The organism is Pseudomonas sp. KH_050, assembly GCF_057838875.1.
In genome coordinates, this window is the sequence record NZ_CM174478.1 from 1074784 (window position 1) to 1131245 (window position 56462).

Genomic DNA, 56462 nt, shown 5'->3' on the forward strand with positions numbered 1-56462 from the left:
AATGTAAGTATTGACGCATTTGACCGTTTGCGCGCGGTTTTTTCGGTGCATTTGATGTCTTACAAGAGGGCGGTCGGGGCGTCTGGCGCACTCGTTTTTGGCCCAGGGTGTTACTTATTTATACCTGACCATAGCAGGCATCTGGCCGACCGGACGGATCTGTAGGAGCTGCCGCCAGGCTGCGATCTTTTGATCCTGCATTTGCGGCGCCCCCGAAAAGATCGCAGCCTGGCGGCAGCTCCTACGTCGACCGGGTACACCCGCAATGTGGTGGGTGCATCCCCCTGTAGGAGCTGCCGAAGGCTGCGATCTTTTGATCTTGATCTTCGTCAGTCTTCAAATCGCAAAAGATCGCAGCCTGCGGCAGCTCCTACGTCGACCGGGTACACCCGCAATGTGGTGGGTGCATCCCCCTGTAGGAGCTGCCGAAGGCTGCGATCTTTTGATCTTGATCTTCGTCAGTCTTCAAATCGCAAAAGATCGCAGCCTGCGGCAGCTCCTACGTCGACCGGGTACACCCGCAATGTGGTGGGTGCATCCCCCTGTAGGAGCTGCCGAAGGCTGCGATCTTTTGATCTTGATCTTCGTCAGTCTTCAAATCGCTAAAAGATCGCAGCCTGCGGCAGCTCCTACAGAAAGCGCTGTCGGCTGAGGCTGTGTGGGGAATTTTCCGACGAGTTTTGGCGGTTGCGTTGGGTTTGGGGTGGCGCATAACCTTCGTTTATCGCTGTGTATCAGCGATCAGGTGTGGAAACCTGAAACCTTTAGTAGCCGCATAACCTCACCATCGTAAACGTTGCCGATGTCTTCTTTCGTCTGCAAACTGCGTTACGGCGGCTGTGCGTGGGCAGATTTCGGTCTGGCCGGGTGCCTACTAACCGGTTTTCCACCCCGCGTACAGCTGCCACCTATTTGCCGTGTGGAAACGGCAATTGATGGCTCCCATTTTCAAGTAGGAGCTCAATACATGGACAAGATCGTCCCAGACCCACCTTTCAATAAAACCATGCCCATCTCGGACGCCCACAGCGCCGAAGATCTGCTCAAGGACCGCGCCGCCGTACGGCGTGCCATGGATCACTACCTGACGCCACCCCTCGACAAGTCCCGACTCGCTGATGCCCAGCCGATCAATATCTTCACCGTTGCCTCCAACCTCGACACTGAAACGCTGCTGGCCAACGCTTCCGAGACGCTCGCCAGCGCCAATGCCATTGCCTGCGATCTGGCCTTCGATCTCGAAGACTCGCGTCGTAGTGTGGTGTTGGGGGTTTATCAGATGATCGAGTTGAGCAAGCTGTTGGTGGACAAGGCGTTGGATCAGGTGGATCAGACCTACCGGGTCAATCTGTAGCGGGCGGTGTGTCAGTCAGCCAAGTGTTAAGTTGAAGCTCCCACAGGTTATGTGTCGTTCGCACAATGTGTGGATTGGCTCAGAACCAATGTGGGAGCGACGGTGCGGCGATTCGACTTGCTCGCGATGACGGTGGCGCAGTCAGCACAAGACTGACTGGCTCATCTCTGCTTAAGGCATCAACACTTCGATCGACCCATCGGCCGTCATGTTGACCTGGCTGGTGCCGGCTTCGATTTCAGGGGTCACCGGCGCTGAATCCATGCTGGCGGACTTCATCATGCTCGGGCCGCGCATGTATGGTTGCGGGTAGCCGTTGCTGTTGAGGTTCAGGTTGACGATTTTGTAACTCTTGCCGCCCAAGGCCTCGGTGGCCAGTTGCGCGCGGGCCTTGAAGGCGCCGACGGCTTCTTTGAGCAAAGTATCTTCGCTGGCCTTGCGGGTCGCGTTGGCGATGGCGAAATCCATGCCGCCCATTTTCAGCTCGGTCAGCAGTTCGCCAGTCAGTTTCGACAGGGCAGCGAAGTCCGAGCTTTCCAGGCGCAGTTCGGCGCGTTCGCGCCAGCCGGTGATTTTCTGGCCCTTGGCGTCGTAGATCGGGTAGCTGTTACGGCTGCCCTGGCGCAAGGTCACTTCCTTGACTTGTTTGGCCTGGGCCAATGCCTTGTTCATGGTGGTGCTGATGTCCGCGGCGAGTGTGGCCGGGTCGGTGTTTTGCTCTTCGCTGTAGAGGGTCACGATCATCAGGTCGCGAGCCACTTCCTGGCTGACTTCGGCGCGCAGGGAAATCTGGTTGTAATGAAGCTCGTCGGCGGCCAATGCTGGCAGGCTGGCGAGGGTGCTGACGCTGAGGGCAAGAAGGGCGGCGCTGCGGCTGACTGTGTGCATGGAATCTCCTTGAGTGCGGTCCGCAGGGATTAGGGGCCTGGCCTGCGTGAAACCATCAGACTGTAGCTTTTATTATCCGGTTCACTCAGTTACAACTTTGATACACATCAACCCCAAGATGAACGTGCTATTCGTAGCAGCTGGCGCAGCCTGCGTTCGGCCGCGCAGCGGTCGTAAAACCTGTTACCTCGTTTTTTCAGGTAGAACACATCCACCGGATTGCGACCGCTGCGCGCTCGAACGCAGGCTTCGCCAGCTGCTACGAGTGTATTGCGTCGCTTAATGGCTGTGGCCGTTTGCCGCAGTTTGCCTGTGCGGGCCGCTGCTTGGTTATACTCGTCGCGATCCGCCTGGAGCGCTCATCAGGAGAGCTCATGCTCGCCCCCGTTCAACTGCTTTCCGCCACTCGCCAGAACCTTTGGCGTCTGACCTTCATCCGCACCCTGGTACTGGCCGCTCAAGCCGGTTCGGTGGGGCTTGCCTACTGGTTCGATCTGCTGCCGTTGCCCTGGTTGCAACTGGCGGTAACCCTCGGGTTTTCCATGGTGCTTTGCGCCTTGACCGCCATCCGTCTGCGCACCTCGTGGCCGGTCACGGAGCTGGAATACGCCGTGCAACTGGCCTGCGACCTGTTTATCCACAGCGCCTTGCTGTATTTCTCCGGTGGTTCGACCAACCCTTTCGTTTCCTATTATCTGGTGCCGCTGACCATCGCCGCGGTGACGTTGCCCTGGCGCTATTCGCTGATCCTCTCCGGCATTGCCCTGGCGCTCTACACTTTGCTGCTGGCGCAGTTCTACCCGCTGGAGACGTTCCCGATAGCCCGGGAAAAGATGCAGATCTACGGCATGTGGCTGAGCTTTGCCCTGGCCGCGGCAGTGATAACCTTCTTCGCGGCGAAGATGGCCGAGGAGCTGCGGCGTCAGGAAGAGTTACGGGCGATCCGTCGCGAAGAAGGCCTGCGCGATCAGCAATTGCTGGCCGTGGCCACACAGGCCGCTGGTGCTGCCCATGAGTTGGGTACACCATTGGCGACCATGAGCGTGCTGCTCAAGGAGATGCGTCAGGATCACCACGATCCGCTGTTGCAGGACGATTTGAGTGTGCTCCAGGACCAGGTCAAGCTGTGCAAGGAGACCTTGCAGCAACTGGTCCGCGCCGCTGAAGCCAATCGCCGGCTGGCCGTGGACATGCAGGACGTCACCGACTGGCTCGACGAAGCCTTGAACCGCTGGCACCTGATGCGCCCGGAGGCCAGTTATCGCCTCCAGCGCCTGGGCCAGGGCACTGTGCCGCGTATGGCGCCGCCGCCGGACCTCACCCAGGCGCTGCTGAATTTGCTCAACAACGCCGCCGATGCCTGCCCTGAAGGGTTGCAGGTGACCCTGGACTGGAATGCCGAGGACCTCACCATCAGCATTCGCGACCACGGCGCCGGTGTGCCGCTGGCGATTGCCGAGCAGATCGGTAAACCGTTTTTTACCACCAAGGGCAAAGGCTTCGGCCTGGGCCTGTTTTTGAGCAAGGCCAGCGTGACACGCGCCGGCGGCTCAGTGAAACTCTACAGTCATGAGGAAGGTGGCACGCTTACCGAGCTGCGCCTGCCCCGTGTTGCCCGAGGAGATGAACATGAGTGACGAGATCCAAGTCGAAGGCGAAGAACTGCCGCATTTATTGCTGGTAGACGACGACGCTACCTTTACCCGCGTCATGGCGCGGGCCATGAGCCGCCGCGGTTTTCGCGTGAGTACCGCGGGGTCCGCCGAAGAAGGCCTGAGCATCGCCCAGCAGGATATTCCGGATTACGCGGCGCTGGACCTGAAAATGGACGGCGACTCGGGGCTGGTGCTGCTGCCCAAATTGCTCGAATTCGATCCGGAAATGCGTGTACTGATCCTGACCGGTTATTCGAGCATCGCCACCGCTGTCGAAGCGATCAAGCGCGGAGCCTGCAATTACCTGTGCAAACCGGCGGACGCCGATGACGTACTGGCTGCGCTGCTTTCAGAGCACGCCGACCTCGACACCCTGGTGCCGGAAAACCCGATGTCGGTGGACCGCCTGCAATGGGAGCACATCCAGCGCGTGCTGACCGAACACGAAGGCAACATCTCCGCCACTGCCCGCGCCTTGGGCATGCACCGCCGCACCTTGCAGCGCAAACTGCAGAAGCGCCCGGTTCGCCGCTGAACGGACACGGATCAACTGCCTCAGACCTCGCGATAACCCGAGCCGATCATCTATGATCGGCTCAGTGCATGTTCTTTACCTTATCGAGCCTGAACAATGAATCAGAACGCTGAGTATTCCGCGGTCAATGATGCTGTGCGTGGGCAGTTTTTGCGGCGGGTCTGGAAGATGACCACGCCGTACTGGCGCAGTGAGGAGAAAGGCAAGGCGTGGACGCTGTTAATTGCGGTGATCGCGCTGTCGTTGTTCAGCGTGGCGATCTCGGTGTGGATCAACAGTTGGTTCAAGGATTTCTACAATGCGCTGCAACAGAAGGACGAAGCGGCATTCTGGCAACTGATCCTGTATTTCTGCGGGATCGTCGCGGTGGCGATTCTCGGAGCGGTGTATCGATTGTACCTGACCCAGATGCTGAGCATTCGCTGGCGGGCCTGGCTGACCGAGCAGCATTTCAGCCGCTGGCTCGGTCACAAGAATTACTATCAGTTGGAGCGGGGCGGCTACACCGATAACCCTGACCAGCGGATTTCCGAAGATCTCCACAGTTTCACCACCAACACCCTGGACCTTGGGCTTGGGCTGATCCGCACCGTGGTCAGTCTGGTCTCGTTTTCGATCATCCTCTGGGGTGTGTCGGGCAGTATTGAAGTCTTCGGTTACACCATCCCAGGTTATATGTTCTGGTGCGCGTTGGTGTACGCGGTGGTCGGCAGTTGGCTGACTCACTTGATCGGCAAGCGCTTGATCAACTTGAACAACCGACAACAACGCTTCGAAGCCGACCTGCGTTTTTCCATGGTACGGATTCGCGAAAATGCCGAAAGCATTGCGCTGTATAACGGCGAACCGAACGAGAACAAACGGTTGAGCAGCCGTTTCGGCATGGTCTGGCACAACTTCTGGGACATCATGCGGGTGTCCAAACGCCTGACATTTTTCACCGCCGGTTACGCGCAGATCGCAATCATCTTCCCGTTCATTGTCGCTGCGCCGCGCTATTTCAGCGGCAAGATCCAGCTCGGTGAGCTGATGCAAATCAACTCGGCGTTCGGCAACGTGCAGGAGAACTTCAGCTGGTTCATTACCGCGTATTCCGATCTAGCGGCCTGGCGCGCCACCTGTGACCGCTTGCTGAGCTTTCGCCAGGCCATGACCGACAACGAAAACCGGTCACCGGCGATCGATGTGCAGAGCCAGGGCGATGAATTGCAAGTACACAACCTGGGGCTGGATCTGGCGGACGGCCGTCACTTGCTGTCTGGCGCCAACATGAGTGTTGCGGCGGGTGAGCGACTGATGCTCAGCGGCCGTTCCGGTAGCGGAAAAAGTACTTTGCTACGGGCCATGGGCCGACTCTGGCCGGACGGCCACGGCAATATCCGTGTGCCGGCCCAGCGTTATCTGTTCCTGCCGCAAAAGCCTTACCTGCCGATTGGCAGCCTGCGCGAAGCCCTGAGTTATCCACAACCGGGGGACGTTTACCCGCACGAGCGGTATGTGCAAGTGCTGGAGACCTGCCGCTTGCCGCACCTGATTGCGCGTCTGGACGAGAGCAATCACTGGCAACGCATGCTGTCGCCGGGCGAACAGCAACGCCTGGCCTTCGCCCGCGCGATGCTCTATGCGCCGCAATGGTTGTACATGGACGAAGCCACTTCGGCGATGGATGAAGAAGATGAAGCGGTGCTCTATCAAGCCTTGATCAACCAGCTGCCGGGCCTGAGCATCGTCAGCGTCGGACATCGCAGCAGCCTCAAGCGTTTCCACCCACGGCATGTGCGCATCGAGGGTGGCCATCTGGTCGAGCAAACAGTGACGGCTGTGTAGGAGCTGCACCTCGGTCTGGCAGATGTCTCCATGTAGGAGCTGCCGCAGGCTGCGATCTTTTGATCTTTCGGCGATTTAACTGCCGCAAGAAGCAAAATCAAAAGATCGCAGCCTGCGGCAGCTCCTACGGGATTGTGGTTCACAGGGGCGGTGATCGTACAACCCCCTTGCGCTATGATGGCGATTCAGCCGATTTTTTCGAGATAGATGTTCACCATGGAAAACCAGATCGACGCCCCACGCCTTCCACGCAAGCGCCGCAGCCTCGCGCAGGAACTGGTGACGGTGCTGTCCGAGCAGATTCGTGACGGCTTGCTCAAGCGTGGCGACAAGTTGCCCACCGAGTCGGCAATCATGGAGGCGCATGGCGTCAGCCGCACCGTGGTGCGCGAAGCGATTTCCCGTTTGCAGGCCGCAGGCCAGGTCGAGACTCGCCACGGTATCGGCACCTTTGTGCTGGACACCCCGAGCCCGAGCGGCTTCCGCATTGATCCGGCGACCGTGGTGACCCTGCGTGATGTGTTGGCGATTCTTGAACTGCGTATCAGCCTGGAAGTAGAGTCCGCAGGCCTCGCGGCTCAACGTCGCAGCACCGAGCAGCTGGCGTTGATGCGTGCGGCCCTGGATGCCTTGAACGAAAGCGCGGCCCGTGCCAGTGACGCGGTGGCCTCGGATTTCCAGTTTCATCTGCAGATAGCCCTCGCTACCGGCAACCGCTACTTCACCGACATCATGACCCACCTGGGCACCAGCATCATTCCGCGCACCCGGCTCAACTCGGCACGCCTGGCCCATGATGACCAGCAGCACTACATGAATCGCCTGAGTCGCGAGCACGAAGAAATCTATGAAGCGATTGCCCGCCAGGACTCGGACGCGGCTCGTGCGGCCATGCGCCTGCACCTGACCAACAGCCGCGAACGGCTGCGCCATGCCCATGAAGAGGCAGAGGCGCAGCGGGGGTAGGGCCTGATCATCGCAGCCTGCGGCAGCGCCTACACCGACCGGGTACCCCCGCAATGGGGCGGTGCACACAAACCCCCGTAGAAGCTGCCGCAGGCTGCGATCTGTTGATCCGGCATTGGCGGCACCCCCGAAAAGATCGCAGCCTGGCGGCAGCTCCTACGCGCCGACCGGGTACCCCCGCAATGGGGCGGTGTACACAAACCCCCGTAGGAGCTGCCGCAGGCTGCGATCTTTTGATCCTCTGCATTTTCGGCGCAGTAATTTCCTTATCACGCGTTGCGGTCGAATCTGCCGCCGGTGAGGTGTTCCGCTTATCGGTTAACGTATCACCTGCTGCGTTATGAATGTCCGTGATCCCTTATGGCCTAGTGGCGGCGGTGATTTCCTTCCCTTTCCTATGTCAAGAAGGCAGCTGTCCTGCCTCGATCTCATCCTCGGCGATGAAATGCAGTTGACGATTAAATTTTAAGTTGTACGATGACGTACGACATCAGCAGCGGCTGACGTAAATTTTCATCTCATCGTGATTTCCAGGGTGTTCGAATAATGAATCCACAAGAACTGAAGTCCATCCTCTCCTCCGGTCTGCTGTCTTTCCCGGTTACCGATTTCAACGCCCAGGGTGATTTCCACCGAGAGGGCTATATCAAACGTCTCGAATGGCTGGCCCCGTATGGTGCCTCGGCCTTGTTCGCGGCGGGCGGCACCGGTGAGTTCTTCTCCTTGGCGGCCAGCGAGTATTCGCAAGTGATCAAGACCGCGGTCGACACCTGCGCCACCAGCGTGCCGATCCTCGCCGGTGTCGGTGGTTCTACTCGCCAGGCCATCGAGTACGCTCAAGAAGCCGAGCGCCTGGGCGCCAAAGGCTTGCTGCTGTTGCCGCACTACCTGACCGAAGCCAGCCAGGACGGCGTTGCCGCCCACGTTGAGGCCGTGTGCAAATCGGTCAACATCGGCGTGATCGTCTACAACCGCAATGTCTGCCGGCTGACTGCTCCCTTGCTGGAACGCCTGGCCGAGCGCTGCCCGAACCTGATCGGTTACAAGGACGGTATCGGTGATATCGAGTTGATGGTGTCGATCCGTCGTCGCCTCGGCGATCGTTTCAGCTACCTCGGCGGCCTGCCGACCGCGGAGGTTTACGCTGCCGCTTACAAGGCGCTGGGCGTGCCGGTTTATTCCTCGGCGGTATTCAACTTCATCCCGAAAACCGCGATGGATTTCTACCATGCCGTTGCCCGCGAAGATCACGCCACCGTCGGCAAGATCATCGATGACTTCTTCCTGCCGTACCTGGACATCCGCAACCGCAAGGCCGGTTATGCGGTGAGCATCGTCAAGGCCGGGGCGAAAATCTCCGGCTATGACGCAGGCCCCGTCCGTACCCCGCTGACTGATCTGTTGCCAGAAGAATATGAAGCACTGGCGGCGCTGATCGACAAGCAGGGCGCGCAGTAAACAAATCACCAGGGTCGCTGAGCAATCAGCGGCCTTTTGCGTAAGGAGATTGCTTGTGTCTGATGTCAAACGATTCGATAACTACATCGGCGGCCAATGGGTCGCTGGCGCCGACTACTCGACCAATATCAATCCGTCCGAGTTGTCGGATGTCATCGGCGAATACGCCAAGGCCGATCTGGCCCAGGTCAATGCCGCCATCGACGCTGCTCGTGCCGCGTTCCCGGCCTGGTCCACTTCGGGTATCCAGGCACGCAGTGATGCGCTGGATAAAGTCGGTAGCGAGATCCTCGCCCGTCGCGAAGAACTCGGTACGCTGCTGGCCCGGGAAGAGGGCAAGACCCTGCCCGAAGCCATTGGAGAAGTGAGCCGCGCCGGTAACATTTTCAAGTTCTTCGCCGGTGAATGCCTGCGCCTGTCGGGCGAATACCTGCCGTCGGTGCGCCCTGGCGTCAATGTCGAAGTGACCCGTGAAGCGTTGGGCGTGGTCGGTCTGATCACCCCATGGAACTTCCCGATTGCGATTCCTGCCTGGAAGATCGCTCCGGCGTTGGCCTACGGTAATTGCGTGGTGCTCAAACCGGCGGACCTGGTGCCGGGTTGCGCCTGGGCGCTGGCGGAAATCATCTCCCGCGCGGGGTTCCCGGCCGGTGTGTTCAACCTGGTGATGGGCAGCGGTCGAGTGATTGGCGACGCCATGGTCAATAGCCCGAAAGTCGACGGCATCAGCTTCACCGGTTCCGTGGGCGTTGGTCGGCAGATCGCGGTCAACTGCGTATCGCGCCAGGCCAAAGTGCAGCTGGAGATGGGTGGCAAGAACCCGCAGGTCATTCTCGACGATGCGGACCTCAAGCAAGCGGTCGAATTGTCGGTACAGAGCGCGTTCTACTCCACCGGTCAGCGTTGCACCGCATCGAGCCGCTTCATCGTCACGGCCGGAATTCACGATAAATTCGTCGACGCCATGGCCGAGCGCATGAAGTCGATCAAGGTTGGGCATGCGTTGAAATCCGGCACCGATATCGGTCCGGTGGTGTCGCAGGCACAGCTTGAACAGGACATGAAGTACATCGACATCGGTCAGTCCGAAGGTGCGCGTCTGGTCAGCGGCGGTGGTCTGGTGACCTGTGACACCGAAGGCTACTTCCTTGCGCCGACGCTGTTTGCCGACAGCGAAGCTGCGATGCGCATCAGCCGCGAAGAGATCTTTGGCCCGGTGGCCAACATCGTTCGCGTGGCCGACTACGAAGCAGCGCTGGCCATGGCCAACGACACCGAGTTCGGTCTGTCGGCAGGCATCGCGACGACATCGCTGAAATACGCCAACCACTTCAAACGCCACTCCCAGGCCGGGATGGTGATGGTCAATCTGCCGACCGCCGGCGTCGATTACCACGTTCCGTTTGGTGGTCGAAAAGGTTCATCCTATGGTTCTCGCGAGCAAGGTCGCTACGCGCAAGAGTTCTACACAGTCGTAAAAACCAGCTACGTCGGTTCGTAACACGCAACACCCCCGTAGGAGCTGCCGCAGGCTGCGATTTTTTGATCTTTAGCGTCATCAAGGGCGTCGAAAATCAAAAAATCGCAGCACAAGGAAACACAAGATTTCACCCGCGCATAAAAATAATCAGTGGGAGTACCTCTACATGCAAGCGACCAAGCCGACCCATGTCCGCTATTTGATCCTGCTCATGCTTTTTCTGGTGACCACGATCAACTACGCTGACCGTGCCACTATCGCCATCGCGGGCTCCAGCCTGCAAAAAGACCTCGGCATCGACGCGGTCACCCTCGGCTATATCTTCTCCGCTTTCGGCTGGGCCTACGTGGCCGGGCAAATCCCCGGAGGCTGGCTGCTCGATCGCTTCGGCTCGAAAAAAGTCTATGCAATGAGCATCTTCACCTGGTCGTTGTTCACCGTGCTGCAAGGCTATGTCGGTGAGTTCGGCGTCTCTACCGCCATCGTCGCGCTGTTCATGCTGCGCTTCCTGGTGGGGCTGGCCGAAGCGCCATCCTTCCCCGGTAACGCGCGCATCGTTGCGGCCTGGTTTCCGACGGCAGAGCGCGGTACGGCCTCGGCGATCTTCAACTCGGCGCAATACTTCGCCACGGTGCTGTTCGCGCCGCTGATGGGCTGGATCGTCTACTCCTTCGGCTGGCAGCATGTGTTCATCGTCATGGGCGTGATTGGTATCGTCTTCTCGCTGATCTGGCTGAAGGTTATCCACAGTCCGCGCCAGCACCCGATGATCAACGAGGCCGAGTTCAAGCACATCGCCGACAACGGCGGCCTGGTCGATATGGATCAGGACAAAAGCAATGGCAAACGCAGCGATGGCCCGAAATGGGACTACCTGCGCCAGTTGTTGACCAACCGCATGATGCTCGGTGTGTATCTTGGCCAGTACTGCATCAATGGCATCACCTACTTCTTCCTGACCTGGTTCCCGGTGTACCTGGTTCAGGAACGCGGCATGACCATTTTGAAGGCCGGTATCATTGCTTCCTTGCCGGCCATTTGCGGCTTTATCGGCGGGGTATTGGGCGGGGTCATTTCCGACTACCTGCTGCGCAAGGGCCATTCCCTGACCTTCGCCCGCAAGGCGCCGATCATTGCTGGCTTGCTGATCTCCAGCAGCATCGTCGCCTGCAACTATGTGGACGTTGAATGGATGGTCATCGGCTTCATGGCGCTGGCCTTCTTCGGCAAAGGCGTGGGTGCATTGGGCTGGGCGGTGGTGTCCGACACGTCGCCGAAACAGATCGCCGGCTTGAGTGGTGGCCTGTTCAATACGTTCGGCAACATCGCTTCGATCACCACGCCGATTGTCATCGGTTACATCATCAGCTCCACGGGCTCCTTCAAATGGGCGCTGGTGTTCGTGGGTTGCAACGCGCTGTTGGCAGTGTTCAGTTACCTGGTGATCGTCGGGCCGATCAAGCGTGTGGTGCTCAAAGAGCCGCCGAGTGCCGATCCGCAACTCACTAAACTTTCTCAAGCTCATTCCTGAGGGGCGGCGTCATGCAGTTGATTGAACATTCCGACTCGCCGCGCTACATCCGTCTGCACGAACTGGATAACGTGGTGATAGTGGTCAACGACCAGGGGGTGCCGGCCGGCACCGAGTTTCCGGACGGTCTGGTGACGGTGGATTTCGTCCCGCAGAGCCACAAGGTGACGCTGGTGGATATTCCCGAAGGCGGTCAGGTGATTCGTTACGGCCAGACCATCGGTTATGCCTTGCAGCCGATACCGCGTGGCAGCTGGGTCAAGGAAGATCAACTGCGCATGCCCACCGCGCCACCGCTGGACAGCCTGCCGCTGTCCACCGATGTGCCGGCTGCTCAGGCACCGCTCGAGGGGTTTACCTTCGAGGGTTACCGCAATGCCGACGGCACAGTTGGCACTCGCAATATTCTCGGTATTACCACCACTGTGCAGTGCGTCACCGGCGTGCTGAATCATGCGGTCAAGCGCATTCGTGACGAGTTGTTGCCCAGGTATCCGAACGTCGATGACGTGGTGGCGCTGACCCACAGCTATGGTTGCGGTGTGGCAATTACCGCCACCGATGCCTACATCCCGATCCGTACCGTGCGCAATCTGGCGCGCAACCCGAACCTGGGCGGCGAAGCACTGGTCATCAGCCTGGGTTGCGAGAAATTGCAGGCTGGTCAGGTGATGCATGAGAACGACAGCTCGGTGGATCTCAGTGAGCCGTGGCTGTATCGCTTGCAGGATTCCAGTCACGGTTTCACCGAAATGATCGAGCAGATCATGGAACTGGCCGAAACCCGCTTGAAGAAACTCGATCAGCGTCGTCGTGAAACCGTGCCGGCGTCGGAGCTGATTCTGGGCATGCAGTGCGGTGGCAGCGATGCGTTTTCCGGTATCACCGCCAACCCGGCGCTGGGTTATGCCTCGGACTTGCTGTTAAGAGCCGGCGCGACGGTGATGTTTTCCGAAGTGACCGAAGTGCGTGATGCCATCTATTTGCTGACCTCGCGTGCCGAGACCGAAGAAGTCGCCCAGGAGTTGGTGCGCGAGATGGACTGGTACGACCGGTACCTGGCCAAGGGTGAAGCCGATCGCAGTGCCAACACCACGCCGGGCAACAAGAAGGGCGGACTGTCGAACATTGTCGAGAAGTCCCTGGGCTCTATCGTCAAGTCTGGCAGCAGTGCGATCAACGGGGTGCTGGGCCCGGGTGAACGTTTCAAGCGCAAAGGGCTGATTTTTTGTGCGACGCCGGCCAGTGATTTTGTCTGTGGCACATTGCAACTGGCGGCGGGGATGAACCTGCATGTGTTCACCACCGGCCGCGGTACGCCCTATGGTCTGGCCATGGCACCGGTGGTGAAGGTCTCGACCCGTACCGAACTGGCCCAACGCTGGCCGGACCTGATCGACATCGATGCCGGGCGTATTGCTACAGGTAGGGCCTCTATTGAGGAGCTTGGCTGGGAGTTGTTCCATTTTTATCTGGATGTGGCCAGCGGCAAGAAACAGACCTGGGCCGAGCAGCACAAACTGCATAACGACATTACGCTGTTTAACCCGGCACCCATCACCTGAGATTGAAAAGATCGCAGCCTGCGGTGGTAGGAGCTGCCGCAGGCTGCGATCTTTTGATCTTTTGATCTTTTGATCTTTGCGGCATAAACCGCCAAACCAAATCTCATCTGGCGACCCTTGCTGGCTTATCATTAGCCCCCTAACGACAGGCACAAGGTTCACCCGGCATGCTGGCAATCTTTCTCGAAACGCTGAATATCACCGCGCCGGTGTTTGCCATGTTGTTTTTGGGGGTGTTGCTCAAGCGCATCAACTGGATCAATGACAACTTTATCCACACCGCGTCGGCCCTGGTGTTCAACGTCACCATGCCGGCGTTGCTGTTTCTCGGCATCCTGCATGCCGATCTGCATTCGGCATTGCAGCCGTCATTGCTGATCTATTTTTCCATTGCCACGCTGGCAGGTTTCGTCATTGCCTGGGGCTGGGCGATTTGGCGTTGCCCGCTGGAAGACCGCGGGATCTATACCCAGGGCGCGTTTCGTGGCAATAACGGGGTCATCGGCCTGGCCCTTGCCGCGAGTATGTATGGAGATTACGGAATTTCCCTCGGGGCGATTCTCGCGGGGCTGGTGATTCTGTTCTACAACACCCTCTCGAGCATTGTGCTGGCGGTCTACAGTCCGGTGATCAAGTCCGATCCATGGAGCATCTTTAAAAGCGTGCTCAGCAACCCGCTGATCATCAGCGTGATTGCCGCCACGCCGTTCGCCTATTTCCAGATCGGTTTGCCCAACTGGCTGGAAACCTCCGGCGGTTACCTGGCGAAGATGACGTTGCCTCTGGCACTGATCTGCATTGGCGGCACGCTGTCACTGGCTGCGTTACGCAAAAGTGGTGAGATGGCGTTGAGCGCAAGCCTGGTGAAAATGATCGGTTTGCCGGTGCTGGCAACCTTTGGCGCCTGGTTGTGCGGGTTTCGCGGCGCGGAGTTGGGGATTCTGTTCCTGTACTTCGGCAGCCCGACGGCCGCCGCCAGCTTTGTCATGGCCCGGCAGGCCAATGGCAATCACGAGTTGGCGGCAGCGATCATCGTGATCACCACGCTGATGGCGGCAGTGACCACCAACATCGGAATTTTCTTGTTGCAGTGGGGTGGGTGGATCTAGGGCGCAGAGTCAGATAGACCGTTGTTGGCGCCAAAAGATCGCAGCCTGCGGCAGCTCCTACAGGGTATGCGTACACCCAAAAATTTGCGGATGTACCTGGTCGGCGTAGGAGCTGCCGCAGGCTGCGATCTTTTCAGGCACAACGAAATTATTCAGCCTGATAGGTATCAATCACTTCCTGTGCCGCACGAAACGCATCGACCGCCGCCGGCACACCGGCGTATACCGCGCAGTGCAGCAGCGCTTCGCGAATCTCTTCCACGGTGCAGCCGTTGTTCAGTGCGCCGCGAACGTGGCCTTTGAGCTCCTGTGGACACTTCAAAGCCGTGAGGGCGGCGAGGGTGATCAGGCTGCGGGTCTTCAGCGGCAAGCCTTCGCGGTTCCAGACACCGCCCCAGGCGTGCTCGTTGATGAAGTCCTGCAGCGGTTGGGTGAACTCGGTGGCGTTGCCCAGCGCACGGTCGACGAAGGTGTCGCCCATGACTTGGCGGCGCATTTCAATGCCGGTTTTTTTGGGGGCGGTCATAGCGATTCTCTCTTGTGTTGGCGGCGCCAGGTGAGCAGGGAGGTGAACAGCAGGAACACCACCAGTGCTGGCAGGACGAAAAACAGCATCAAGTGTTCGAGCTTGCCGGCCAGCGGCATGCCGGTGGTGAACGACACCACGTGCAGCCCATAAGCCAGGTACAGACTCAGAAACAGCAAACCTTCAGCGCGAGTAATCCGGTAGCCCGAGTAAAACACCGGCAGACACAGCACGGCGACCCCAAGCAATACCGGCAGGTCGAAATCCAGCGCGTTCGGCGACACCGATAAAGGCATCGGCGCCACCAGCGCAGTGAAGCCCAGCACCCCTAGCAGGTTGAACAGATTACTGCCTATTACATTGCCCACGGCGATATCGCGCTGACCGCGAAAGGCGGCGATCAGCGAAGTGGCGAGCTGCGGCAGCGAAGTACTGACGGCCACGATGGTCAGCCCGATGACCCGTTCCGATAGCCCCAGGTCGGTAGCGACTTCGATCGCAGCGTCCAGCAGCAGATGACCGGCGAACACCAGCAGTGCCAGGCCGCACACCATCATCAGCAGGCTGCTGAGCCATGGAGCACGAGTCCTGGCGGGCGCGTCGTCGTGGGCTTGCCCTGGGCGAGTGGAATGCCGTGACTGACGCAGCAACAGGCCGAGGTACAACGCCAGCGCCGTCAACAGTAGCAGGCCATCCAGCGGCGTCAGTTGTTCGTTGTACGACACTACCAACACCAGCAGGCTGGCGCCGATCATCAATGGGATGTCCAGCCACACCAGTTGCCGGGAAACCCGCAAAGGAATGATCAGTGCTGACAGGCCCAGGGTGACGAGGACGTTGAAAATGCCGCTGCCAATCACGCTGCCGACGGCAATGTCGGAGTTTTCCGAGAGGGTCGCTTGCAGGCTCACGGCCATCTGTGGCGCGCTGCTGCCGAAGGCGACGATGCTCAGGCCGATGATCAGCGGGCGGACTTTCAGCCGGGCGGCCAGGCGCACGGCACCGCGTACCAGCAGTTCGGCACCGGCGATCAACAGTGCCAGGCCGCTGAGCAGTTGAATCACGCTCAGCAGTGGTAATTCGGCTAATCCGAAAATGGTCAGGGCTCCGTTGATCAGTTGTTCAAGGCTTGCACGCGAACCCGCGCGGTACCGCTGCGCAACATGCCCAGCCGTTCGGCAGCCTCGCGCGACAGGTCGATCAAGCGGCCACGGGTATGCGGTCCACGGTCGTTGATGCGCACCACGACAGATTTGTCGTTACTCAAATTGGTGACCTTCACCCGGGTGCCGAAGGGCAATTGGCGATGGGCGGCGGTCAAGCCATGCGGGTTGAAACGCTCGCCGCTGGCGGTGCGTTTGCCTTGGTGTTTGACGCCGTAATAGGAGGCGGTGCCGGACTTGTCATATCCGCGTGGGTCGATGTCATGGCTGGCACAGCCGGCCAGCAGGGAGAGCAGGGCACAGGCGCTAAGCAGACGCTTCATTGAGTAGTTCCCACAATACAATGTGGCGAGGGAGCTTGCTGTGGCGAGGGGGCTTGCCCCCGCTGGGTCGCGAAGCGACCCCAAAACCTGCACTCGGGTTGTATCAGACAAACCGAGTCGCCAGGTTTTGGGACTGCTGCGCAGTCCAGCGGGGGCAAGCCCCCTCGGCACAGGGGACTGAGCCAGACTTTGGTTCTGGCTCCATACTTATCAGCCTTCGAGCTTGCTTTTCAGCAGTTCGTTGACCTGTTGCGGGTTGGCTTTGCCTTTCGAGGCTTTCATCGCCTGGCCGACGAAGAAGCCGAACATCTTGCCGCGTTTGGCTTCATCGGCCGCGCGGTATTGTTCGACCTGTTCGGCGTTGGCCGCGAGCATCTCGTCGAGCACTTTGGAGATTTCGCCGCTGTCGGTCACTTGCTTCAGGCCGCGTTTCTCGATGATCTCGTCGGCGCTGCCTTCGCCATTGGCCATGCCTTCAAAGACCATCTTGGCGATCTTGCCGGAGATGGTGTTGTCCTTGATGCGCAGCAACATGCCGCCCAACTGCTCGGCCGAGACCGGAGCCTGGTCGATTTCCAGACCCTGTTTGTTCAACAGGCTGCCCAGCTCGACCATGACCCAGTTGGCCGCCAGTTTGGCGTCGCCGCTGATGCTCACGACTTTCTCGAAGTAGTCCGCTTGCTCACGGCTCGAAGCCAGCACGTTGGCGTCGTAGACCGACAGGCCGAACTGCGCCTGGAAGCGCTCGCGTTTCTGCGGCGGCAGTTCCGGCAGGGTGGCGCGGATGTCGGCGAGGAACGAGTTCTCGATGACCACCGGCAACAGGTCCGGATCGGGGAAGTAACGGTAGTCGTTGGCTTCCTCCTTGCTGCGCATGGCGCGGGTTTCGTCCTTGTTCGGATCGTACAGGCGGGTCTGCTGAATGACTCTGCCGCCGTCTTCGATCAGCTCGATCTGGCGTCGCACTTCGGTGTTGATCGCCTTCTCGATGAAGCGGAACGAGTTGACGTTCTTGATCTCGCAGCGCGTGCCGAACTCGACCTGGCCTTTGGGGCGGATCGAAACGTTGCAGTCGCAGCGCAGCGAACCTTCGGCCATGTTGCCGTCACAGATGCCCAGGTAACGCACCAGTGCGTGGATCGCCTTGACGTAAGCCACGGCTTCCTTGGCGCTGCGCATGTCCGGCTCGGAAACGATCTCCAGCAGCGGAGTGCCGGCGCGGTTCAGGTCGATGCCGGTGGCACCGCTGAATTCTTCATGCAGGCTCTTGCCGGCGTCTTCTTCCAGGTGCGCGCGGGTGATGCCCACGCGTTTGACGGTGCCGTCTTCCAGGGCGATGTCCAGGTGGCCCTTGCCAACGATCGGCAATTCCATCTGGCTGATCTGGTAGCCCTTGGGCAGGTCCGGGTAGAAGTAGTTCTTGCGGGCGAACACGTTGTGCTGGCCAATTTCGGCATCGATGGCCAGGCCGAACTTGACCGCCATGCGCACCGCTTCCTGGTTCAGCACCGGCAGGACCCCGGGCATGCCCAGGTCTACCAGGCTGGCCTGGGTGTTGGGCTCGTTGCCGAACGTGATGGCGCTACCGGAGAAAATTTTTGATTGGGTGGCAAGCTGGGTATGAATCTCCAGCCCGATCACGACTTCCCATTGCATAGTGTTCTCCTCAGAAGCCGGTAGGGGTGCGAGTGTGCCAGTCGGTGTTCAGCTGGTACTGGTGCGCCACATTGAGCAGCCGGCCTTCCTGGAAATACGGGGCGAGCAATTGCACGCCGACCGGCAAGCCGTCGACAAAACCGGCTGGCATGGACAAGCCCGGCAGACCGGCGAGGTTGGCGGTGATGGTGTAGACATCTTCCAGATACGCAGCGACCGGGTCGTCGTTCTTGGTGCCGATTTTCCAGGCCGGGTTCGGCGTGGTCGGGCCGAGGATGATGTCGACCTCAGTAAAGGCTGCCATGAAGTCGTTCTTGATCAGGCGACGGATCTTTTGCGCCTTCAGGTAATAGGCGTCGTAGTAGCCAGCCGACAGCGCGTAGGCACCGACCATGATCCGGCGCTGCACTTCGGCGCCGAAACCTTCACCGCGCGAACGCTTGTAAAGGTCGGTCAGGTCTTTCGGGTCTTTGCAGCGATAGCCGAAGCGCACGCCATCGAAACGCGAGAGGTTGGAGGAGGCCTCCGCCGGAGCGATCACGTAGTACGCAGGAATCGCGTGCTGCATGTTCGGCAGGCTGATTTCCTTGATCACCGCGCCGAGCTTTTCCAGCTCCTTGACGCTGTTATGGATCAGCTCGGCGATGCGCGGGTCGAGACCGGCGCTGAAGTATTCCTTCGGCACGCCGATGCGCAGGCCTTGCAGCGAGCCGTTGAGGCTGGCGCTGTAATCCGGTACCGGTTCGTCGATGCTGGTGGAATCCTGCGGGTCGAAGCCGGCCATACCTTGCAACATAATTGCGCAGTCTTCAGCAGTGCGTGCCAACGGGCCGCCCTGATCGAGGCTGGAGGCGTAAGCGATCATGCCCCAGCGTGAAACGCGACCGTAGGTCGGTTTCAGACCGGTGAGGTTGGTCAGTGCCGCGGGTTGGCGAATCGAGCCGCCGGTGTCGGTACCGGTCGCAGCCGGCAACAGGCGAGCAGCCACCGCGGCCGCTGAACCGCCGGACGAGCCGCCCGGTACGTGTTCCAGGCTCCACGGGTTTTTCACGGCGCCGTAGTAGCTCGATTCGTTGGCCGAGCCCATGGCGAACTCGTCCATGTTGGTCTTGCCCAGGGTCACGGCCCCGGCAGCGGCAAGCTTGGCGACAACGGTGGCGTCATACGGGGCCTTGAAGTTGTCGAGCATCTTCGAGCCGCAGCTGGTGCGAATGCCCAGGGTGCAGAACAAATCCTTGTGGGCGATCGGTGCGCCGAGCAAGGCACCGCTCTCACCGTTCGCGCGGCGTACGTCAGCGGCCTTGGCCTGCTGGAGCGCGAGGTCTTCGGTGAGGCTGATGAAGCTGTTGAGCTGCGGGTCGAGCTGGGCGATACGCGCCAGCAGAACTTTGGTCAGCTCTTCGGAGGAAAACTTTTTGTCGGCGAGTCCGCGGGCGATCTCGGCCAGAGTCAATTGATGCATTGCAGGCTCTTTCCCTTTAGTCGATGACTTTCGGAACCAGATACAGGCCGTTTTCGACCGCTGGTGCGATGGACTGATAGGCCTCGCGATGATTGCTTTCGGTCACCACGTCTGCGCGCAGGCGCTGGCTGGCTTCCAGTGGGTGGGCCAGAGGCTCGATACCGTCGGTATTCACAGCCTGCATTTCATCGACCAGCCCGAGAATACTGTTCAGGGCCGAAGTGATGTGTGGAAGATCGGCATCATTGAGGCCAAGGCAGGCCAGATGAGCGATTTTTTCCACGTCGGAGCGTTCAAGCGCCATGGGATTCTCCAGTGGAAGGAAAACAGAACGGATGCTATCCGTGTGTTAGATTGTCGGAACACTACCGCATTTCTACGGTCATAAGGCCGCGATTGTGGGGTTTGGTGCACAGAAAAGCGGCCAATTTAACATATTGGCGCCTTGCCCAAAATCCCTGTCGTTGTTAGAGTTTGCCGCACTTTTTTACCCACGCGTTGCCTAGGGTCCTTTCCCCATGTTCAAGAAACTGCGTGGCATGTTTTCCAGCGATCTTTCCATTGACCTGGGCACTGCCAACACCCTTATTTACGTGCGTGAGCGCGGTATCGTCCTGAATGAGCCATCGGTTGTGGCCATTCGCACGCACGGTAATCAGAAAAGTGTCGTTGCCGTCGGCACCGAGGCCAAGCGCATGCTCGGCCGTACGCCAGGCAACATTGCTGCCATTCGTCCGATGAAGGACGGCGTGATCGCCGACTTCAGCGTTTGCGAAAAGATGCTTCAGTACTTTATCAACAAGGTTCACGAAAACAGCTTTTTGCAGCCTAGCCCTCGTGTATTGATCTGCGTTCCTTGCAAATCCACCCAGGTTGAGCGTCGTGCCATCCGTGAATCGGCCCTCGGTGCCGGTGCCCGTGAAGTATTCCTGATCGAAGAGCCAATGGCTGCAGCCATTGGTGCCGGCCTGCCGGTTGAAGAAGCGCGCGGTTCGATGGTCGTCGATATCGGTGGTGGTACCACTGAAATCGCGTTGATCTCCCTCAACGGTGTGGTTTACGCCGAATCCGTACGGGTTGGCGGCGACCGCTTCGACGAAGCGATCATCACTTATGTGCGTCGTAACTACGGCAGCCTGATCGGTGAGTCCACCGCAGAGCGCATCAAGCAGGAAATCGGTACTGCCTATCCGGGCGGCGAAGTCCGTGAAGTCGACGTTCGCGGCCGTAACCTGGCTGAAGGCGTGCCACGTGCATTCACCCTGAACTCCAATGAAGTGCTGGAAGCTCTGCAAGAGTCCCTGGCAACCATCGTTCAGGCCGTGAAGAGCGCTCTGGAGCAATCGCCTCCGGAACTGGCTTCCGATATCGCCGAGCGTGGTCTGGTACTGACCGGCGGTGGCGCTTTGCTGCGCGACCTGGACAAATTGCTGGCCCAGGAAACCGGTCTGCCGGTGATTGTCGCCGAAGACCCGCTGACCTGCGTTGCTCGCGGCGGTGGCCGTGCGTTGGAAATGATGGATAAGCACACCATGGATCTGCTCTCCAGCGAGTAATTTCGCGGGATGCACCCATGCTGTTCCGCTCACAGGCAGCACTTTGCAGTGCTGCCTGTTGGCGTTTATCTTCTGTCAATCTGTTCCAGGCCGGTTTGATGCCGTATGAATAACGAGAACATTTGCCTGGGAGGCGCGGCTTATTAAACCGCTTTTCACCAAGGGCCCCTCACTGGGCGTGCGTGTGTTGGTGCTGGTCGTGCTATCGGTCGCGCTGATGGTGTTCGATGCCCGCTTCACACTGCTCAAGCCAGTGCGTAGCCAGATGTCGCTGGTGTTGATGCAGTCTTACTGGATCACCGACCTGCCGCAGCGGCTATGGCAAGGTGTCGCCAGTCAATTTGGCAGCCGCACGGAACTGGTTGCCGAAAACGAAAAACTCAAGACCGAAAACCTGCTGTTGCAAGGCCGCATGCAAAAACTGGCCGCCTTGACCGAGCAGAACGTTCGGCTGCGCGAGTTGCTCAACTCTTCTGCATTGGTCAACGAAAAGGTCGAAGTGGCCGAGTTGATCGGTATGGACCCCAACCCCTTCACTCATCGCATCATCATCAATAAAGGTGAGCGCGATGGCGTGGTTCTCGGCCAGCCGGTGCTCGATGCCCGTGGCTTGATGGGCCAGGTGGTCGAGTTGATGCCCTACACCTCGCGTGTCTTGCTGTTGACCGACACAACCCACAGCATTCCTGTTCAAGTGAACCGTAACGGTCTGCGAGCGATTGCCAGTGGCACCGGCAATCCCGAGCGACTGGAGCTTCGCCATGTGGCGGATACCGCTGATATAAAGGAAGGCGACTTGCTGGTCAGCTCCGGGCTTGGCCAGCGTTTTCCAGCGGGCTACCCGGTCGCAACGGTCAAGGAAGTGATTCATGACTCCGGCCAGCCTTTCGCTATCGTGCGCGCCGTTCCGACCGCCGCACTGAACCGCAGCCGTTATCTGTTGCTGGTGTTCAGCGATACCCGCACTGTCGAAGAGCGCGCCAACGCCGCGGCCCAGGCGCAGGAAGCGCAGGATCGACAAGACGGCGCGGCCCCGGCAACCATTCCCAAGACTGTCGTGCCCTTTGTCCCGGCGCCGGTGCCAGCCGCTGCCGCCGCCCCTGTGCCGGCCACCACGCCAGCGACCCCGGCCAAGCCGGTTGCTCCTGCTGCCGCAGCCAAACCTGTCGCTGCCAAACCACCTGCAGCCAAACCACCCGCCGCACCACCGGCTGCGGCCAAACCTGCCGCGACCAAACCGCCCGCTGCGGCACCGGCGACACCTGCTCGGGAGAGACAATAATGGCCAGTACTCGGCCCCGTAATGGCTGGATTGTCTGGTTGACCTTCGCTATCGGTCTGCTGCTCAGCGTCTCGCCGCTGCCGCAGTTCATGGAAATCCTGCGCCCGCTGTGGCTGGCTTTGTTGCTGGCCTTCTGGGTGTTGGCATTGCCGCAGAAGATCGGCATGGTCACCGCCTGGTGTCTGGGGCTGGCGGAAGATGTGCTGTACGGCACATTGTTGGGGCAGAATGCCTTGATCCTGACCTTGATCACCTTCCTGGTATTGTCGTTGCAGCAGCGCTTGCGCATGTTTCCGATGTGGCAGCAATGTCTGGTCATCCTGGTGATCTTCGGTCTGGCCCAGTTGGTACAGCTGTGGCTCAGTGCGTTGACCGGCAACCGCCAACCGACCCTGGCACTGGTATTGCCGGCTTTGGTCAGTGCGTTGCTCTGGCCGTGGATCAGCTTCGGTTTGCGTGGATTGAGTCGCCGCTACAAAATCAATTGATCGGTCAGGCATTTGCCCGCACCTCGACAGGGAGATGTCTTGATGAACCCGCTCTATCTGGCCTCTGGCTCACCACGCCGACGTGAACTGTTGACGCAGATCGGCGTGCCTTTTTCCGCCATCAGCGCGGACATTGATGAAACCCCTCTGAATGGCGAATCCCCAGCGACCTATGTCGAGCGTCTGGCGCGCGGCAAGGCCGAGGCCGGGCGCGCGATGCTTGCGCGCAACGAGCCGCAGGTAGCGGCTTGCGTGCTGGGTGCCGATACCGCCGTGGTACTCGACGGGCAGATTCTCGGCAAGCCGGTCAATGAAGCCGATGCCTTGACCATGCTCATGGCGCTGTCTGACCGTGAACATGAAGTCCTGACCGCCATCGCCGTGCTCGACGGGCAACGTTGCGAGTCGCGGGTGGTCCGCAGCCTGGTGCGGTTTCGTCCGATCAGCCGCGAAGAAGCCGCGGCCTACTGGGCCAGCGGCGAGCCGCAGGACAAGGCCGGTGGTTACGGGATTCAAGGGCTGGGCGCGGTGTTTGTCGCCGGGCTCAATGGTAGTTACTCAGCAGTCGTTGGCCTGCCAGTGTGCGAAACCTTCGAGCTGCTCGGCCATTTCGGCATACCCTGTTGGCAAAACCGTACCGTGCGCTAAGCGCCGTACCTGACTGACGCGGCCATTATCGTGAATACGCTTGAGCGAGACCCTGCCATGAGTGAAGAGATCCTGATCAACATCACGCCGATGGAATCGCGCGTGGCGGTGGTTGAAAACGGTGTTCTGCAAGAAGTGCATGTCGAGCGCACCCAGAAACGCGGAATCGTCGGCAATATCTACAAAGGCAAGGTGGTCCGGGTGTTGCCGGGCATGCAGGCAGCATTCGTCGATATCGGCCTGGATCGCGCGGCCTTTATTCACGCGTCGGAAATCTCCATGCGTGAAGGCCCGGCGGTGGAAAGTATCAGCTCCCTGGTCCATGAAGGTCAGAGCCTGGTGGTACAAGTCACCAAGGATCCTATCGGTTCCAAGGGCGCGCGCCTGACTACCCAGTTGTCGATTCCATCGCGTTATCTGGTGTACATGCCGCGCACCGCCCACGTCGGCATTTCCCTGAAGATCGAAGACGAAGCCGAGCGCGAGCGACTGAAGCAGGTGGTCAGCGACTGCGTGGCTAAGGAAGGCATCAAGGAAACCGGTGGCTTCATCCTGCGTACGGCTGCCGAAGGCGCCGGGGCCGATGAGATCCTGATGGATATCCGCTACCTGCGCAGATTGTGGGACCAGATCGAGGAGCAGATCAAGACCATCAGCGCACCCAGCGTGATCTATGAAGACCTGGGCCTGGCCTTGCGTACCTTGCGCGATCTGGTCAGTCCGAAGATCGAGAAAATTCGCATCGATTCCCGGGAAACGTTCCAGAAAACCACGCAGTTCGTCGCCGAACTGATGCCGGAAATCGCCGATCGCCTTGAGCATTATCCTGGCGAACGGCCGATTTTCGATCTGTACGGAGTAGAGGACGAGATCCAGAAAGCCCTTGAGCGCAAAGTGCCGCTTAAGTCGGGCGGTTATCTGGTGGTCGATCCGGCGGAGGCCATGAGCACCATCGACGTCAATACCGGGGCGTTCGTCGGCCATCGCAACCTCGAAGAGACGATCTTCAAGACCAACCTCGAAGCCGCGACCGCGATCGCTCGCCAGCTGCGCCTGCGTAACCTGGGCGGGATCATCATCATCGACTTCATCGACATGGAAGATGAAGAACACCAGCGTCAGGTGTTGCGCACCCTGGAAAAGCAGCTTGAGCGCGATCACGCCAAGACCAATATCATCGGTATCACCGAGTTGGGCCTGGTGCAGATGACCCGCAAGCGTACCCGCGAAAGTCTCGAGCAAGTGTTGTGCGAACCGTGCAGCAGTTGCCAGGGCCGCGGCAAGCTGAAGACTCCGGAAACGGTTTGCTACGAGATTTTCCGCGAAATTCTGCGCGAAGCGCGAGCTTATCAGGCGGTTGGCTATAGAGTGTTGGCTAACCAGAAAGTGGTTGATCGGCTGCTCGACGAAGAGTCGGGTAACGTCGCCGAGCTGGAAGGATTTATCGGACGAACCATCCGCTTCCAGGTCGAGACCATGTACTCCCAGGAACAATACGACGTGGTGCTGCTCTGAATCGGCGTGCTTTACTTTTATTGGAAGCGACTGATTTCAGCGTTTTTGCATGACTATTGCCTTGGGGGCCACCTGACATGGAGCGTCTAATACGCTTTTTCGCTGCCCTGACCCGTTGGTCCCTCGGGCTTTGCGCATTGTTGCTGGTGTTGATCGCGTTGTACGTCAGTCTTGGTCGTGAATTGACGCCGCTGGTCGCCGAGTATCGCGCCGAAGTCGAGACCAAGGGTCGCGAAGTGTTGGCCATGCCGCTGCACATCGGCAGTCTTGAAGGCAGCTGGAGCGGCATGGCGCCCATTCTGCTGGCCCATGACGTGATGGTCGGCGAGGGTGCCAAGGCGTTGCGCCTGGATCAGGTGCGGGTGGTGCCGGATGTCTGGGCCAGCCTGATGGCGCGCGAAGTCCGCGTCGCCCATCTGGAGCTCAACGGTCTCAAACTGAACCTGAAGGAAAACCAGGATGGCCAGTGGGCGCTTGAAGGGTTGCCGCTGCCGCAGGATCAACCTTTCGACCCCGAGCAACTGCTCAATCGCCTGCAAATACTTGCGCAGCTGTCGGTGCTCGACAGCCAGGTCACCTTGCTGCCGTTCAATCAAGCCCCGCTGACCCTGAACTATGTCGGCGTGAATCTCAAGACCGGTGCCACTCGCCAGCGTCTCGATGCCCGCCTGACCCTGCCTGACGGGCAACCCCTGGCCCTGAACCTGCGCACTCGCCTGCGCGCCAGCCAGTGGCGCGATGGCGAAGCCGACGTCTACCTGAGCCTGCCGCAAAGTGATTGGGCGCGCTGGTTGCCGGCGAGCCTGACCCGGCAATGGAAGTTTTCCGAGCTCAAGGCCGGTGGCGAGTTCTGGCTGCGCTGGGGGCAGGGCACCGTGCAAAGCGCGGCCCTGCGACTGAATGCTCCGCAAGTCAAAGGCGCTTATGCCAAGCGCAAGCCGGTCCAGATCCAGAATCTGGCGCTCAACGCCTGGCTCCAGCGCAGCGCTGAAGGTCTCAACGTACTGGTTGATTCGCTGGCCATGAGCCTCGGCGAAACACGCTGGGAATCCCATGTGCAACTCCAGCAACGGGTCGCAACGGAGAAATCCGAGGAGCGCTGGCACCTGCAGGCGGATCGCCTCGATCTGACCCCGCTCACGCCTGTGCTGGATGCCTTGGCACCGGTGCCGGACAAGGTCGCCGAGGTGATCGACAACCTCAAGGTCACAGGCTCGCTGCGCAACGTGCTGCTCGATTACCGGCCGTGGGCCACCGGCGACCAGCGTCTGAGTTTTGCCGCCAATCTTGAACGGGTCGGGTTCAACGCCTATCACGGTGCCCCGGCGGCTCGAAACGTCACGGGCAGCATCAGTGGCGACCTCGGCCAGGGCGAATTGCGCATGGACAGTAAGGATTTTTCCCTGCATCTGGACCCGATCTTCGCCAAGCCATGGCAGTACATCCAGGCCAATGCGCGGCTGAACTGGAAGCTCGACAAAGACAGCTTCACGCTGATCGCCCCGTACCTGAAAGTGCTCGGCGAAGAAGGCAAGATCGCCGGCGACTTCCTGATCCGCCTGTATTTCGATCAGGCCCTGGAAGACTACATGGACCTGCGGGTCGGGCTGGTCGACGGTGACGGTCGTTACACCGCCAAGTACTTGCCCACCATGCTCGGCCCGGCCCTGGATGAGTGGCTGCGCACAGCCATACTCAAGGGCGCGGTGGACCAGGGCTTCTTCCAGTACCAGGGCTCGCTGAACCATGGTGCCGCCGAAACGGCGCGCAGCATCAGCCTGTTCTTCAAGGTGCATGACGCCGAACTGGCCTTCCAGCCAGGTTGGCCGCATGTCAGCAAGGTCAGCGGCGATGTCTTTGTCGAAGACAGTGGCGTTCGAATCCTGGCCAGCAAAGGTCAGTTGCTCGGTACCCAGGTTCGCGACATCTCCGTCAACATTCCCCATGTGCCCGCCGGGCAAGTCAGCCGTCTGTTTCTCGATGGCGAGTTCGCCGGTGGCCTGGGCGACGGTTTGAAGATTCTCCAGGAAGCACCGATCGGCACCGCTTCGACTTTTGCCGGCTGGCAGGGCGAAGGGGATTTGCAAGGCAAGTTGAAACTGGATATTCCGTTGGCCAAAGGCCAGTTGCCAAAGATCCTGGTGGACTTCAAGACCGCCAGGGCGCGGCTGAAGCTGAGCGAGCCGGAGCTTGAACTCAGTCAGCTCAAGGGTGATTTCCGCTTTGACAGCAGCAAGGGCCTGAGCGGCCAGGGTATCACTGCGCAAGTTTTCGAACGGCCGGTTACCGCGCAGATCTTTGCCGACGGCAGCCCGGGGAACCTCAACACCCGAGTGGTCGCCAAAGGCCAGGTGACGGTGAAGAAGCTCACTGACTGGCTGAAAGTCAGCCAGCCGCTGCCGGTTTCCGGCGATGTGCCTTATCAGTTGCAGCTGAGGCTCGTCGGTGGCGACAGTCAGTTGATGGTCAATTCCAGCCTCAAGGGGGTTGCGGTGGATCTTCCCGCGCCTTTCGGCCTGCCGGCCGGCGAAAGCCGCGACACGGTATTCCGGATGACCCTGGAAGGGCCTGAACGGCGTTACTGGGTCGATTACGGCGAATTGGCCAATTTCACCTTCGCAGCACCGCCCGGCAACATCTCCGACGGTCGCGGCGAGCTGTTTCTCGGTGATGGCGATGCGACGTTGCCGGGCGCCAAAGGCTTGCGGGTCCGCGGCGTGCTGTCCGAGCTGGATATAGAGCCCTGGAAGGCCCTGGTCGATCGTTATGCCGGGCAAGATCCGGGTGACAGCGCCAAACAACTGTTGAGCAGCGCCGACATCAAAGTGGGCAAGCTCACCGGCTTTGGCAGCACCTTCGATCAGGTTGCGCTGCAATTGAATCGCAAGCCGGCGACCTGGGCTTTGCAGATCGACAGCCAGCAGGCCAAAGGCAGTGTCGGCATCCCCGATGCCAAAGCCGCGCCGGTGGTGATCAACCTGCAATATGTGCGATTGCCGGCGGTGGATCCGACGGTTCAGGCCGACGAAAATGCGCCAGACCCTTTGGCCTCGGTCGATCCGACTAAAATCCCCGCGCTGGATATCACCATCACCCAGCTGTTCCAGGGCAAGGATCTGATCGGCGGCTGGTCGCTGAAAGTACGTCCAACGGCCAAGGGGATTGCACTGAACAATCTGGACCTGGGCCTCAAGGGCATGCTGTTGCAGGGCTCCGGTGGCTGGGAAGGCCAGCCAGGGGCCAGCAGCAGTTGGTACAAGGGGCGTCTGGGCGGCAAAAACCTGGCGGATGTGCTCAAGGGCTGGGGTTTTGCTCCGACCGTGACCAGTCGCGACTTCCACCTGGATGTCAACGGTCGTTGGCCGGGCTCCCCTGCCTGGGTCGGGCTCAAGCGCTTTTCCGGCAGTCTCGATCCGACACTGCGCGATGGTCAGTTCGTTGAAGTCGAGGGCGGTGCGCAGGCGTTGCGAGTGTTCGGTCTGCTGAACTTCAACTCGATCGGCCGGCGCCTGCGCCTGGACTTCTCCGACCTGTTCGGCAAAGGCTTGAGCTACGACCGGGTCAAGGGACTGCTAGTGGCCACCAACGGCGTGTACGTCACCCAGGAACCGATCACCCTGACCGGCCCCTCGAGCAATCTGGAACTCAATGGCACCCTCGACATGGTCGGCGACCGGGTCGATGCCAAGTTGCTGGTGACGTTGCCGGTGACCAACAACCTGCCAATCGCCGCCTTGATCGTCGGTGCACCGGCGATTGGCGGTGCATTGTTCCTGATCGACAAGCTGATCGGTGATCGCGTGGCGCGTTTCGCCAGCGTGAAATACACCGTCAAAGGCCCGTGGAAAGAGCCGAAAATCACTTACGACAAGCCTTTTTGAAAAACCACGATACATGCCTATGGAGTAGCATGGCTGCATCCCTATCAAGGAGTGCTCCATGTCTCTTGCGGTGATTCAAATGGTCAGCCAGGCCGACGTGCTGGCCAATCTTTCCCAGGCCCGACGCTTGCTGGAACAGGCAGCGGCTGGCGGTGCGCGACTCGCGGTGTTGCCGGAAAATTTCGCGGCCATGGGCCGTCGGGATATTGCCGACCTTGGCCGTGCCGAAGCCTTGGGCGAGGGGCCGATCCTGCCCTGGTTGAAACAGACCGCTCGCGACCTCAAGTTATGGATTGTGGCTGGCACCTTGCCTCTGCCGCCGGTGGATCAACCGACGGCCAAGAGCAATGCCTGCTCGTTGCTGATCGACGAGCAGGGCGAGACAGTGGCGCGCTATGACAAGCTGCATTTGTTCGATGTGGACGTAGCCGATCATCGGGGTCGTTATCGTGAGTCGGATGACTATGCTTATGGAGGCGCGGTAGTGGTGGCTGACACGCCCGTCGGCAGGGTGGGTCTGACGGTGTGCTACGACCTGCGTTTTCCCGAGTTGTACACTGAGCTGCGCGCCGCCGGTGCCGAGTTGATTACCGCGCCCTCGGCATTTACCGCGGTGACCGGTGCGGCTCATTGGGAGGTACTGATCCGCGCGCGGGCGATCGAGACTCAGTGTTATGTGCTGGCGGCCGCCCAGGGTGGGACTCACCCGGGACCGCGAGAAACCTTTGGCCATGCCGCGATTATCGACCCTTGGGGGCGCGTGCTGGTCGAACAGAATCAAGGCGAGGCCGTGCTGCTGGCCGAACGCGATAGCAGCGAACAGGCGTCCATTCGGGCGCGGATGCCGGTGGCCAGCCATCGGCGCTTTTTCTCGCAGGGCGCGCAGCGACCTGCCTCAGAACGATGAATTTAAGGCGTAAAACATATGAGCGAGTTGTTGACCTCCGTCAGTGAACACCTTTTAGCACCCGGCGGCGTGACCATCGAAAGCCTGCAAGCAGTGCTTGGTGACTTGGCCGGACCGGGCATCGATGCCGCCGACCTGTATTTCCAGGGACAGATTTCCGAGTCCTGGGCGCTGGAAGATGGCATCGTCAAGGAAGGCAGTTTCCATCTCGACCAAGGGGTTGGCGTGCGTGCGCAATCGGGCGAGAAGACCGGTTTTGCCTACAGCAACGCTATCACCCTTGAAGCCCTCGGCGCGGCGGCTCGCGCGGCGCGTTCGATCTCCCGGGCCGGGCAGAACGGCACGGTGCAGGCGTTCACCACTCAGGATGTTGCGCAGTTGTACGGGCCTGACAATCCGCTGGAGGTGATGACGCGCGCCGAGAAAGTCGACCTGCTCAAACGCATCGACGTGGCGACCCGCGCCCTCGATCCGCGTATCCAGCAAGTGACCGTGAGCATGGCCGGCGTCTGGGAACGGATCCTCGTGGCATCCACCGACGGCGGTCTGGCGGCGGATGTGCGGCCGTTGGTGCGCTTCAATGTCAGCGTGATCGTCGAACAGAACGGTCGCCGCGAACGCGGTGGTCATGGCGGCGGCGGCCGTACCGATTACCGTTATTTCCTCGGCGAGGACCGCGCCATGGGCTATGCCCGTGAAGCGCTGCGCCAGGCGCTGGTCAACCTCGAAGCGATTCCGGCACCGGCCGGTACGTTGCCGGTGGTGCTCGGTTCCGGCTGGTCTGGCGTGCTGTTGCATGAAGCGGTAGGTCACGGTCTGGAAGGCGACTTCAACCGTAAAGGCGCCTCGGCTTACAGCGGCCGCATGGGTGAAATGGTTGCTTCCAGACTCTGCACCATCGTCGACGACGGCACGCTGGCCGGTCGCCGTGGCTCCTTGAGCATCGACGACGAGGGCACTCCAACCGAGTGCACCACGCTGATCGAAAATGGCGTGCTCAAAGGCTATATGCAGGACAAGCTCAATGCCCGCCTGATGGGCGTGGCCCGCACCGGCAACGGTCGTCGCGAGTCTTATGCGCATCTGCCGATGCCGCGGATGACCAACACCTACATGCTCGCTGGCGAAAGTGATCCAGCCGAAATCATCGCCTCGGTGAAGAGGGGCATCTACTGCGCCAACCTCGGCGGCGGTCAGGTGGACATCACCAGCGGTAAATTCGTGTTCTCCACCAGCGAGGCCTATCTGATCGAAGACGGCAAGATCACCGCGCCGGTCAAAGGTGCAACCTTGATCGGTAACGGGCCGGAAGCCATGAGCAGGGTGTCGATGGTCGGTAACGACCTGGCGCTGGACAGCGGGGTAGGGACATGCGGCAAGGATGGGCAGTCGGTGCCGGTGGGTGTCGGCCAGCCAACCTTGAAAATCGACGCGATCACCGTGGGTGGCACGGGCGGGTGAAGTGGAGCCTTGGGTGGGCGAACCGCAACGCGGTGCAACCCACCCGAGGGCGAAGACTAACGCAGACCGCGTTGAGTTTCGTCCAGCTCACGGATGTACTTGAAGATTTTTCGGCTGGCAGCAGGTGGCTTGTTTTGCGCAAGCTCATGCTGGGCCTGACGGATCAGGGAGCGCAGTTGCTGGCGATCCGCGTCCGGGTAATCGACGACGAATTTCTCCAGGACGCCGTCATCGCCCGCGATCAAACGATCGCGCCAGCGTTCCAGGCCGTGGAAACGTTCGTTGTACTGGCGAGTGGAGGCATCGAGTTGATCGAGCAAGACCAGAATGGCGTCAGTGTCCTGATCGCGCATCAGTTTGCCGATGAACATGAGGTGCCGTTTGCGCGCGATATTCGCGGTGTGCTTCGGCGCATCGTGCAGAGCCCGGCGCAGGGCGTCGGTCAATGGCAGTTTTGCCAGCAAGTCAGGCTTGAGTGTTGTAAGGCGCTCGCCGAGGTCAACCAGAGCATGCAGCTCGCGTTTGACCTGGGATTTGCTTTTCTCCCCATCGAGGGAGTCGTCGTAAGAATCAACCATGGTGGCAGTCCGCAAAGAAACGCCGCCATGATAACCAGTCGGGGGCCGCTTGTCCGGCCCGGTCGCTCGAAGGCCTTAACCGAAAGCAGAATTTGAGTGGAGAAAACCATGAGTGCAGCAGAAAGCGTCGGCCCACAAGCTTTGCCGGCACTGCAGGAACAAGTCGAGCAGATCATCGCTGAAGCCAAGCGCCAAGGCGCCAGCGCCTGCGAAGTCGCGGTGTCTCTGGAGCAGGGTCTGTCGACGACGGTTCGCCAGCGGGAAGTCGAAACCGTTGAGTTCAACCGTGACCAGGGCTTTGGCATCACCTTGTATGTTGGCCAGCGCAAAGGCTCGGCCAGCACTTCGGCCAGCGGTCCGGAGGCGATTCGCGAAACTGTCGCCGCTGCACTGGCCATCGCCAAACATACCTCGGAAGACGAGTGCGCAGGGCTGGCCGATGCCGCCTTGATGGCCAAGGACGTGCAGGACTTTGACCTGTTCCACGCCTGGGACATTACCCCGGAACAAGCCATCGAGCAGGCTTTGACCTGTGAGGCGGCGGCGTTTGCCACCGACAGCCGGATCAAGAACGCCGATGGCACTACCCTGAGTACCCATCAGGGCTGCCGGGTGTATGGCAACAGCCATGGGTTTGTCGGCGGTTATGCGTCGACCCGGCACAGCCTGAGTTGCGTGATGATTGCCGAAGCCGACGGTCAGATGCAGCGCGATTACTGGTATGACGTGAATCGCCAGGGCGAACTGCTGGCTGATCCGGTCAGCATCGGCCAGCGAGCCGCGCAACGAGCGGCCAGCCGTCTGGGCGCGCGTCCGGTCCCGACCTGCGAGGTGCCAGTGCTGTTTTCAGCAGAATTGGCCGGAGGGCTGTTCGGCAGTTTCCTTGGGGCAATTTCCGGTGGCAACCTGTACCGTAAGTCGTCGTTCCTCGAAGGCACGCTGGGGCAGCGGTTGTTTCCTGAGTGGCTGACCCTGGATGAACGCCCGCACTTGATGCGTGGTCTGGCCAGTTCGGCGTTCGATGGCGACGGTCTGGCGACTTACGCCAAGCCTTTCGTCGAGAATGGCCATTTGGTGTCTTACGTGCTGGGCACGTACTCCGGTCGAAAGCTGGGCATGCCAAGCACCGCCAACGCCGGCGGCGTGCACAACCTGTTCGTCACCCACGGCGACGAGGACCAGACCGCCTTGCTGCGTCGCATGGGGCGTGGGTTGTTTGTCACCGAATTGATGGGCCAGGGCTTGAACATGGTGACGGGTGACTATTCCCGTGGTGCGGCAGGGTACTGGGTAGAGAACGGCGAGATCCAGTTTTCCGTGCAGGAAGTGACCATCGCCGGCAACATGCGCGACATGTTCCAGCAGATTATCGCGGTCGGTAATGACCTGGAGATGCGTAGCAATATTCGTACGGGCTCGGTGTTGATCGAGCGGATGACGGTCGCCGGTAGCTAAACGGCTACAGCTTCAAAAGGAAGGCGTGTCACCCAGTGGGTGACGCGCTTTTTTTTTTTGTGTGTGGGGGGGGGAATTGAGGTGAGCCGGAAAAGATCGCAGCCTCGCTTCGCTCGACAGCTCCTACGGATTGGCGTTCACACCGGATGTGTGTCGGTCCCGGCTCATGTAGGAGCTGCCGCAGGCTGCGATCTTTTGATTTTGTTCAGGCTTGTTTTGATTCTCACACCGCCCTCAATCCGATCATTGGTTACCAAAAGGCAGCAGAGATCGCCAAGCAGGCCTATCAACAGGGGCGACCGGTTATCGATGTGGACACCGCATTCACTGATTTCACGACTGCTGTGCCCGAGCGCGGACCGGTCGGCGGGAGCAAGCTCCCTCGCCACAAAAAGCCCTCTGAACACAGATTGTGTACTACTCGCCTTCGTCAAAGTAGCGGTTGATCAGATCGACCAGTGCATCCAGCGCTTCCTGTTCTTGCTCGCCTTCAGTGGCCAGATGGATTTTGGTGCCTTTGCCAGCAGCCAGCATCATCATGGCCATGATGCTTTTGCCGTCGACCGTGGATTCGGGTGTGCGTCCTACTCTGATCGTGCAATCCTTGAACTGACCGGCGACTCCTACGAATTTGGCAGACGCCCGGGCATGCAGGCCCAACTTGTTGATGATTTCAATTTCCAGAGCGGGCATCGCGGTGTGGATCCTTTAGCTAAGGTCGCGGTGGCGAACCTGGACATTCTTCAGGGATTTTTGCAGGACCTGGCCCAGACGTTCGGTCAGGTAGACGGAGCGGTGATGCCCGCCGGTGCAGCCAATGGCGATGGTGACGTAGGCACGGTTGCTGGCGGCGAAACGAGGCAGCCACTTCATCAGGTACGTAGAGATATCCTGGAACATTTCTTCAACATCCGGTTGCGCGGCCAGATACTCGGCTACCGGCTGATCCAGCCCGGATTGCTCGCGTAGTTCGGGTTTCCAGTAGGGATTGGGCAGGCAACGCACGTCGAACACCAGGTCGGCATCGACCGGCATGCCACGCTTGAAGCCAAAGGACTCGACCAGAAACGCCGTCCCCGGCTCCGGCTGGTTCAACAGGCGCAGCTTGATGGTGTCACGCAGTTGATACAGGTTCAGGTTGGTGGTGTTGACCTTCAGGTCTGCAAGGTCGGCAATCGGCCCCAGCAGATTGGTTTCATCGCGAATGGCTTCGGCCAGCGAGCGCTGGGCATTGCTCAGCGGGTGGCGCCGACGGGTTTCCGAAAAGCGCTTGAGCAGGGTTTCTTCGTCGGCGTCCAGATACAGCACATCGCATTGGATGTGTCGGCTGCGCACTTCTTCGAGCAATTGCGGGAAGCGTGTCAGGTGACTGGGCAGGTTGCGCGCATCGATCGAGACGGCGACCAGCGGCTGCGCCAGTTCCGTGTGAATCAACGCGCGCTCGGCCAACTCCGGAAGCAGCCCGGCCGGCAGGTTATCGATGCAGTAATAGCCACTGTCCTCTAGTACATCGAGGGCGGTGCTTTTACCCGAGCCGGACCGGCCGCTGACGATGATCAAGCGCATGATTAACTACCGTTCTGCTCATCCAGGACAACCTGGTACAGGGCTTCATTGGTTAAGGCGCTGCGAAGTTTTTCGCGCACTTCCTTGCGGTCAAGCATGCTGGCTATCTGCCGAAGCAGTTCCAGGTGCGCATCGGTAGCGGCTTCCGGCACCAGCAGGACAAACAGCAGGTCGACCGGGGCGCCATCGATGGCGTCGAAATCTATGGGGGCGTCCAGGTGCATCAAGGCACTGATGGGCGAGGTGCAACCTTTGAGGCGGCAGTGGGGGATGGCGATGCCGTTGCCAAAACCGGTGGAACCGAGTTTTTCACGGGCAATCAGACTCTCGAATACATCTTGCATCTCCAGATCCGGCACTTCGCGGTGGATAAGGTTGGCAATTTGCTCGAGTGCGCGCTTTTTACTGCCGCCCGGCACGTTCACCAAAGAACGGCCGGGGGTCAGGATATTTTCAAGTCGGATCATGGGTTGGGAGTGTTAACGACCTGTTGCGCCCTGGAGGAGGCTCTGGGTCTTTTCCTTATGCTTTTTGAGTTGGCGATCCAGTTTGTCGGTGAGCAGGTCGATCGCAGCATACATGTCGTCATGTTCTGCGTTAGCGACCACTTCACCGCCGTGGATATGCAAGGTGGCTTCGATTTTCTGCTTCAGCTTTTCGACCGTCATCGTGACTTGCACGTTGGTGATCTTGTCGAAGTGCCTTTCCAGTCGGTCGAGTTTTTCGCCGATGTAGGTGCGCAGGGGTTCGGTCACTTCCAATTGGTGTCCACTGATGTTGACTTGCATACAGCTTCTCCTTCGTTGCCAGTGCATAAGGCGGCAGGCTGGCTTGCCTGCCACTAGGCTGTGTCCGAAAACTCACTGAGCTTCAGAACACACCCTGGAACGCTGTGGCGTGGCCCGTTACATCAACCGCTTGCGTTCGCTCGAAGGCGCGATTCCAAGGGATTCGCGGTACTTGGCGACGGTGCGGCGGGCTACCTGAATGCCTTGTGCCTCCAGTAAACCAGCGATCTTGCTGTCACTCAACGGCTTTTTCTGATTTTCCGCGGCAACCAGTTTTTTGATGATCGCGCGAATCGCTGTGGACGAGCATTCACCGCCTTCGGAGGTGCTGACGTGGCTGGAGAAAAAGTATTTCAGTTCGTAGATACCGCGCGGGGTATGCATGAATTTCTGGGTAGTCACCCGGGAAATCGTCGACTCGTGCATGCCGACTGCTTCGGCGATGTCATGCAGGACCAGCGGTTTCATCGCTTCATCGCCGTATTCGAGAAAGCCGCGCTGGTGCTCGACGATCTGGGTAGCGACTTTCATCAGGGTTTCATTACGGCTTTGCAGGCTTTTGATGAACCAGCGCGCTTCCTGCAACTGGTTACGCATGAAGGTGTTGTCGGCGCTGGTGTCGGCGCGGCGGACGAAACCGGCGTACTGCGGGTTGACCCGCAGGCGTGGCACGGACTCCTGATTCAGTTCCACCAGCCAGCGCTCGTTGTCCTTGCGCACGATCACGTCGGGGACGACGTATTCAGCTTCAGTTGACTCGATTTGCGAGCCAGGGCGCGGGTTGAGGCTTTGCACCAGTTCGATGATCTGCCGCAGTTCGTCTTCCTTGAGCTTCATGCGGCGCATCAGCTGGCTGTAATCGCGGCTGCCAAGCAGTTCGATGAAGTCCGTGACCAGGCGCTTGGCCTCGGCCAGCCAAGGGGTCTTGGCTGGCAGTTGACGCAGTTGCAGCAGCAGGCACTCGCCCAGGTTGCGCGCGCCGATACCGGCCGGCTCGAATTGCTGGATGCGATGCAGGACCGCCTCGATCTCGTCCAGTTCGATGTCCAGCTCCGGATCGAAGGCTTCGAGAATCTCCTCGAGGGTTTCGTCCAGGTAGCCCTGATTGTTGATGCAATCGATCAGCGTCACGGCAATCAGGCGATCGGTGTCGGACATCGGCGCCAGGTTCAGTTGCCAGAGCAAATGGCTCTGCAGGCTCTCGCCGGCGGATGTACGGGTGGTGAAATCCCACTCGTCGTCATCGTTGCTCGGCAGGCTGCTGGCGCTGGTCTGGTAAACGTCTTCCCAGGCGGTGTCGACCGGCAGTTCATTAGGAATGCGCTCGTTCCAGTCACCTTCCTCGAGGTTGTCCACCGTCGGGGCGGTTTCCTGATAGGAGGGTTCCTGAACATCGGCATTGGGTTTCTGCTCGATGTTGTCGGCCAGAGGGTCGGCGTTATCGAAGTCGTCGCCTTCTTCCTGGCGTTCGAGCATAGGATTGGACTCCAGGGCCTCCTGGATTTCCTGTTGCAGGTCCAGGGTCGACAATTGGAGCAGGCGGATGGCCTGTTGCAGCTGCGGTGTCATCGTCAGCTGCTGGCCCATTCTCAAGACTAGCGATGGTTTCATGGCAGGGGCTTAACACCTTATTCGCCGGCGCGCATGCGCCATCCACTACAGGGCGCCGGAGCGCCAAACATAAGCAAATTATATGCCTGAAACTGCAGTGTTTGCCTAGAGCGCTGTAACAATAAAAATTAACAAGGTTTCATTGACATCGGCGCTCTGACGATAGCTGAAATCGTCCAGAGTGCTTTTGAGGTGCCTGCGTCAACCAAACCGCTCAATGCTTACAGGCGGAACTCATGCCCCAGATAGACTTCCTTCACCAGTTCGTTGGCCAGGATGGTCTCGGAGTCGCCTTCGGCGATCAGTTGACCGTCGTTGACGATGTAGGCAGTCTCGCAGATATCCAGGGTTTCACGGACGTTGTGGTCGGTGATCAGAACGCCGATACCCTTGGCCTTCAAGTGATGAATGATCTGCTTGATATCGCCTACCGAAATCGGGTCTACGCCGGCGAAAGGTTCGTCGAGCAGGATGAATTTCGGCGCGGTAGCCAGTGCGCGGGCGATTTCCACTCGGCGACGTTCGCCACCGGACAGGCTCATGCCGAGGTTGTCGCGGATGTGGTGAATATGGAATTCCTGCAGCAGGCTTTCCAGCTCCTGGCGACGCCCGGCCTTGTCGAGTTCCTTGCGGGTCTCGAGGATGGCCATGATGTTGTCGGCGACCGATAGTTTGCGGAAGATCGACGCTTCTTGCGGCAGATAACCGATGCCGGCCCGTGCGCGACCGTGCATCGGTTGGTGGCTGACGTCCAGATCATCGATCAATACCCGACCCTGATCGGCCTGGACCAGGCCGACGATCATGTAGAAACAGGTGGTCTTGCCGGCGCCGTTCGGACCGAGCAGGCCGACGATCTGACCGCTGTCGATCGACAGGCTGACGTCGCGCACGACCTGGCGGCTCTTGTAGCTCTTGGCCAGATGCTGAGCTTTCAGAGTTGCCATTACGGGGCCTTTTGCTCGTCGGTTTTCTTCTTCGGCTGGATCACCATATCGATCCGCGGACGGGGCGCGGTCACCGTAGTGCCGGTGGCGCGACCGGCATTGGCAACCTGGCGCTTGGTGTCGTAGACGATTTTTTCGCCTTCGGTGGTGTTGCCTTCGTTGATCACTTTGGCCTTGTCGATCAGCACGACGCGATCTTGCGAAGCGTGGTACTGGATGGTCACGGCATAGGCCTTGACCGGCTCGGTATCGCCAGGCTTCTGCAGCTGTTCGAAGTAAGCCAGGTTGCCGACGGAGGTGACCACGTCGATCTCGCCCGAAGCTGCGCGGGTGATGGTCACGGTGTTGCCGGTGATCTTCATCGAACCCTGGGTGATGATCACATCGCCCTTGTAAGTGGCAATGCCTTGCTTGTCATCCAGTTGGGCGTCGTCGGCCTGAATGCGGATTGGTTGCTGGCTATCAGTCGGCAGAGCCCAGGCGCTCGCGCTTCCCAGTGCTGCGCTCAGGCTGAGCAAAATAGGGAGGGTTTTAACGAGACTCATACTGTCCTCTTACGTTCGATAGCAGGTGTATCCTGCTCTCTTTCAAATACGCTTTCATGCCCTTGCCAGTCGACACGCCACCAGCGCCGTCGATTCTAACGGCTTGCTCGGTTTGCGCATATTGCTTCTGAGGGAATACGGTCATGCGACTACTGGTAATAATCGTCGCACGGTTTTTCTCGTCGGTACGTGCGATACGTACCGAGTCGATCAGTTCGACTTCGGTGCCGCCAGGATTGACCTCGCCACGCTCACTCTGGACGTGCCAGGGGTAAGCCGTGCCGCGATACAGGTTCAGGTCGGGTTTGGTCAGCAACGTCACGTCGGTTGCTTTCAGGTGTTCGACTTTGTCGGCAGTCATTTCGTACTGCAACTTGCCGTCGGGCAGGAACTGCACGCTGTGGGCGTTGAGGGCGTAGTAGTCAATGGCAGTTGCATCGACGACCGCCGTCGGCCGCTCCATGAAGCGTTGCGGGCTGATGTTCCAGTAGCCCACGGCCGCAAACACTGCGGCAATGGCTGCGAACATCAAAATGTTACGAACTTTTTTACTCAGCATAGGTGGCTCTACAGGTAAGCGGCGTTGGCTGCTTCAAGATTGCCTTGGGCGCGCAGGATCAACTCGCAAAATTCGCGTGCAGCCCCTTCGCCGCCACGGGCCTGGGTAATGCCGTGTGCATGTTCGCGGACAAAGCTGGCAGCGCTGGCGACTGCCATGCCCAGGCCTACGCGACGAATCACCGGCAGGTCGGGCAGGTCGTCACCGAGGTAGGCGACTTGTTCATAGCTTAGGTTGAGTTGAGCAAGAAGCTCGTCGAGTACCACCAGTTTGTCTTCGCGGCCCTGATATAAATGAGGGATTCCGAGATTTTTCGCCCGGCGCTCGACCACCGGGGTTTTTCGGCCGCTGATAATAGCCGTCTGCACGCCCGTTGCCATCAGCATTTTGATGCCCTGGCCGTCGAGCGTGTTGAACGTCTTGAACTCGCTGCCGTCTTCGAGAAAGTACAGGCGGCCATCGGTCAGCACGCCGTCGACGTCGAAAACCGCCAGTTTGATGTTTTTGCCGCGTTGCAAAAGATCGGTGCTCATTACATTACTCCCGCACGCAGCAAGTCGTGCATATTCAGGGCGCCAACCGGCCGGTCATCGGCATCGACCACCACCAGGGCGTTGATTTTATTGTCTTCCATGATTTTCAAAGCTTCGGCTGCGAGCATTTCGGCGCGCGCGGTCTTGCCGTGAGCTGTCATCACTTCATCGATAGTGGCGCTGTGGATGTCAATGGTGCGGTCCAGCGTGCGGCGCAAGTCACCATCCGTGAAAATCCCCGCCAGACGTCCGTCGGCCTCGAGCACCACGGTCATGCCCAGACCTTTGCGAGTCATTTCCATCAAGGCGTCTTTGAGCAAGGTGCCGCGCTGCACGTGTGGCAGTTCCTTCCCTGCGTGCATGACATTTTCCACTTTCAGCAGCAAGCGACGACCCAGGGCGCCGCCCGGATGGGAAAAGGCGAAATCTTCGGCGGTGAAGCCCCGTGCTTCAAGCAGGGCGACCGCCAGTGCGTCGCCCATCACCAGCGCAGCGGTGGTCGAAGAGGTCGGCGCCAGATTCAGCGGGCAGGCTTCGTGCTCGACATGGACATTGAGATTGACCTCGGCAGCCTTGGCCAGCGCTGAGTCGGGGTTGCCGGTCATGCTGATCAACTGAATGCCCAGGCGCTTGATCAGGGGCAATAGTGTGATGATTTCATTGGTGGAGCCGGAGTTGGACAGCGCGAGGATGATGTCATCCCGGGTAATCATGCCCATGTCACCGTGGCTGGCTTCAGCCGGGTGGACGAAAAATGCCGTAGTGCCGGTGCTGGCCAGGGTGGCGGCTATCTTGCTGCCGATGTGCCCGGATTTACCCATGCCCACCACTACTATGCGGCCTTTGCTGGCCAGAATCATCTCGCAAGCGCGTACGAAATCTGCATCGATATGGGCCAGCAAGCCTTGTACGGCTTCAAGCTCGAGGCGGATGGTGCGTTGTGCTGATTGAATCAGGTCGCTGGATTGGCTCATGACAGAAGTCGAATACCCTGATGAAAAGGCGGCGATTATAGCGGTAATGATCGATTCCCTCACGCAAGTTCGTCAGGCTTTGTGTGGCTGGTTTTGCCGAACCGCTCTATTAAGCCGCTTTTTGCCTGTCTTGTTGCTGAACAGGCATGGCTTCGGCCTTGGGGGCTCTGCATCAGCAGTGATATAGTTCGCCGCCAGTTCGGCCTGCCCAGGATCTATGTGCTTTTGGTAGGGAGCCAGGCGTCCGAGTGAGAGGCTGCATCGCAAGGAGTTTAGATGAGTGCCGATAACGCCTACGCGGTCGAGCTGAAGGGGCTGTCCTTCAAGCGCGGTGCGCGCAGCATTTTCAATAACATCGATATTCGCATACCGCGGGGCAAGGTCACCGGCATCATGGGACCTTCCGGCTGCGGTAAAACCACACTGCTGCGGCTGATGGGCGCGCAGTTGCGGCCCAGCAGCGGCGAAGTCTGGGTCAACGGCCAGAACCTGCCGCAGCTTTCGCGCAGCGATCTGTTCGATGCGCGCAAGCAAATGGGGGTGTTGTTTCAAAGCGGCGCACTGTTCACGGATCTGGACGTGTTCGAGAACGTCGCCTTTCCGCTGCGCGTTCACACCCAATTACCGGATGAAATGATCCGCGACATCGTCTTGCTCAAATTGCAGGCGGTTGGGCTGCGTGGCGCCATCGATCTGATGCCGGACGAATTGTCGGGCGGCATGAAGCGTCGCGTCGCCCTGGCACGAGCCATTGCCCTCGATCCGCAGATCCTTATGTACGACGAGCCCTTTGTCGGTCAGGACCCTATCGCCATGGGCGTGCTGGTGCGCCTGATCCGCTTGCTCAACGATGCCCTGGGGATCACCAGTATCGTGGTTTCCCACGACCTGGCCGAGACCGCGAGCATTGCCGACTATCTGTATGTGGTTGGCGATGAGCAGGTGTTGGGACAGGGGACTCCCGAAGAGTTGATGAACTCCGACAACCCACGCATTCGTCAATTCATGACCGGCGAACCGGATGGCCCGGTCCCGTTTCACTTTACGGCGCCGGATTACCGCGCAGATCTTCTGGGGAAGCGCTGATGCGCAAGAAATCACTGATTGAGAGGGTTCGCCTCTTCGGTCGCTCGGCCATCGACATTGTCGAGGTGCTGGGGCGTTCGGCGCTGTTTCTGTTTCACGCGCTGCTCGGACGCGGCAGCATCGGCGGCGGGTTTGGCCTGCTGGTCAAGCAACTGCATGCGGTCGGCGTGATGTCCCTGGTGATCATTGTGGTCTCCGGGATTTTCATCGGCATGGTTCTGGCGCTGCAAGGCTTCAATATCCTGTCCGGCTACGGTTCGGAACAGGCGGTCGGGCAGATGGTTGCGCTGACCCTGCTGCGCGAGTTGGGACCGGTGGTCACGGCCTTGCTGTTCGCCGGGCGGGCCGGTTCGGCCCTGACCGCCGAAATCGGCAACATGAAATCCACCGAGCAGCTCTCCAGTCTGGAAATGATTGGCGTGGATCCGCTCAAGTACATCATTGCCCCACGCCTCTGGGCCGGTTTCATTTCCCTGCCGTTGCTGGCGATGATTTTCAGCGTGGTAGGCATCTGGGGCGGCTCCTGGGTGGCCGTCGACTGGCTGGGCGTGTATGAAGGTTCTTACTGGTCGAACATGCAAAATAGCGTGACGTTCGGCGACGATGTGCTCAATGGTGTGATCAAAAGCATCGTTTTTGCCTTTGTAGTGACCTGGATTGCCGTATTCCAAGGCTATGACTGCGAGCCCACCTCCGAGGGGATCAGTCGTGCCACCACCAAGACCGTGGTGTATGCCTCATTGGCCATTTTGGGCCTGGACTTTATTTTGACCGCCTTGATGTTTGGAGATTTCTGATGCAAAACCGCACCCTGGAAATCGGTGTCGGCCTTTTCTTGCTGGCTGGCATCCTGGCTTTGTTGTTGCTTGCGTTGCGGGTCAGTGGTCTGTCCCCGACGTCGAGCACCGACAGCTATAAACTTTATGCGTATTTCGACAATATCGCCGGTTTGACGGTCAGATCCAAAGTGACCATGGCCGGTGTGACTATCGGCAAGGTCACGGCTATCGATCTGGATCGCGACAGTTTCACCGGTCGGGTCACGCTGCAACTGGAAAAACGGGTAGATAATCTGCCGACGGACTCCACTGCATCGATCCTGACCTCTGGGCTGTTGGGTGAGAAGTACATCGGTCTCAGCGTGGGCGGGGAGGAGACCCTGCTCAAGGATGGTTCGACCATCCATGACACCCAGTCATCGCTGGTGCTCGAAGACCTGATCGGTAAATTCCTGCTCAATACCGTTAGCAAAGACGCCAAATGAGGAATTTTTCATGATCTCTATCTTACGACGTGGCCTGTTGGTATTACTCGCGGCCTTGCCGTTGATGGCTAACGCCGTGGCTGCACCTTCCGCGCACGATCTGGTACAGGACACCACTACCCGGTTGCTGGCCGATCTGGCTGCCAATAAAGAGAAGTACAAACACAGCCCGAGTGCGTTCTACGATGCCTTGAACGGTATCGTCGGCCCTGCGATCGATGCCGATGGCATTTCCCGCAGCATCATGACGGTCAAGTATTCGCGTAAAGCCACGCCGGACCAGATGGCGCGTTTTCAGGACAACTTCAAGCGCAGCCTGATGCAGTTCTATGGCAACGCCTTGCTCGAATACAACAACCAGGGCATCACGGTTTCCCCTGCCAAGGAAGAAGGCAAGGACCGCACCAGCGTCGATATGCAGGTCAAGGGCAACAACGGCTCGATCTACCCGGTTTCCTACACCTTGACCAAAATCAACGGTGAATGGAAAGTCCGCAACGTGATCATCAACGGCATCAATATTGGCAAGCTGTTCCGTGATCAGTTCGCTGACGCCATGCAGCGCAATGGCAACGACCTGGACAAGACCATCGATAGTTGGGCCGGTGAAGTCGCCAAAGCCAAGGAAAAGACCGAAGAATCCACCGAGAAGACTGTGCAATGAATGAGTCGGCTGTCCGTATGGGCGCAGCTGGCGAGCTGTTGCTCAGTGGCGTGCTGGATTACCGCAGCGGTCCCGATCTGCGCAAGGAAGGCCAGGCCTTGATCAAAGCCAGTACGGCAGAGTCCCTGGTTGTCGATTGCTCGGCGGTGCAGAAGTCCAGCAGCGTCGGTCTGTCGCTGTTGCTGGCCTTCATGCGTGATGCGCAAGCGGCCGGCAAGGCGTTGAGCGTCCGGGCGCTACCCGACGATATGCGTGAAATTGCTCAGGTCAGCGGTTTGACCGAGCTGTTGGCGCATCCCTAACTATCATCTATAGAGAGGCCCCCCGTCAGAGTCCTGCTTAGCGGGGTTCGCAGGCGCGGGGCTTTTTTGTATGATGTCCGACCCGCGCGCACAGGGCGCCGATTGAGGTTGAGCATGCAGGCCAACGAAGTGAAGAGCTTCCTTGAAGGAAAGCTGTCCGAGACTCTTTTATCAGTGCAGGTAGAAGTTGAGGGCGAAGGCTGCAATTTTCAGCTGAACGTGATTAGTGACGAACTGGTGGCTTTGAGCCCGGTCAAGCGTCAGCAGAGCATCTATGCCCATTTGAACCCATGGATCGCCGATGGCAGCATCCACGCGGTCACTATGAAATTTTTCAGCAGCGCGGCCTGGGCCGAGCGCACCTGAGCCCAAGGGCGACGAGATTCTTATGGATAAATTGATTATTACCGGCGGGGCTCGTCTTGATGGCGAAATCCGCATCTCCGGGGCAAAGAACTCAGCCCTGCCGATTCTGGCTGCAACCTTGCTGTGCGATGGCCCGGTGACGGTCGCCAACCTGCCGCACCTGCACGACATCACCACCATGATCGAGCTGTTCGGTCGCATGGGCATTGAGCCGGTGATCGACGAAAAACTCAGCGTCGAAATCGATCCACGCACCATCAAGACGTTGATCGCACCGTACGAACTGGTGAAAACCATGCGTGCCTCGATCCTGGTGCTAGGCCCGATGGTTGCCCGTTTCGGTGAAGCCGAAGTCGCACTGCCTGGCGGTTGCGCCATTGGCTCGCGTCCGGTCGACCTGCACATCCGTGGCCTCGAAGCCATGGGCGCAATCATTGACGTCGAAGGCGGCTACATCAAGGCCAAGGCGCCTGAAGGCGGCTTGCGCGGTGCGCACTTCTTCTTCGATACCGTCAGTGTGACCGGTACCGAAAACATCATGATGGCCGCCGCTCTGGCCAAGGGCCGCAGCGTTCTGGCAAATGCCGCTCGCGAGCCTGAAGTCATTGACCTGGCGAACTTCCTGATCGCCATGGGCGCCAAGATCACCGGCGCCGGCACCGACACCATTACCATCGATGGCGTCGAGCGTCTGCACCCGACCACTTACAAAGTGATGCCTGACCGTATCGAAACCGGGACCTACCTGGTTGCTGCTGCCGTGACCGGCGGGCGCGTGAAGGTCAAGGATACCGATCCGACCATCCTTGAAGCCGTACTGGAAAAACTCAAGGAAGCCGGTGCCGAAATCACCTGCGGTGAAGACTGGATCGAGCTGAACATGCACGGCAAGCGGCCAAAAGCCGTTAATATCCGTACAGCTCCGTACCCGGCGTTCCCGACGGACATGCAGGCGCAGTTCATCTCGCTCAACGCGATCGCCGAAGGCACTGGCGCGGTAATCGAGACCATCTTCGAAAACCGCTTCATGCACGTGTATGAATTGCACCGCATGGGCGCCAAGATCCAGGTCGAAGGCAACACCGCGATCGTTACCGGCACCGAAAAGCTCAAAGGCGCGCCAGTCATGGCGACCGACCTGCGGGCTTCGGCCAGCCTGGTCATCTCGGCACTGATCGCCGAAGGCGACACGCTGATCGATCGCATCTACCACATAGATCGTGGTTACGAGTGCATCGAAGAGAAACTGCAGATGCTCGGCGCGAAGATCCGCCGCGTACCGGGCTAGTTTCTGCTGCATGGGCGCAGGGAAGCGCCCGCTGGTTTCGTTTCAAGTCGAGGGTGTTGCACCCTCGATGTGTGCCCGGCGCCGTTTGCGACCGGGCATGAGTATCCTGATAAGGACTTACGTTTCCCATGTTGACCATCGCACTGTCCAAGGGCCGCATCCTCGACGACACCCTGCCGCTTCTGGCTGAAGCGGGCATTGTGCCGACCGAGAATCCGGACAAGAGCCGCAAGTTGATCATCCCCACGACCCAGGCCGATGTGCGCTTGCTGATCGTGCGTGCCACCGATGTGCCGACTTACGTCGAGCATGGTGCCGCCGACCTCGGTGTGGCCGGTAAAGATGTGTTGATGGAATATGGTGGCCAGGGCCTCTACGAGCCCCTGGACCTGCGAATTGCCCTGTGCAAGCTGATGACCGCCGGTAAAGTCGGCGCGGTCGAGCCCAAAGGTCGTCTGCGTATCGCCACCAAGTTCGTCAACGTTGCCAAGCGCTACTACGCCGAACAGGGCCGTCAGGTCGACATCATCAAGCTCTATGGCTCGATGGAGCTGGCGCCGCTGATCGGTCTGGCCGACAAGATCATCGACGTGGTCGATACCGGCAACACCCTGCGCGCCAATGGCCTGGAACCCCAGGACTTCATTGCCGACATCAGCTCCCGGCTGATCGTCAACAAAGCTTCGATGAAAATGCAGCACGATCGTATCCAGGCGTTGATCGACACCCTGCGCAAGGCAGTGGAGTCTCGACACCGCGGCTGATTCACCTGCGCGACCTTGAGTCGCGCCCGTCTATCCGCCTCATAGCCAGAATTCTCAGGTGCCCAAGCGGATTGGATAGTAGCTTAGGGCGCCTGAGTTTTTGCCAATCCTATGAGGCTCTCGCTATGACCGCACCGACTGCAATTCGCCGACTCAACGCTGCTGACCCGGATTTCGCGCATCATCTGGATCATCTGCTGAGCTGGGAAAGTGTGTCTGACGACTCGGTCAATCAGCGAGTGCTGGACATCATCAAGGCCGTGCGCGAACGCGGCGATGCGGCGCTGGTGGAATTCACCCAGAAGTTCGACAGCCTGGAAGTCGCGTCCATGGCGGACCTGATCCTGCCTCGCGAACGCCTGGAACTGGCCCTGACGCGGATCACCGTGCCCCAGCGCGAAGCCCTGGAAAAGGCTGCGGCCCGAGTACGTAGCTACCACGAAAAACAGAAACAGGACTCCTGGAGCTACACCGAAGCCGACGGCACGGTGCTGGGCCAGAAGGTCACACCGCTGGATCGCGCCGGTCTGTACGTACCGGGCGGCAAAGCGTCGTACCCGTCATCGGTGCTCATGAACGCGATTCCGGCCAAGGTTGCCGGCGTGACCGAAGTGGTCATGGTGGTGCCGACCCCGCGTGGTGAAATCAATGAGCTGGTGCTGGCCGCGGCCTGCATCTCCGGTGTCGACCGGGTGTTCACCATCGGTGGCGCCCAGGCGGTTGCCGCGTTGGCGTACGGCACCGAAAGCGTGCCCAAGGTCGACAAGGTGGTCGGCCCCGGCAATATCTATGTGGCCACCGCCAAGCGTCACGTATTCGGCCAGGTCGGTATCGACATGATCGCCGGTCCGTCCGAGATCCTGGTGGTCTGCGACGGTCAGACCGATCCGGACTGGATCGCCATGGACCTGTTCTCCCAGGCCGAGCACGATGAAGATGCCCAGGCGATCCTGGTCAGCCCGGATGGGGCGTTCCTCGACAAGGTCGCGGCGAGCATCGCCAAACTGCTGCCGACCATGGAGCGCGCCGAGATCATCGAGACCTCGATCAACGGCCGTGGTGCGTTGATTCAGGTCCGCGACATGCAACAGGCCATCGAAGTGGCCAACCGCATTGCCCCGGAACACCTGGAATTGTCGGTCGCCGATCCGCAAGCCTGGTTGCCGCAGATCCGCCACGCCGGCGCGATCTTCATGGGTCGTCACACTTCAGAAGCCTTGGGCGACTACTGTGCAGGTCCGAACCACGTGTTGCCGACTTCCGGCACTGCGCGCTTCTCCTCGCCGCTGGGTGTGTACGACTTCCAGAAACGCTCTTCGATCATCTTTTGCTCCGAGCAGGGCGCGTCCGAACTGGGCAAAACCGCTTCCGTGCTGGCCCGTGGCGAGTCGCTGACCGCTCACGCCCGCAGCGCCGAATACCGCATCGTCGACGACCTCTCTCTTGAAGGGCAAGGAAACTGAACATGAGTAAATTCTGGAGCCCATTCGTCAAGAATCTGGTGCCTTACGTTCCGGGCGAACAGCCGAAACTGGCGAAGCTGGTAAAGCTCAACACCAACGAAAACCCGTACGGACCATCGCCTAAAGCCCTGGCGGCGATGCAGACCGAACTCAATGACAACCTGCGTCTGTACCCGGACCCGAACAGTGATGTGCTGAAACAAGCCGTTGCCAGGTACTACGGCGTGCAGGGCAATCAGGTGTTTCTCGGCAATGGTTCCGATGAAGTCCTGGCGCACATCTTCCACGGCTTGCTGCAACACGATCAGCCGCTGCTGTTCCCGGACATCAGCTACAGCTTCTACCCGGTTTACTGCGGGTTGTATGGCATCAAGTTTGATACCGTGCCGCTGAACGAGCAGTTCCAGATCAACCCGGAAGACTACGCCAAGCCGAACGGCGGGATCATTTTCCCGAATCCGAACGCCCCGACCGGTTGCCTGTTGGCGCTGGACGCAGTCGAGCAAATCCTCAAGGCCAGCCCGGATTCGGTGGTGGTGGTCGATGAAGCCTACATCGACTTCGGTGGCGAGACGGCGATCAGCCTGGTGGATCGTTATCCGAATCTTCTGGTGACCCAGACCTTGTCCAAATCGCGCTCCCTGGCGGGCCTGCGGGTCGGTCTGGCAGTCGGCCATCCAGACCTTATCGAGGCGCTGGAGCGGATCAAGAACAGCTTCAACTCCTACCCGCTGGATCGTCTGGCGATTGTGGGCGCGGCGGCGGCGTTCGAGGATCGCGAGTACTTCGACAAGACTTGTCAGTTGGTTATCGACAGCCGTGAACAGGTGGTTGCTCAACTGACCGCGAAGGGTTTCGAGGTGCTGCCGTCAGCGGCGAACTTCATCTTCGCCCGTCATCCACAGCACGATGCGGCTGGCCTGGCGGCTAAGTTGCGCGAGCAGGGGGTGATTGTCCGTCACTTCAAACAGGAGCGGATCGCCCAGTTCCTGCGGATCAGCATCGGCACGCCGGAGCAGAACCAGGCGTTGATCGATGGTCTGGGCGACCTCTAAACCTATATCGCGAGCAAGTCGGATCGCCGCACTGCCCGCGTTGCCACATCATCTTTGGGGTGCTCGAATCGTGCCAACCATTTGACCCGAACCTTGCGTTTGCCCGGTGAGGGTCAAGACGGTATCTACGGGTTTATTCCTGCTCTTTGACGGGAGTAGTTGCGGGCGGTGGACGCAGACCAATCTCCGCGGTGAGCTTGAGTTCCTTGCCGTTGCGCATGACCTGGATGCTGACCTTGTCGGTCGGCTTGATCCGCGCCACCTGGTTCATCGAGCGGCGTCCGTCGCCGGCCGGTTCGCCGTCGATGCTGAGGATCACGTCACCCAGTTGCAGGCCGGCCTTCTGTGCTGGACCGTCGCGGAAAATCCCGGCGACCACGATGCCCGGGCGCCCGGAGAGGCCAAAGGATTCTGCCAGTTCCTGGCTCAAGGGCTGCACTTCAATACCGAGCCAGCCGCGGATGACCTGGCCGTGCTCGATGATCGATTTCATCACCTCCATGGCCAGCTTGATCGGGATTGCGAATCCAATGCCCTGGGAGCCGCCGGACTTGGAGAAGATCGCCGTGTTGACCCCGGTCAGGTTGCCATTGGCGTCTACCAGCGCACCTCCGGAGTTGCCCGGGTTGATCGCGGCGTCGGTCTGAATGAAGTCTTCGTAGTTGTTCAGGCCCAACTGGTTTCGCCCGGTGGCGCTGATAATGCCCATGGTGACGGTCTGGCCTACGCCGAACGGGTTGCCGATGGCCAGCGCGACATCGCCGATGCGGATGTTGTCGGAGCGGCCAACGGTGATCGAAGGCAAGTTCTTCAGATCGATTTTCAGTACCGCCAGGTCTGTTTCCGGGTCGCTGCCGATCACCCGCGCCAGGGTTTCGCGACCATCCTTGAGCGCCACCACGATCTGGTCGGCGCCGCTGGTGACATGGTTGTTGGTCAGCAGGTAGCCTTCAGGGCTCATGATCACGCCCGAGCCGAGGCTGGACTCCATGCGCTTCTGCTTGGGCAGGTTATCGCCGAAGAAGCGTCGGAACTGCGGATCCTCGAACAATGGATGGCTGGGTTTGTTGATCACCTTGGTGGTGTACAGGTTGACCACCGCCGGCGCGGCGATGGTTACCGCGTCGGCGTAGGACACGGGGCCCTGCTGGGCCAGGGTAGTTTGCGGGGCTTGCTGCAGGTTGACGTCAAGGCTTGGCAGCCCCACCCACTGCGGATAACGCTGAATAATCAGCAACGCGATAAGCACGCCGGCCAACAGCGGCCAGCCAAAAAAACGCAGCGCCTTGAGCATTAAGCAAGTCCTGAGAGGTTGCAGGGGGTGTGAGACCGCCCATAATGTCGCGCATTATAGAGGCGTGCGAGCACCTCTGAACGGGATATTTAGGAGTCTTTTATGGCCGTTGCCCTGAACACCCTGGTAGAAGAAGCAGACCGTTACCTCAGTAGTTCGCGGATTGCCGATTACTGCCCCAACGGCTTGCAGGTCGAAGGTCGGCCACAGGTCATGCGCATCGTCAGCGGCGTCACCGCCAGCCAGTCGTTGCTCGACGCGGCAGTGGAGGCCAAGGCTGATTTGGTGCTGGTGCATCATGGCTATTTCTGGAAGGGCGAGAATCCGTGCATCACCGGCATGAAGCAGCGCCGGCTGAAAACCTTGCTCAAGCATGACATCAGTTTGCTGGCATACCACCTGCCACTGGACTTGCATCCTGAGGTTGGCAACAACGTGCAGCTTGCTCGGCAGTTGGATATTACTGTCGAAGGTCCGCTGGACCCGAATGACCTCAAGGTCGTCGGCCTGGTCGGCTCGTTGTCCGAACCCATGACCGCGCGCGATTTTGCCCGGCGCGTACAGGAAGTCATGGGGCGCGAACCGCTGCTGATCGAAGGCAGCGAGATGATCCGGCGTGTCGGCTGGTGCACCGGTGGCGGCCAGGGTTATATCGATCAAGCGGTGTTGGCCGGTGTCGACCTGTACCTGAGTGGCGAAGCCTCGGAACAGACCTTCCACAGCGCCCGGGAAAACGACATCAGCTTTATCGCCGCCGGCCACCACGCCACCGAGCGCTACGGCGTGCAGGCGCTGGGAGATTATCTGGCGCGGCGCTTTGCCCTCGAGCACATCTTCATCGATTGCCCGAATCCGATTTGATTTCTGTAGGAGCTGTCGAGTGAAACGAGGCTGCGATCTTTCCAGGTCCACTTGAGTCCCAAGCGAAAGATCAAAAGATCGCAGCCTCGTTTCACTCGACAGCTCCTACGCAGCTCCTACACAGCTCCTACGCGGCTCTTACGCAGCTCTTATAAGGTGTGGGGCCCAAACACCCGGGTATATTCATATACTCTTTCGATCTAGCTGGCCTCCTCAATAGAAGCGGACGCTGTGCTAGCATGCCTCGCTCGAACACGGCCCGCTGGCCGTCCATAAGATCGTTTTCGTGAGTAGCTATGGTCGACAAACTGACGCATCTGAAACAGCTGGAGGCCGAAAGCATCCACATCATCCGCGAGGTCGCCGCCGAGTTCGATAACCCGGTGATGCTGTATTCCGTCGGTAAAGACTCCGCCGTGATGCTGCACCTTGCGCGTAAGGCGTTCTTCCCGGGCAAACTGCCGTTCCCGGTGATGCACGTCGACACCCAGTGGAAGTTCAAGGAAATGTACCGCTTCCGCGACCGCATGGTCGAAGAGCTGGGCCTGGACCTGCTGGTGCACGTCAATCCCGAGGGCATAGCTCAGGGCATTAACCCGCTGACCCACGGCAGTGCCAAGCACACCGACATCATGAAGACCGAAGGCCTCAAGCAGGCTTTGGACAAGTACGGTTTCGACGCCGCCTTCGGTGGTGCCCGTCGCGATGAAGAGAAGTCCCGTGCCAAAGAGCGCGTGTACTCCTTCCGTGACACCAAACACCGCTGGGACCCGAAGAATCAGCGTCCCGAGTTGTGGAACGTCTACAACGGCAACGTCAACAAGGGCGAATCGATCCGCGTGTTCCCTTTGTCGAACTGGACCGAGCTGGACATCTGGCAGTACATCTACCTCGAAGGGATCCCGATCGTACCCTTGTACTTCGCCGCCGAGCGCGATGTCATCGAGATGAACGGCACCTGGATCATGATCGACGACGAGCGTCTGCTCAATCACCTGAGCGATGAAGACAAGGCGCGTATCGTCAAGAAGAAAGTCCGCTTCCGCACACTGGGCGACTACCCGTTGACCGGTGCGGTCGAGTCCGAGGCTACCAGCCTGACCGACATCATTCAGGAAATGCTCCTGACGCGAACTTCCGAACGCCAGGGCCGGGTCATCGATCATGATGGCGCAGGCTCGATGGAAGAAAAGAAACGTCAGGGTTATTTCTAAGGGGTTGTCATGTCGCACGCATCTGATTTGATCAGCGAGGACATCCTCGCCTATCTGGGCCAGCACGAACGCAAGGAAATGCTGCGCTTTCTTACCTGTGGCAACGTCGACGACGGCAAGAGCACGCTGATCGGGCGCCTGCTGCACGACTCCAAGATGATCTACGAAGACCATCTGGAAGCCATTACCCGCGACTCGAAAAAAGTCGGCACCACAGGCGATGATATCGACCTGGCGTTGCTCGTCGACGGCCTGCAGGCCGAGCGCGAGCAGGGCATCACCATTGATGTCGCCTACCGCTATTTCTCCACCGCCAAGCGCAAATTCATCATTGCCGATACCCCTGGCCATGAGCAGTACACCCGCAACATGGCTACCGGCGCATCGACCTGCGACCTGGCGATCATTCTGGTGGATGCCCGCTACGGCGTGCAGACCCAGACCCGTCGTCACAGCTTTATTGCCTCGCTGCTGGGGATCAAGCACATCGTCGTCGCCATCAACAAGATGGACCTCAATGGCTTTGATGAAAAAGTCTTCGAGTCGATCAAGGCCGATTACCTGAAGTTCGCCGAAGGCATTGCGTTCAAGCCGAGCACCATGGCGTTCGTTCCAATGTCGGCACTCAAAGGCGACAACGTAGTGAACAAGAGCGACAGTTCGCCTTGGTACACCGGTCAGTCGCTGATGGAGATTCTCGAAACCGTCGAGATCGCCAACGACCGCAACTACACCGATTTGCGCTTCCCGGTGCAGTACGTCAACCGTCCGAACCTGAACTTCCGTGGCTTCGCCGGTACCCTGGCCAGCGGCATCGTGCACAAGGGCGATGAAGTCGTGGTGCTGCCGTCGGGCAAGAGCAGCCGGGTCAAATCCATCGTCACCTTTGACGGGGAGCTGGAACACGCAGGTCCTGGTCAGGCGGTGACGCTGACCATGGAAGACGAGATCGATATCTCCCGTGGCGACTTGCTGGTGCATGCCGACAACGTGCCGCAAGTAACCGACGCTTTCGACGCCATGTTGGTGTGGATGGCTGAAGAACCGATGCTGCCGGGCAAGAAATACGACATCAAGCGCGCTACCACCTACGTGCCGGGTTCGATCACCAGCATCGTCAATCGCGTCGATGTGAACACCCTGGCCGAAGGTCCTGCCAGTTCGTTGCAGCTGAACGAGATCGGTCGGGTCAAGATCAGCCTCGATGCGGCCATCGCGCTGGACGGTTACGACAGCAACCGCACCACCGGTTCGTTCATCGTCATCGACCGTTTGACCAATGGCACTGTCGCAGCGGGCATGATCATCGCCCGGCCTGTGGCTCACGACAGCGTCACTCACCATGGCAAGCTGGCGCATGTAGCGGTCGAAGAACGCGCCCAGCGCTTCGGCCAGCAACCGGCCACCGTGTTGTTCAGCGGCTTGTCCGGCGCGGGTAAAAGCACCCTGGCCTATGCAGTTGAACGCAAGCTGTTCGACATGGGGCGTGCGGTATTTGTGCTCGATGGCCAGAACCTGCGTCACGACCTGAACAAAGGTCTGCCACAGGACCGCGCCGGTCGTACCGAGAACTGGCGTCGTGCGGCACATGTTGCCCGCCAGTTCAACGAAGCCGGTCTGCTGACCCTGGCTGCATTCGTTGCGCCGAGTGCCGAAGGTCGTGAGCAGGCCAGGGACCTGATCGGCAAGGAGCGTCTGCTGACGGTCTACGTCCAGGCCTCGCCGACAATCTGTGCCGAGCGCGATCCGCAAGGCCTGTATGCGGCGGCCGGGGATAATATCCCTGGCGACTCTTTCCCGTACGACGTGCCACTGGACGCCGACCTTGTGGTCGACACCCAGTCGCTGTCGCTGGAAGAGAGTGTCAAGCAAGTGCTGGAACTGCTGCGTAACCGCGGCGCGATCTAAGCGTTAGCTGCACTGTAAAAAGCCCGCCGTTGAGTGATCAACGGCGGGTTTTTTTGTGTCCTTTTAATCGTCGAGATCGCAGCCTGCGGCAGCTCCCACATTGTCCGTATGCAACCGCGATTGATCGGGTGTGCACCTTCCTCGTAGGAGCTGCCGCAGGCTGCGATCTTTTGATCTTAGGCTCGATACTCCCGATGCATCTGCGTCAGCAGCGCATCCTTGTCTTCCCACAGTTGGTTGATCCAGCCCTGAAACTGCAGTCGGTATTCGCCGTCCTGGTCGTAGTTCTTGCCGATGAACTGCGGCGGAATTCTCAGCTCCTGAAAATGCACCAGCACGCCCGCGATGTTCCCATTGAGCAAATCCCAATACCCGGACGTCCGGCAACCCATCCGCAAATTCTGACATGCGTATGAACTGCCAGCATCATTAGCGCTATCGGATTTGGACTACAAGAATATCGGAAATGGGTAGGTTTTATTAATCTGGAAATTGGATAGTGTTGTTTTTAGGGTGAGTGAGCTCGATTCTAAGTTGTATATAAGGCGTGTGCGCGTGCATTAGAGCTGCTTGTGTCGGCGTTCGGGGAGTTGTGGTGTGCAATATAAAATATTCGATATTCCTGAGGAGTATGTACCGAGTGTTTTTGAAATTATTTTTCTAATAATTATTTTGATATATTTTTTTGTTGTTTCCTCGTATCACTTTGGCAAGATGGTGGAAATTCCTTCGGTTCCAAAAAAAGTAGTTTTGGAAAGCGCTTTTATATATAGGGATATTTCGAGAGTTTCAAAAACTACGTCGAATGTATATCTCAGGGTTGGACCAGACGATGAAGCGTATGATCATGTTATCGAAGCTTCTACTCGTGAGGTCCAGCACTTGGATTTGAGTAAGTCGCGAAAGCTGTGGGTTGCTGTAGAGCCGGATCGGAGTAAGCGATTTGTTTGGGGGGTGTATGATAATGAGCTAGGGTTGTTAATAAGTCGTCAAGATATTCAGCAGTGGGTGCGATACAACAATTTTGTAAATTATTTTGTAATTATTACATGGGGTTTTCTGTCTCTGTATTTGCTATTTGTGCTTTTAAAACATGGTGTTTGGAATAGATTTTTAGCGAAAAGGATAGCGCGTGAAAATCGAGCAGATTGATAATGAAGTATTTATAATCGACGAATTCTTAACTCAAAGTGAAGAGGAAAGCATAAACGTTCAGCTTAAAGGTGCGGTCTGGAGATACAACTGGCCAAATTATGAGGAGCTCCCCTTCGTTAAACCATGTTGGCATGTGTTTGTTGCTGGTAAAGGTCGTCCTGATCGACAGTCTTGTGTCGAAGAACTGAACAGCAACGATTCATGGCGTTTCCTGATCGGGTTTTGGGAAAGGTTGTCAACATTACATGACTTCAATATTACGTTACTGGGCGTTTATGCAAATGGGCAGACGTTCGGTCAAGACACGATCATTCATAGGGATAACAAAACGCATCCAGGGTTGACAGTGATCGTTTTCTGTAATGAGCATTGGCCCACGTCCTGGGGAGGGGAGCTTGTTTTCTATGATGATAAGAAAGAAAACATCATCAAGTCTGTGCTGCCTAAATCACGGCGGGTGGTGATTTTCGATGGGCGAATTCCACATGCTGCGAGATCGCCTTCTGTGAAGTGTGACCAGGTAAGAATGACGCTTGCGTTTAAAACTGTTATCAAGGAGTAAATTATGGCAGGGAAAGCCGTAATATTTGTAGGTGTTGTTAATGATGGTGTAACTGTTGGCTCGGGCGCGACGGCAGTATCAGATCAGTTTTTGGTCAATGGGGCCGGAATGGTATTGTTGAATCAAACGGCGCAAACAGGCGCTGTGGTTGCGAATGTGACCTCCGTAACAAAACTGGCAGGGCCTTATGTCCATCGGTCCACTTGATTTCGGTGACGGAAGTGGTGGCTCTGACAACAATGGTGATGAATATGGTTGCTGTACAGGAGGAAGTGACGGTTATGTTTAGCGGCTCGCATCTATAAATGGCCTGGTTTTTTTGAGCTCCTGAAATCGCTATCGCTGGCAAGCCAGCTCCATGGGAAATGCCATCCCCTGTAGGAACTGGCTTGCCAGCGAAGAGGCCAGTACTGACCATTCAAGA

Annotated in this window: 56 protein-coding genes and 2 pseudogenes (1 of these 58 running past the window's edge); 37 read left to right on the forward strand and 21 right to left on the reverse strand. The window is 59.0% G+C overall.

Going from position 1 to position 56462, the window contains the following annotated elements; genetic code table 11:
• Positions 1-967 precede the first annotated feature (967 nt).
• Positions 968-1354, forward strand: a complete 387-nt coding sequence (locus AC3IUA_RS04965; RefSeq protein WP_489359394.1) for a DUF6124 family protein — start codon at positions 968-970, stop codon at positions 1352-1354.
• A 171-nt stretch (positions 1355-1525) separates the two neighbouring features.
• Here the strand turns inward: AC3IUA_RS04965 and AC3IUA_RS04970 are convergent, their stop codons facing one another.
• Entirely contained in the window at positions 1526-2242 is a 717-nt protein-coding gene (locus tag AC3IUA_RS04970) for an SIMPL domain-containing protein (RefSeq protein WP_489359395.1), read from the reverse strand.
• A 374-nt stretch (positions 2243-2616) separates the two neighbouring features.
• Here AC3IUA_RS04970 and AC3IUA_RS04975 point away from each other — a divergent pair, with 374 nt between their 5' ends.
• From AC3IUA_RS04975 to AC3IUA_RS05015, 9 genes are all read left to right on the forward strand, one after another.
• The gene (locus AC3IUA_RS04975) at positions 2617-3879 is read left to right on the forward strand and encodes an ATP-binding protein (protein WP_489359396.1); all 1263 of its coding nucleotides are present in this window, start codon (positions 2617-2619) and stop codon (positions 3877-3879) included.
• Positions 3872-4432, forward strand: a complete 561-nt coding sequence (locus tag AC3IUA_RS04980; RefSeq protein ID WP_489359397.1) for a response regulator transcription factor — start codon at positions 3872-3874, stop codon at positions 4430-4432. Before AC3IUA_RS04975 ends, AC3IUA_RS04980 begins: the two co-directional genes overlap by 8 nt.
• A 96-nt stretch (positions 4433-4528) precedes the next feature.
• Positions 4529-6259 (forward strand): ABC transporter ATP-binding protein/permease, encoded by a 1731-nt coding sequence (locus AC3IUA_RS04985; protein WP_489359398.1) that lies wholly within the window; start codon positions 4529-4531, stop codon positions 6257-6259.
• A 216-nt stretch (positions 6260-6475) separates the two neighbouring features.
• Positions 6476-7225 (forward strand): FadR/GntR family transcriptional regulator, encoded by a 750-nt coding sequence (locus AC3IUA_RS04990; protein WP_489359399.1) that lies wholly within the window; start codon positions 6476-6478, stop codon positions 7223-7225.
• 546 nt (positions 7226-7771) lie between these two features.
• Positions 7772-8683 (forward strand): 5-dehydro-4-deoxyglucarate dehydratase, encoded by a 912-nt coding sequence (gene kdgD, locus AC3IUA_RS04995; RefSeq protein ID WP_489359400.1) that lies wholly within the window; start codon positions 7772-7774, stop codon positions 8681-8683.
• A 55-nt stretch (positions 8684-8738) separates the two neighbouring features.
• Positions 8739-10184: an aldehyde dehydrogenase family protein gene (locus tag AC3IUA_RS05000; RefSeq protein ID WP_489359401.1), complete on the forward strand. Its 1446-nt coding sequence runs from the start codon at positions 8739-8741 to the stop codon at positions 10182-10184.
• A 103-nt stretch (positions 10185-10287) separates the two neighbouring features.
• Positions 10288-11694, forward strand: coding sequence for an MFS transporter (locus AC3IUA_RS05005; RefSeq protein ID WP_489362243.1), 1407 nt, complete (start codon positions 10288-10290; stop codon positions 11692-11694).
• An 11-nt stretch (positions 11695-11705) separates the two neighbouring features.
• Positions 11706-13259 (forward strand): galactarate dehydratase, encoded by a 1554-nt coding sequence (garD, locus tag AC3IUA_RS05010; protein WP_489359403.1) that lies wholly within the window; start codon positions 11706-11708, stop codon positions 13257-13259.
• A gap of 167 nt (positions 13260-13426) precedes the next feature.
• The gene (locus tag AC3IUA_RS05015) at positions 13427-14368 is read left to right on the forward strand and encodes an AEC family transporter (protein ID WP_489359404.1); all 942 of its coding nucleotides are present in this window, start codon (positions 13427-13429) and stop codon (positions 14366-14368) included.
• Between the two features lie 148 nt (positions 14369-14516).
• Here AC3IUA_RS05015 and AC3IUA_RS05020 read toward each other — a convergent pair whose 3' ends face one another.
• The 6 genes from AC3IUA_RS05020 to gatC all read right to left on the reverse strand — a co-directional run bounded on the left by AC3IUA_RS05020 (position 14517) and on the right by gatC (position 19802).
• A complete protein-coding gene (locus AC3IUA_RS05020; protein ID WP_489359405.1) occupies positions 14517-14894 on the reverse strand; it encodes a carboxymuconolactone decarboxylase family protein in 378 nt (125 codons plus the stop codon).
• Entirely contained in the window at positions 14891-15958 is a 1068-nt protein-coding gene (locus AC3IUA_RS05025) for a calcium/sodium antiporter (RefSeq protein WP_489359406.1), read from the reverse strand. The genes AC3IUA_RS05020 and AC3IUA_RS05025 overlap by 4 nt, the downstream gene beginning before the upstream one ends.
• Before the next feature lie 50 nt (positions 15959-16008).
• Complete coding sequence (locus AC3IUA_RS05030; protein WP_489359407.1) at positions 16009-16380, reverse strand: septal ring lytic transglycosylase RlpA family protein; 372 nt, start codon at positions 16378-16380, stop codon at positions 16009-16011.
• A gap of 210 nt (positions 16381-16590) precedes the next feature.
• Entirely contained in the window at positions 16591-18036 is a 1446-nt protein-coding gene (gene gatB, locus AC3IUA_RS05035; RefSeq protein ID WP_489359408.1) for an Asp-tRNA(Asn)/Glu-tRNA(Gln) amidotransferase subunit GatB, read from the reverse strand.
• 10 nt (positions 18037-18046) lie between these two features.
• Entirely contained in the window at positions 18047-19498 is a 1452-nt protein-coding gene (gene gatA, locus AC3IUA_RS05040) for an Asp-tRNA(Asn)/Glu-tRNA(Gln) amidotransferase subunit GatA (protein WP_489359409.1), read from the reverse strand.
• Between the two features lie 16 nt (positions 19499-19514).
• Entirely contained in the window at positions 19515-19802 is a 288-nt protein-coding gene (gatC, locus tag AC3IUA_RS05045) for an Asp-tRNA(Asn)/Glu-tRNA(Gln) amidotransferase subunit GatC (protein WP_007915356.1), read from the reverse strand.
• 214 nt (positions 19803-20016) lie between these two features.
• Between gatC and mreB the strand changes: the two genes are divergently transcribed.
• From mreB to tldD, 8 genes are all read left to right on the forward strand, one after another.
• On the forward strand, positions 20017-21054 hold the full coding sequence (gene mreB / locus AC3IUA_RS05050; RefSeq protein WP_002555108.1) for a rod shape-determining protein MreB: 1038 nt from the start codon (positions 20017-20019) through the stop codon (positions 21052-21054).
• A gap of 190 nt (positions 21055-21244) precedes the next feature.
• Complete coding sequence (gene mreC, locus AC3IUA_RS05055) at positions 21245-22336, forward strand: rod shape-determining protein MreC (protein ID WP_489362244.1); 1092 nt, start codon at positions 21245-21247, stop codon at positions 22334-22336.
• A complete protein-coding gene (mreD, locus tag AC3IUA_RS05060) occupies positions 22336-22824 on the forward strand; it encodes a rod shape-determining protein MreD (protein WP_489359410.1) in 489 nt (162 codons plus the stop codon). The genes mreC and mreD overlap by 1 nt, the downstream gene beginning before the upstream one ends.
• Before the next feature lie 42 nt (positions 22825-22866).
• Complete coding sequence (locus tag AC3IUA_RS05065; RefSeq protein ID WP_489359411.1) at positions 22867-23472, forward strand: Maf family protein; 606 nt, start codon at positions 22867-22869, stop codon at positions 23470-23472.
• Between the two features lie 57 nt (positions 23473-23529).
• A complete protein-coding gene (gene rng, locus AC3IUA_RS05070) occupies positions 23530-24987 on the forward strand; it encodes a ribonuclease G (protein ID WP_489359413.1) in 1458 nt (485 codons plus the stop codon).
• Between the two features lie 77 nt (positions 24988-25064).
• On the forward strand, positions 25065-28868 hold the full coding sequence (locus AC3IUA_RS05075; RefSeq protein ID WP_489359414.1) for a YhdP family protein: 3804 nt from the start codon (positions 25065-25067) through the stop codon (positions 28866-28868).
• Positions 28869-28926: 58 nt separating this feature from the next.
• Complete coding sequence (locus AC3IUA_RS05080) at positions 28927-29775, forward strand: carbon-nitrogen hydrolase family protein (RefSeq protein WP_489359415.1); 849 nt, start codon at positions 28927-28929, stop codon at positions 29773-29775.
• Positions 29776-29793: 18 nt separating this feature from the next.
• Positions 29794-31236, forward strand: a complete 1443-nt coding sequence (tldD, locus tag AC3IUA_RS05085; protein WP_489359416.1) for a metalloprotease TldD — start codon at positions 29794-29796, stop codon at positions 31234-31236.
• 56 nt (positions 31237-31292) lie between these two features.
• On the opposite strand, the gene yjgA is transcribed toward tldD, so the two are convergent.
• A complete protein-coding gene (gene yjgA / locus AC3IUA_RS05090; RefSeq protein ID WP_489359417.1) occupies positions 31293-31814 on the reverse strand; it encodes a ribosome biogenesis factor YjgA in 522 nt (173 codons plus the stop codon).
• A gap of 108 nt (positions 31815-31922) precedes the next feature.
• Here yjgA and pmbA point away from each other — a divergent pair, with 108 nt between their 5' ends.
• Both pmbA and aspA read left to right on the forward strand, forming a co-directional pair.
• Positions 31923-33269, forward strand: coding sequence for a metalloprotease PmbA (gene pmbA / locus AC3IUA_RS05095; protein ID WP_489359418.1), 1347 nt, complete (start codon positions 31923-31925; stop codon positions 33267-33269).
• A gap of 227 nt (positions 33270-33496) precedes the next feature.
• Positions 33497-33640 (forward strand): annotated as a pseudogene (gene aspA / locus AC3IUA_RS05100) (aspartate ammonia-lyase); the annotation flags it as partial.
• A gap of 46 nt (positions 33641-33686) precedes the next feature.
• On the opposite strand, the gene AC3IUA_RS05105 reads toward aspA, so the two are convergent.
• From AC3IUA_RS05105 to AC3IUA_RS05150, 10 genes are all read right to left on the reverse strand, one after another.
• Positions 33687-33962, reverse strand: a complete 276-nt coding sequence (locus AC3IUA_RS05105) for an HPr family phosphocarrier protein (protein ID WP_489359419.1) — start codon at positions 33960-33962, stop codon at positions 33687-33689.
• Positions 33963-33977: 15 nt separating this feature from the next.
• Positions 33978-34835, reverse strand: a complete 858-nt coding sequence (rapZ, locus tag AC3IUA_RS05110) for an RNase adapter RapZ (RefSeq protein ID WP_489359421.1) — start codon at positions 34833-34835, stop codon at positions 33978-33980.
• Between the two features lie 2 nt (positions 34836-34837).
• Entirely contained in the window at positions 34838-35302 is a 465-nt protein-coding gene (gene ptsN / locus AC3IUA_RS05115; protein WP_489359422.1) for a PTS IIA-like nitrogen regulatory protein PtsN, read from the reverse strand.
• 12 nt (positions 35303-35314) lie between these two features.
• Positions 35315-35623 carry a ribosome hibernation-promoting factor, HPF/YfiA family gene (gene hpf, locus AC3IUA_RS05120; RefSeq protein WP_489359423.1) on the reverse strand — a complete coding sequence of 103 codons (309 nt, stop codon included), beginning with the start codon at positions 35621-35623 and terminating at the stop codon, positions 35315-35317.
• A gap of 117 nt (positions 35624-35740) precedes the next feature.
• On the reverse strand, positions 35741-37234 hold the full coding sequence (locus tag AC3IUA_RS05125; RefSeq protein WP_489359424.1) for an RNA polymerase factor sigma-54: 1494 nt from the start codon (positions 37232-37234) through the stop codon (positions 35741-35743).
• A 221-nt stretch (positions 37235-37455) separates the two neighbouring features.
• Positions 37456-38181 (reverse strand): LPS export ABC transporter ATP-binding protein, encoded by a 726-nt coding sequence (gene lptB / locus AC3IUA_RS05130; protein WP_489359425.1) that lies wholly within the window; start codon positions 38179-38181, stop codon positions 37456-37458.
• On the reverse strand, positions 38181-38726 hold the full coding sequence (gene lptA / locus AC3IUA_RS05135) for a lipopolysaccharide transport periplasmic protein LptA (RefSeq protein ID WP_489359426.1): 546 nt from the start codon (positions 38724-38726) through the stop codon (positions 38181-38183). Before lptA ends, lptB begins: the two co-directional genes overlap by 1 nt.
• Positions 38713-39285: an LPS export ABC transporter periplasmic protein LptC gene (lptC, locus tag AC3IUA_RS05140; protein WP_489359427.1), complete on the reverse strand. Its 573-nt coding sequence runs from the start codon at positions 39283-39285 to the stop codon at positions 38713-38715. The genes lptA and lptC overlap by 14 nt, the downstream gene beginning before the upstream one ends.
• Before the next feature lie 8 nt (positions 39286-39293).
• A complete protein-coding gene (locus tag AC3IUA_RS05145) occupies positions 39294-39818 on the reverse strand; it encodes a KdsC family phosphatase (RefSeq protein ID WP_150805862.1) in 525 nt (174 codons plus the stop codon).
• Entirely contained in the window at positions 39818-40792 is a 975-nt protein-coding gene (locus tag AC3IUA_RS05150; RefSeq protein WP_489359428.1) for a KpsF/GutQ family sugar-phosphate isomerase, read from the reverse strand. Before AC3IUA_RS05150 ends, AC3IUA_RS05145 begins: the two co-directional genes overlap by 1 nt.
• On the opposite strand from AC3IUA_RS05150, the gene AC3IUA_RS05155 reads away from it, so the two are divergent.
• The 11 genes from AC3IUA_RS05155 (at position 40791) to hisC (ending at position 49044) form a co-directional block, all read left to right on the forward strand.
• Positions 40791-40979: a hypothetical protein gene (locus AC3IUA_RS05155; protein ID WP_489359430.1), complete on the forward strand. Its 189-nt coding sequence runs from the start codon at positions 40791-40793 to the stop codon at positions 40977-40979. The genes AC3IUA_RS05150 and AC3IUA_RS05155 overlap by 2 nt on opposite strands.
• A gap of 89 nt (positions 40980-41068) precedes the next feature.
• Positions 41069-41878 (forward strand): ATP-binding cassette domain-containing protein, encoded by an 810-nt coding sequence (locus tag AC3IUA_RS05160; protein ID WP_489359431.1) that lies wholly within the window; start codon positions 41069-41071, stop codon positions 41876-41878.
• A complete protein-coding gene (mlaE, locus tag AC3IUA_RS05165) occupies positions 41878-42675 on the forward strand; it encodes a lipid asymmetry maintenance ABC transporter permease subunit MlaE (RefSeq protein WP_489359432.1) in 798 nt (265 codons plus the stop codon). Before AC3IUA_RS05160 ends, mlaE begins: the two co-directional genes overlap by 1 nt.
• Positions 42675-43142, forward strand: coding sequence for an outer membrane lipid asymmetry maintenance protein MlaD (gene mlaD, locus AC3IUA_RS05170; RefSeq protein ID WP_489359433.1), 468 nt, complete (start codon positions 42675-42677; stop codon positions 43140-43142). The genes mlaE and mlaD overlap by 1 nt, the downstream gene beginning before the upstream one ends.
• Before the next feature lie 10 nt (positions 43143-43152).
• Complete coding sequence (locus AC3IUA_RS05175; RefSeq protein ID WP_489359434.1) at positions 43153-43806, forward strand: MlaC/ttg2D family ABC transporter substrate-binding protein; 654 nt, start codon at positions 43153-43155, stop codon at positions 43804-43806.
• Positions 43803-44108 carry an STAS domain-containing protein gene (locus AC3IUA_RS05180; protein ID WP_489359435.1) on the forward strand — a complete coding sequence of 102 codons (306 nt, stop codon included), beginning with the start codon at positions 43803-43805 and terminating at the stop codon, positions 44106-44108. The genes AC3IUA_RS05175 and AC3IUA_RS05180 overlap by 4 nt, the downstream gene beginning before the upstream one ends.
• Before the next feature lie 114 nt (positions 44109-44222).
• Positions 44223-44474 carry a BolA family protein gene (locus AC3IUA_RS05185; protein WP_095077854.1) on the forward strand — a complete coding sequence of 84 codons (252 nt, stop codon included), beginning with the start codon at positions 44223-44225 and terminating at the stop codon, positions 44472-44474.
• A gap of 22 nt (positions 44475-44496) precedes the next feature.
• Positions 44497-45762, forward strand: coding sequence for a UDP-N-acetylglucosamine 1-carboxyvinyltransferase (gene murA / locus AC3IUA_RS05190; RefSeq protein ID WP_150805871.1), 1266 nt, complete (start codon positions 44497-44499; stop codon positions 45760-45762).
• 128 nt (positions 45763-45890) lie between these two features.
• Positions 45891-46526 carry an ATP phosphoribosyltransferase gene (hisG, locus tag AC3IUA_RS05195; RefSeq protein ID WP_489359436.1) on the forward strand — a complete coding sequence of 212 codons (636 nt, stop codon included), beginning with the start codon at positions 45891-45893 and terminating at the stop codon, positions 46524-46526.
• Positions 46527-46651: 125 nt separating this feature from the next.
• Positions 46652-47989 (forward strand): histidinol dehydrogenase, encoded by a 1338-nt coding sequence (gene hisD, locus AC3IUA_RS05200; RefSeq protein ID WP_489359437.1) that lies wholly within the window; start codon positions 46652-46654, stop codon positions 47987-47989.
• A gap of 2 nt (positions 47990-47991) precedes the next feature.
• The gene (hisC, locus tag AC3IUA_RS05205; RefSeq protein WP_489359438.1) at positions 47992-49044 is read left to right on the forward strand and encodes a histidinol-phosphate transaminase; all 1053 of its coding nucleotides are present in this window, start codon (positions 47992-47994) and stop codon (positions 49042-49044) included.
• Positions 49045-49177: 133 nt separating this feature from the next.
• On the opposite strand, the gene algW is transcribed toward hisC, so the two are convergent.
• Positions 49178-50338, reverse strand: coding sequence for a Do family serine endopeptidase AlgW (algW, locus tag AC3IUA_RS05210; protein ID WP_489359439.1), 1161 nt, complete (start codon positions 50336-50338; stop codon positions 49178-49180).
• Between the two features lie 102 nt (positions 50339-50440).
• Between algW and AC3IUA_RS05215 the strand changes: the two genes are divergently transcribed.
• The 3 genes from AC3IUA_RS05215 (at position 50441) to cysN (ending at position 54321) form a co-directional block, all read left to right on the forward strand.
• Positions 50441-51199: a Nif3-like dinuclear metal center hexameric protein gene (locus AC3IUA_RS05215; protein WP_489359440.1), complete on the forward strand. Its 759-nt coding sequence runs from the start codon at positions 50441-50443 to the stop codon at positions 51197-51199.
• A gap of 296 nt (positions 51200-51495) precedes the next feature.
• A complete protein-coding gene (gene cysD / locus AC3IUA_RS05220) occupies positions 51496-52413 on the forward strand; it encodes a sulfate adenylyltransferase subunit CysD (RefSeq protein ID WP_489359441.1) in 918 nt (305 codons plus the stop codon).
• A gap of 9 nt (positions 52414-52422) precedes the next feature.
• The gene (gene cysN, locus AC3IUA_RS05225; protein WP_489359442.1) at positions 52423-54321 is read left to right on the forward strand and encodes a sulfate adenylyltransferase subunit CysN; all 1899 of its coding nucleotides are present in this window, start codon (positions 52423-52425) and stop codon (positions 54319-54321) included.
• A 176-nt stretch (positions 54322-54497) separates the two neighbouring features.
• Here cysN and AC3IUA_RS05230 read toward each other — a convergent pair.
• Positions 54498-54695, reverse strand: a pseudogene (locus AC3IUA_RS05230) (acyltransferase); the annotation flags it as partial.
• Between the two features lie 223 nt (positions 54696-54918).
• Between AC3IUA_RS05230 and AC3IUA_RS05235 the strand changes: the two are divergent.
• Genes AC3IUA_RS05235 through AC3IUA_RS05245 form a run of 3 tightly spaced genes read left to right on the forward strand, consistent with a single transcriptional unit; the run spans position 54919 to position 56245 of the window.
• Positions 54919-55473 (forward strand): hypothetical protein, encoded by a 555-nt coding sequence (locus tag AC3IUA_RS05235; protein ID WP_489359443.1) that lies wholly within the window; start codon positions 54919-54921, stop codon positions 55471-55473.
• Positions 55454-56038, forward strand: coding sequence for a 2OG-Fe(II) oxygenase (locus tag AC3IUA_RS05240; RefSeq protein WP_489359444.1), 585 nt, complete (start codon positions 55454-55456; stop codon positions 56036-56038). Before AC3IUA_RS05235 ends, AC3IUA_RS05240 begins: the two co-directional genes overlap by 20 nt.
• A gap of 3 nt (positions 56039-56041) precedes the next feature.
• Positions 56042-56245, forward strand: a complete 204-nt coding sequence (locus tag AC3IUA_RS05245; protein ID WP_489359445.1) for a hypothetical protein — start codon at positions 56042-56044, stop codon at positions 56243-56245.
• Between the two features lie 211 nt (positions 56246-56456).
• Here AC3IUA_RS05245 and yihG read toward each other — a convergent pair whose 3' ends face one another.
• Positions 56457-56462, reverse strand: partial view of a 1-acylglycerol-3-phosphate O-acyltransferase, YihG family gene (gene yihG, locus AC3IUA_RS05250; protein ID WP_489359446.1) — the 3' end only. It continues 903 nt past the right edge of the window; the window shows 6 of its 909 coding nt (coding positions 904-909); the start codon falls outside the window, past its right edge — the gene reads right to left on this strand; the stop codon is at positions 56457-56459.

Bases quoted from the DNA above. Each gene is read 5' to 3' on its own strand.
- AC3IUA_RS04990 (WP_489359399.1), top strand. From the start codon at position 6,476: ATGGAAAACCAGATCGACGCCCCACGCCTTCCACGCAAGCGCCGCAGC.
- AC3IUA_RS05245 (WP_489359445.1), top strand. From the start codon at position 56,042: ATGGCAGGGAAAGCCGTAATATTTGTAGGTGTTGTTAATGATGGTGTA.
- AC3IUA_RS04965 (WP_489359394.1), top strand. From the start codon at position 968: ATGGACAAGATCGTCCCAGACCCACCTTTCAATAAAACCATGCCCATC.
- mreD (WP_489359410.1), top strand. From the start codon at position 22,336: ATGGCCAGTACTCGGCCCCGTAATGGCTGGATTGTCTGGTTGACCTTC.
- AC3IUA_RS04985 (WP_489359398.1), top strand. From the start codon at position 4,529: ATGAATCAGAACGCTGAGTATTCCGCGGTCAATGATGCTGTGCGTGGG.
- hisG (WP_489359436.1), top strand. From the start codon at position 45,891: ATGTTGACCATCGCACTGTCCAAGGGCCGCATCCTCGACGACACCCTG.
- AC3IUA_RS04970 (WP_489359395.1), bottom strand. From the start codon at position 2,242: ATGCACACAGTCAGCCGCAGCGCCGCCCTTCTTGCCCTCAGCGTCAGC.
- murA (WP_150805871.1), top strand. From the start codon at position 44,497: ATGGATAAATTGATTATTACCGGCGGGGCTCGTCTTGATGGCGAAATC.
- algW (WP_489359439.1), bottom strand. From the start codon at position 50,338: ATGCTCAAGGCGCTGCGTTTTTTTGGCTGGCCGCTGTTGGCCGGCGTG.
- AC3IUA_RS05215 (WP_489359440.1), top strand. From the start codon at position 50,441: ATGGCCGTTGCCCTGAACACCCTGGTAGAAGAAGCAGACCGTTACCTC.
- AC3IUA_RS05015 (WP_489359404.1), top strand. From the start codon at position 13,427: ATGCTGGCAATCTTTCTCGAAACGCTGAATATCACCGCGCCGGTGTTT.
- ptsN (WP_489359422.1), bottom strand. From the start codon at position 35,302: ATGATCCGACTTGAAAATATCCTGACCCCCGGCCGTTCTTTGGTGAAC.
- pmbA (WP_489359418.1), top strand. From the start codon at position 31,923: ATGAGTGCAGCAGAAAGCGTCGGCCCACAAGCTTTGCCGGCACTGCAG.
- gatA (WP_489359409.1), bottom strand. From the start codon at position 19,498: ATGCATCAATTGACTCTGGCCGAGATCGCCCGCGGACTCGCCGACAAA.
- tldD (WP_489359416.1), top strand. From the start codon at position 29,794: ATGAGCGAGTTGTTGACCTCCGTCAGTGAACACCTTTTAGCACCCGGC.
- mreB (WP_002555108.1), top strand. From the start codon at position 20,017: ATGTTCAAGAAACTGCGTGGCATGTTTTCCAGCGATCTTTCCATTGAC.
- gatB (WP_489359408.1), bottom strand. From the start codon at position 18,036: ATGCAATGGGAAGTCGTGATCGGGCTGGAGATTCATACCCAGCTTGCC.
- hisC (WP_489359438.1), top strand. From the start codon at position 47,992: ATGAGTAAATTCTGGAGCCCATTCGTCAAGAATCTGGTGCCTTACGTT.
- kdgD (WP_489359400.1), top strand. From the start codon at position 7,772: ATGAATCCACAAGAACTGAAGTCCATCCTCTCCTCCGGTCTGCTGTCT.
- gatC (WP_007915356.1), bottom strand. From the start codon at position 19,802: ATGGCGCTTGAACGCTCCGACGTGGAAAAAATCGCTCATCTGGCCTGC.
- AC3IUA_RS05175 (WP_489359434.1), top strand. From the start codon at position 43,153: ATGATCTCTATCTTACGACGTGGCCTGTTGGTATTACTCGCGGCCTTG.
- AC3IUA_RS05125 (WP_489359424.1), bottom strand. From the start codon at position 37,234: ATGAAACCATCGCTAGTCTTGAGAATGGGCCAGCAGCTGACGATGACA.
- hpf (WP_489359423.1), bottom strand. From the start codon at position 35,623: ATGCAAGTCAACATCAGTGGACACCAATTGGAAGTGACCGAACCCCTG.
- hisD (WP_489359437.1), top strand. From the start codon at position 46,652: ATGACCGCACCGACTGCAATTCGCCGACTCAACGCTGCTGACCCGGAT.
- AC3IUA_RS05105 (WP_489359419.1), bottom strand. From the start codon at position 33,962: ATGCCCGCTCTGGAAATTGAAATCATCAACAAGTTGGGCCTGCATGCC.
- mlaE (WP_489359432.1), top strand. From the start codon at position 41,878: ATGCGCAAGAAATCACTGATTGAGAGGGTTCGCCTCTTCGGTCGCTCG.
- lptA (WP_489359426.1), bottom strand. From the start codon at position 38,726: ATGAGTCTCGTTAAAACCCTCCCTATTTTGCTCAGCCTGAGCGCAGCA.
- AC3IUA_RS05185 (WP_095077854.1), top strand. From the start codon at position 44,223: ATGCAGGCCAACGAAGTGAAGAGCTTCCTTGAAGGAAAGCTGTCCGAG.
- lptC (WP_489359427.1), bottom strand. From the start codon at position 39,285: ATGCTGAGTAAAAAAGTTCGTAACATTTTGATGTTCGCAGCCATTGCC.
- AC3IUA_RS05020 (WP_489359405.1), bottom strand. From the start codon at position 14,894: ATGACCGCCCCCAAAAAAACCGGCATTGAAATGCGCCGCCAAGTCATG.
- AC3IUA_RS05030 (WP_489359407.1), bottom strand. From the start codon at position 16,380: ATGAAGCGTCTGCTTAGCGCCTGTGCCCTGCTCTCCCTGCTGGCCGGC.
- lptB (WP_489359425.1), bottom strand. From the start codon at position 38,181: ATGGCAACTCTGAAAGCTCAGCATCTGGCCAAGAGCTACAAGAGCCGC.
- AC3IUA_RS05065 (WP_489359411.1), top strand. From the start codon at position 22,867: ATGAACCCGCTCTATCTGGCCTCTGGCTCACCACGCCGACGTGAACTG.
- AC3IUA_RS05155 (WP_489359430.1), top strand. From the start codon at position 40,791: ATGACAGAAGTCGAATACCCTGATGAAAAGGCGGCGATTATAGCGGTA.
- cysN (WP_489359442.1), top strand. From the start codon at position 52,423: ATGTCGCACGCATCTGATTTGATCAGCGAGGACATCCTCGCCTATCTG.
- AC3IUA_RS04980 (WP_489359397.1), top strand. From the start codon at position 3,872: ATGAGTGACGAGATCCAAGTCGAAGGCGAAGAACTGCCGCATTTATTG.
- yjgA (WP_489359417.1), bottom strand. From the start codon at position 31,814: ATGGTTGATTCTTACGACGACTCCCTCGATGGGGAGAAAAGCAAATCC.
- AC3IUA_RS05145 (WP_150805862.1), bottom strand. From the start codon at position 39,818: ATGAGCACCGATCTTTTGCAACGCGGCAAAAACATCAAACTGGCGGTT.
- AC3IUA_RS05080 (WP_489359415.1), top strand. From the start codon at position 28,927: ATGTCTCTTGCGGTGATTCAAATGGTCAGCCAGGCCGACGTGCTGGCC.
- mlaD (WP_489359433.1), top strand. From the start codon at position 42,675: ATGCAAAACCGCACCCTGGAAATCGGTGTCGGCCTTTTCTTGCTGGCT.
- AC3IUA_RS05150 (WP_489359428.1), bottom strand. From the start codon at position 40,792: ATGAGCCAATCCAGCGACCTGATTCAATCAGCACAACGCACCATCCGC.
- AC3IUA_RS04975 (WP_489359396.1), top strand. From the start codon at position 2,617: ATGCTCGCCCCCGTTCAACTGCTTTCCGCCACTCGCCAGAACCTTTGG.
- garD (WP_489359403.1), top strand. From the start codon at position 11,706: ATGCAGTTGATTGAACATTCCGACTCGCCGCGCTACATCCGTCTGCAC.
- rapZ (WP_489359421.1), bottom strand. From the start codon at position 34,835: ATGCGCTTGATCATCGTCAGCGGCCGGTCCGGCTCGGGTAAAAGCACC.
- AC3IUA_RS05160 (WP_489359431.1), top strand. From the start codon at position 41,069: ATGAGTGCCGATAACGCCTACGCGGTCGAGCTGAAGGGGCTGTCCTTC.
- AC3IUA_RS05075 (WP_489359414.1), top strand. From the start codon at position 25,065: ATGGAGCGTCTAATACGCTTTTTCGCTGCCCTGACCCGTTGGTCCCTC.
- rng (WP_489359413.1), top strand. From the start codon at position 23,530: ATGAGTGAAGAGATCCTGATCAACATCACGCCGATGGAATCGCGCGTG.
- AC3IUA_RS05180 (WP_489359435.1), top strand. From the start codon at position 43,803: ATGAATGAGTCGGCTGTCCGTATGGGCGCAGCTGGCGAGCTGTTGCTC.
- cysD (WP_489359441.1), top strand. From the start codon at position 51,496: ATGGTCGACAAACTGACGCATCTGAAACAGCTGGAGGCCGAAAGCATC.